This is a genomic window from Danxiaibacter flavus (genome assembly GCF_041060425.1).
Lineage (GTDB): Bacteria > Bacteroidota > Bacteroidia > Chitinophagales > Chitinophagaceae > Danxiaibacter > Danxiaibacter flavus.
The window spans coordinates 1-57,671 of record NZ_JAULBC010000008.1; the positions used below are offsets into that span (position 1 = coordinate 1).

A 57,671-nucleotide genomic window follows, 5' to 3' on the forward strand; every position below is an offset into this window, starting at 1 on the left:
CGCTAATAGCAAGTTAAACATAATGGTAAAGACTGAGGCCGCATCGTCACCTTCAATGATAGGAGAGGTCTCCCGAACAGGATGTTGTTAAATTTTGTACTGAATTATAAAACTCAGGTTTGTTTAATGTTGGGAGAAGTCTCCTATCGTCGACATGAAGATAAGTGCTCATCAGCAAAAGAAATTTGAAGCAGCACTAGTTGTAAGCAATATATATAGATAGACACTGCATCCGAATCGTCACCTCGACGATAGGAGAGGTCTCCCGAACAGGATGTTGTTAAATTTTGTAATGAATTATAAAACTCAGGCTTGTTTAATGTTGGGAGGTGTCTCCTATCGTCGACATGACGATGACTGTGCATCAGCAAAACAAAACTGCAAGGGTAAAAAACTCAAATAAAAAACCCGGAAGAAAATCCTCCGGGCTGTTTAAAATCATTTGATCTTTTTATCCCGCACCTTCCATCTCTTTCGCAATCTCCATCTTCGTCTTTGTCCTGTCAATATCTGCCTGGTAGTCTTTAACCTTGTCGTTGTTCATGCAGAATAAAATTGCCTGCTGGTAATTTTTTATAGCAGCCGCGTAATTGCCTTTTATTTCATTCATCAAACCAAAACGGTAATGTACCCAGCTTTTTTCGATCGTTATTACATTAAGACATTTATCCAGGTGCCTTTGCAACTCATCAAAACGCTCCAGGTCTACATAAATGCTTGCCATGTGAAAATAAGGGTGTGGGTAAAGCGGGTTCGCCCTCATGGCGGCCTTAAAATGCATTTCAGCCTTTTCATAATTATCAAACTGCGTTTTATAAATCCAGCCTATGGAATTATGTGCGGGCGCAAAATCAGGCTCATCATACAAAATCGATTCATACTTCTGAAATGCCTCGTGATAGTTATTGTTACGAATATCTGCCTCTGCCTCCAGGTACAATTGTTCAAAGCTTGTTGTCATAGATTTCGTTTTAGTGTTAGGATTATTGTTTCTCTGCGGTCTCTAATATAGCCTATTCAACAACAACGAAGGTAAGTTTTGCTTTGTTAATATGTAGCTATCAGCTGTCAGCAATCGCCTTTCAGCTTCTATTGCCTGGTTCGCAGGTCTTTTTTTGCAGTCTCAATGGTAAAAATAATGAGGCAGTTTTTGTTAAATGCTTAAATAGCTATTAGCTGTCAGCAATCAGCTTTCAGCTTCTATTGCTTAGTTTGTAAGTCTTTTTTTGCGGTCTCAATGGTAAAAATAATGAAGCACTTTTCGTTAAAATGCTTCACTAGCTGGGCTGTCAGCAATCAGCTTTCAGCTTGATTAACCGGTCTGTTAAATGAATCACTGATGAACATTTCACTATTCATCATTGACTATTCACCCAAAATCACCTATAGCAGAAAGCCCTGCTCCGTTATGGAACAAGGCTTTTTGTAGCTATAAGCTGTCAGCAATCAGCTTTCAGCTTGATTGACCGGTCTATTTAATGAATCACTGATGAACAATTTCACTATTCATCATTGACTATTCACCCAAAATCACCTACAGCAGAAAGCCCTGCTCCCTTATGGAACAAGGCCTTCTGATTGCTATGAGCTGTCAGCAATCAGCCTTCAGCTCTTATTATTTGATCTTACTAACTTTTCATTAACCTTTTGGAGTGACAGAGACGAAACGAAGCTCGCATCAACGTACTTCGTACTTCATACCTCGTACTTGTCACTACCATCCCAGGATATACGCAAATATCAACGGAGCTACTATTGTAGCATCGCTTTCAACGATAAACTTAGGTGTATGAATGTCCAGTTTACCCCAGGTGATCTTTTCGTTAGGAACTGCACCTGAATAAGAGCCGTAAGAAGTTGTTGAATCGGAGATCTGGCAGAAATAGCTCCAGAATGGAACATCATGCCATTCAAGATCCTGGTACATCATCGGCACAACACAGATTGGGAAGTCGCCGGCAATACCGCCACCGATCTGGAAGAAACCAATGCCTTTACCACCGCTGTTGGCACGGTACCAATCGCTCAATGTAACCATGTACTCAATACCGCTCTTCATGGTAGAAGCTTTCAGCTCACCTTTAATTACATAAGAAGCGAAGATGTTGCCCATAGTACTGTCTTCCCAACCAGGAACAACGATTGGAATATTCTTTTCAGCTGCAGCAAGCATCCAGCTATTTTTTGGATCAATCTCGTAGTATTGTTCCAAAACGCCGCTCAACAGCATTTTGTACATAAACTCGTGTGGAAAATAACGTTCGCCTTTTTCATCAGCATCTTTCCAGATCCTATGAATATGCTGTTGCAATCTTCTGAATGCTTCTTCTTCAGGAATACAGGTGTCTGTTACACGGTTATAGTGATTTTCCAACAGATCCCATTCTTCCTGCGGACTAAGATCGCGGTAGTTAGGGATGCGTTTGTAATGTGAATGCGCAACAAGATTCATGATATCTTCTTCAAGGTTGGCACCGGTGCAGCTAATAATATCCACTTTGCCCTGGCGTATCATTTCAGCGAAAGAAACACCCAGCTCGGCAGTACTCATCGCGCCAGCCAGTGTAACCATCATTTTACCACCTTCCAGCATATGCTGTTCATAACCTTTTGCAGCATCAACCAAAGCGGCAGCATTAAAATGCCTGTAATGATGCGTAATAAACTGTGAAATAGGACCTTTACTCATTACTTGAAATTTGAGGCACAAAAGTAGTGATTTTGAGAAAGCCCGACATTTCATTGTGAAACCAGCATTAAAAGACTGCATTTTTAACTGGATGCCCATGATAACAAGGCCAAAGCGGAAGGTTAAGGTGCTTGCTTTTTCTTACCTTCAATTTAAATAAGATATATGAGACGATTTATTTTAATGCTGGTGATACTCAGCCCCTTACTTTCCATGTGTCAGCAAAACATGGATGGAAATTGGCTGGGGAGCCTGGAAGTGGGTATAAAATTGAGAGTGGTTTTTCATATTAAGAAAGATAACAATAAATTCATTACTACATTGGATAGCCCGGATCAGGGCGCGGAGAGTATCCCGTGTGGTGAAACATTTGTATCATCCGATTCATTGACAATTGATATCCCGGTTATTAAAGGGAAATACTCCGGACGCATTATCAGTGATTCGGTGGTTGTGGGTTCTTTTTTTCAAAACGGACAAACACTTCCGCTTAAACTCATTAAAACAAACAAGGTAATATCCTCGTTAAAGCCGCAAACGCCGGTGCCACCCTTCAGCTATAAAAGTAACAGTGTGGAATATTCAAATGAAACAAAGTCTGTAAAATTCGGGGGAACTTTTACTTATCCCTCTGCAGGTGGTCCGTTTACAACAGTATTATTAATCACAGGAAGCGGACAACAGGACAGGGATGAAACGGTTTTTAATCACAAACCCTTTGCTGTTATAGCAGATTATCTTACTAAAAAAGGATACGCTGTTTTAAGAGTTGATGATAGAGGTGTCGGGCAAACCATTGGCGATTTAAAATATGCAACCACCGCAAGTTTCGCGCAGGATGTACAGGCAGGAATAGCGTATTTAAAAACAAGAAAGGATGTCAACCCTGCGAAGATTGGCTTGATCGGCCACAGCGAAGGCGGACTGATTGCAGATATGGTGGCGGCAGACAACAAAGACATTGCGTTTATTGTTACACTGGCGGGACCCGGTATTAAAGGGAGTGAGATATTGATTGAGCAAATTCAGGCAGGCCTGGAAAAAGATAGCGTAAGTGCGAAAGCGATTAATGCGCAGTCAGAAGTTTATCGAATGTTGTTTAGCACCATGGCAGTAGAAAAAGACACTTCCAAAATATTCTATGAAGTATGGCGGAATTTTCAGACATGGAAAAGCAAGCAGGATGCGGCGACTTTAAAGGAATTGAACATTACTTCAGACAACGATTCACAGGGTAATCTTCGCGCAATGATCAGGGACTTTTCCAATCCATGGATCCGCTATTTTATTAAAACCGATCCTGTTTCTTATATTGAGAAGTTAACTTGCAAGGTGTTAGCCTTAAATGGTGAGAAGGACATACAGGTGCTGGCAAAATCCAATCTTCCAGCCATAAAAGCGGCCCTTGCCAAAAGCCAATCACCTTCTTACGAAGTAAAGGAACTGCCGGGCCTGAATCACTTATTTCAGCATTGCAGCAAATGCGATATAGCTGAATATGTTGATCTTGATGAAACGTTTTCGCCAGAGGCATTGGATATAATCGGAAAATGGATGGACGGATTGTAAAGCTTAAAGCTTAAAGTCCAAAGCCTAAAACCTGTGATCGGTTGCTATCCAAGCCCGTTGACTCTAAGTAAAGAATAGTGAAATTATGCTCTAATCTAAAGCTTTAAGCTTTAGGCTTTGAGCTTTAAGCTTTTCAAATTGCTGACTCATGAATTACCTAGCGCATGCATATCTTTCATTCGATAGTCCCACTGTATTGGTGGGAAATATGATCAGCGATTTTGTGAAAGGCAAAAAGAAGTATGAATTTGACGAGGCCATTCAGAACGGGATCATGTTGCACCGCTCAATCGATGATTTCACAGATAACCACGAAACAACGAAGGAAGCCAAGCAGGTTTTTAAATCGACGGTGGGCTTGTATGCCGGGGCTTTTACAGATGTAGCATATGATCATTTTCTCGCCAACGATCCAAATGAATTTACAGAAGCCAGCCTAAAGACTTTTGCGCAACGGACTTATGCTACCTTATCCAACTACAGGCACGTTTTTCCACCACGTTTTGCCGGAATGTTTCCCTATATGCAGCAGCACGACTGGCTGTACAATTACAGAACGAATTGGGGAATTGAAAGGAGTTTTGAGGGACTGGTAAGAAGAGCCACCTATTTGCACGATTCGCCGGGTGCATTTGATGCTTTCACCGCAAATTATAGTACTTTAAGAGACTGTTATGAGCAATTTTTTCCTGCGCTGAAGAAATTCGTGGAGGGTATCTTTGCGACTTTCAAATTATAATTTCATTCGTTAATAACTAAAGCTTTTGAGTGATGAAAATTGTGAGTCTTTGTTTTGCCTTTGCCTGTTTATGTAGCGCTGTTATGGCGCAAAGAAATATTGAGCTGGATAAATCACCGTTAGACATGGTGTATTACCCGGTTAACTACCCCGTGCAGAAAATGAACGGAAAGGAAAAACATCCACCGGAAGCAAGGGTTATTTATAGCAGGCCGCAAAAGAATGGCCGCACAATATTTGATGGCATTGTTAAGTATAACCAGGTATGGCGACTCGGTGCAAACGAAGCAACGGAAATTGAGTTTTTTACGGATGCAAAAATTTCAGGAAAATCTATCCCGAAAGGCCGGTATACCATGTATGCTATCTGTAACCAGGATAAGTGGACGATGATATTTAACACTGACAATTACGTTTGGGGGTTGGCCTACAATCAAAAGAAAGATGCATTAAGAGTGGATGCTCCTGCACAAAAGAATGATGAGGATGTTGAAAATTTCACCATGTACTTTGATGGAACAACACAAAAAGCAGCTACATTAAACATTATGTGGGAAAAGACTAAGGTTGTAATCCCTATAACATTTTAATTGAAAATTGACAGTTGACAATTGATAATGGGAAGTCACGCATCTGTACGTTTTCAATTATCAACTTTCCGCTGTCAATTAAGAAAATGGCGATTTTGACTAAGATAACCAACATTTCGCAGTTAACCAGGTTACATACATTGATACCTGCCCGGATACAAAAGCCGGCAGCAGTTTCGTGCGGAAGATGTAATTATGTTAATGAAGTGAACAATGTTTTTTGCACGAATTGCGGATATCCGATAAAGCATACGCCTGAAGTTCTTTCCCTGTATCATATTCGCGATAAGAGTCGTCATACCCTGCTTACCCAATGCAATAGTGTTATAGTTGTAGCCAGATGGGTTTTATATGTTCTTGCTGCCCTGTGCCTTACGGGGACAGGCTTTATGTTCGGTTCACGGGAGGACAAGCTTACACTTTTCATTATTACATTTATTATGGCGGTTATGTTTGGAGTGCTCGGATATTGGAGCCGTTACAAACCGTTCACGGCCTTGCTGGTTAGTTTTGTTGTTGTAATAACGTTCTCAACTATATCAGTATTCGGTAGTGTTATCCACGCATTCACTACAACAAACGGCTTATATACCATTTTATTCAGCATGGTAATTATCTATTTCTTACTCAGAGGTATTCAGGCTGCTTACAGAGCGGATCTGGTTAATGAAGAACTTGAAATTGTTTAATGTGGAAGAACCGTTACACGAGATATATCACTGCGATGAATGCAAGGCTAATGTGAAAGGATATCAGCGTTTTTGCCATAATTGCGGTGCATATCTTGGAAATAATGCAGAAGAAGTAAGCATATTTAACAACAAAAATCTGCGTTTCGCTTTCTTGTTTTATTTAATCAATCTCTGTGTTTGCATTTTTGCGAAATCATCCGGATGGTTTTTCTCTTATGACCATTTGTTTTGGCTGGAGATTGTTTTGGCAATCATTGCCATTTTATTTGCGAGGCTGAACAGGAAAACAGTCCTTCCCGCTTTGCGATTCAATAATTTTAATTTTTTTGTCCTTCTCGCCGTTATTGCGTCTGCTGCATTATTTGCCTTTGTGGTGAATATTTGTGTGCACCAATTAAATATTTCATTGTTCAGGAATGATGTTAGCTATTACAGCGCATATAGAGCATACAATTATCCTGTTTTGCTAATGATTTATTCAATTGCTTTAATGCCCGCATTGTTTGAGGAGCTTGCATTCCGTGGTGTGCTGTACGGATATCTTGGTGTTTTTTTGGATGACAGGCTTGTAGTTATTTTAACAGGTTTCGCATTTGCGACCATTCACCTGAATTTTATTTCGTTGGTGTGGTTAATTCCCTTTGGGGTTGTGTTAGGAGCATTGCGCAGAAGATATGATACGATCTGGTATGGCGTTATCTTTCATTTCATCTTTAACCTTACGGCATGCTTAATGGATTTATATAAACATGGTGTGATATAGCAAAGTATTTCTTCCTAAAAACAAATACGAAGCAGGGGTCTGCCTCGTACTTGTTCTTCATTCTAAATGTATATCGGGTGCTTAGGAGTAGTATAAATCATTTCCGGTGTTGCTTCTATTCGCTCTTTTTATACTTGTCCTGCAAGGTAAGATCGCCATCAACTGATGAGTTAACTATATACCAGTATTTGGTGTCTTTTAAAGTTACCTGGTAAATAACCTGGTCTGCATTTGTGAATTCAGTTGCGCCATATATTTCCTTGCCATCATATTTATTCTTCAATGCCATCATTATTTTTAGTGGCAGATCTTTTTCATGATAGTATCTCAATGAGCTAACAAAATTTCCCTGTTTGTCATAGTTAACTTTTGTAAGAGTACCAGCCTGGGAAAAAGATACCAGGTAGCCAGCATCGCTCTCGTTCCATTTTACGCTTACTGCGTTTGGAAATGTTTTATTGAATGATTGTTTGATCTTGTCATTAGGGTCAGCCTTTGCAATTGTCATAATGAGTAAGCTGCTAACAGCCATTAAAAATATCTTTTTCATAATCTTCGGTTTTGTGTGTGTTTGTTTGATGATGTAAAAGTATAGCGCCTGATAAGCGGTGTCAATGTTTTATACACCATCGGTAAGTGTGATTAATAGCTTGCGGGAGCGTGAAACCAGACACATTACCGAAGCGGGATTTTTTTATTATAAAGCGCCAAAAACGCGTGTTGAGTGGTCTTTGCATTGTTACACAACCCCGGTTAATCTTTTGTTAACCTACAAGAATCAAGGGATGAAAGGTAAAAAGCTGTGAGCTATCAGCTGTCAGCTATGAGCTTTCCTGTCTTTCTCGTTAGTACTATCTCTATATAGATGAATTGAGGCACCTAAAGTTTAATCGAATGGGTGTCAGGTTTCAGGTATCAGGTATCAGCAGGCTGCCTTACCTGTTTATGTATGCCTATATAGATGAAACGACTCACTTTTAGTTTAATTGATTCCCCGCGTCGCTGCTTCGTTGCGCCCGCCGCGTGAAACTAGCTGTGAGCTATTAGCTATTAGCTGTCAGCTTTGCTGTCTTACTTGTTTAATTTGATTCCATATAGATCGGCTGATGCACCTAAGGTTTAATCGGGTATGTATTGGGTGTCAGGCATCTGCACTGTTGTAGTTGATTCGTCTTTAGTTTCAATGATCCGCCGCGCCGCTGCTTACCAGCTGTGAGCTATTAGCTATTAGCTGTCAGATTTGCTGTCTTACTTGTTTAATGTGATTCCATATAGATCGGCTGATGCACCTAAGGTTTAATCGGGTATGTATTGGGTGTCAGGCATCTGCACTGTTGTAGTTGATTCGTCTTTAGTTTCAATGATCCGCCCCGCCGCTGCTTCTTTGCGTCCGCCGCGTGAAAAAACCAGGGCCTTTGCACCTTTGCTTCTTTGCGCCTTTGCGTGAAACCAGCTATCAGCTGCCAGCTTTTACTGTCTTAATAATTGTATGTAGAGTTTCGTTGAAAGTATTCGCCGCGCCGCCGCTTCGTTGCGCCGGCCGTGTGAAACAACCAGGACCTTTGCACCTTTGCTTCTTTGCGCCTTTGCGTGAAACCAGCTGTGAGCTGTCAGCTTTTGCTGTCTTAATAATTGTATGTAAAGTTTCGTTGAACGTATTCGTTGCGCCGCTGCTTCGTTGGGCTCGCCGCGTGAAACTAGCTGTGAGCTATTAGCTATTAGCTGTCAGCTTTGCTGTCTTACTTGTTTAATGTGATTCCATATAGATCGGCTGATGCACCTAAGGTTTAATCGGGTATGTATTGGGTGTCAGGCATCTGCACTGTTGTAGTTGATTCGTCTTTAGTTTCAATGATCCGCCGCGCCGCTGCTTCTTTGCGCCCGCCGCGTGAAACAACTAAGGGCCTTTGCACCTTTGCTTCTTTGCGTCTTTGCGTGAAATGCCTCTTTGTGTGAAACAGAGGTTCGCTGCACATTTTTCCCCATCTTTGTCAAAATTGAAATACATGAAAGCTGGTACCAAGTGTATACATGCCGGTGTGGAACCGGATCCGTCTACAGGCGCCATCATGACGCCCATTTATCAAACATCCACCTATGTGCAGGAAGCGCCCGGTAAGCACAAAGGCTATGAATATGCACGTAGTCAGAACCCCACCCGTTTTGCATTGGAAAGAGCTGTTGCAGAACTGGAGAACGGCAAATTTGGTCTTGCATTTAGTAGTGGTGTAGCCGCTACCGATGCCGTTATTAAATTACTACAGCCCGGCGATGAAGTAATTGCTGCAAATGATATGTATGGTGGCACATATCGCCTGTTTACCAAAGTGTTTGAGAAGTTTGGTATTAAGTTTCATTATGTAAACATGCAGGATGCAGCCAATATAAAACCGCTGATCAACAGCAATACCAAACTTATCTGGACAGAAACACCCACCAACCCGTTGATGAACATAACGGACATAGAGGCGCTTTCCGATATCGCAAAAGAGCACAAACTGTTATTATGCGTTGATAACACTTTCGCTTCTCCATATTTACAGAACCCGTTGGATCTCGGTGCAGATATCGTTATGCATTCTGCAACCAAATATCTTGGTGGACACAGTGACGTTATACAGGGCTGCCTGGTGATGAATGATGAAATCTTGAGGGATCAGCTATATTTCATTCAGAAAAGTTGTGGTGCTGTTCCTGGTCCGCAGGACTGCTTCCTGGTACTTCGCGGAATAAAAACATTACATATCCGCATGCAGCGCCATTGTGAGAATGGAGAGAAGATTGCCCATTTCCTCCGCAATCATCCTAAGGTAGGTAAAGTGTTTTGGTGCGGTTTTGAAGATCATCCCGGTTATGCTGTGGCAAAAAAACAGATGAAGGGTTTTGGCGGTATGATGAGCTTTGAATTAAAGGACGATAATGTTGAAGCCGCCACAAAAGTATTGTCTTCTACAAAAGTATTTGCACTTGCTGAGAGCCTTGGTGGCGTGGAATCTTTAATCAACCATCCGGCTTCCATGACCCACGCATCAATTCCAAGAGAAGAAAGGATCAAAAATGGTCTTTCTGATTCTTTGATAAGACTAAGTGTTGGTATTGAAGATATTGAAGATTTGATCGAAGATTTGAACCAGGCGATTGGATGATTATAGTGAATGGTCAATGGTGAATAGTGAAAGATGCAGGCTTGTTGGGTTTTATTCGACAAGTGATTAATTAATCAATCTATTTATAGCAAGATTGTTTCTTTCCTCTATTCAAATTGAGCTTTGTAATGATCTTGCAAAGTGAAACTGCTAAGCCTTTCACTATTGACCATTCGCTATTCACTCTTTTACAACTTCTCCATTCATTATCGAACTGGTAACGTGTATGCTAATATGAGATTGTTCAACTTTTCACTATTGACCATTCACTATTCACGTTCTTCATAACGCGCTTTCCCGTATGAAAAAAATATAGTCCGTCACCGGTAATTTTTGAACTCCGTCAAATTTTAATAGCTGCCCTATTTGTGCACGATGATGGGTGCCATGATTGGTAACCTGGGTTAGTATATCAACCAGTCTGTTACTAAAGGATTCTCCTCTTGAATTTTTGTAGTCAATCATTTTTTCAAAATCGCCCGGCTGTGATGACTCAATGAATGTTTTCCATTGAACAAAATTTTCTTCAATTGCAAGTGCTATTTGTTCGGCTTCCCATTCCGGCCAAATAACTCCTCCCGTCTCTCTTTTGCAACGGTGTAGCCAAACCTGCTGGGCGCCGAGCAAATGAGCCATAAGTGAAAGAACCTTTTTGTTATTGTCTGAGTTTAGAATCGTGTGAAGTATCTGCAAGTTGCTATTGTAATCATATTGAAACATCCTTAGAAAGTATTCTTTCATATCTGTTCATTTTATTTTGAATAATGACATAGGTCCGTTAAAATTCTTAAAGTTAAAGCATATGTAATTCATTTGAAAGTCACTTGAATACATTGTTTCACCGCTTGCTTTATCCCATTACAATTTCGTCACCATTCCTTAATATTTAGCTAATCTCACAAAAGTAAGTTTGGCAAAAAATGGATATCCTGCAAAGCCTCGAAAACATTGATAAATATGTCTTCCATCTTATCAATGACGAATGGACCTTTTCATGGCTCAACGGCTTAATGCTTTTGCTGCGTGAGCCGGCAACATGGGTTCCTCTTTATATTGGAGTTTTGTTTTTTATTTATAAAAAAGATAAACAGCTGGCCATTCCATTTTTGCTCTGTAGCATTGTTACTTTCGCCATTACTGATGTAACCAGTGCAAGCATATTAAAACCAATGTTGGCAAGGCTAAGGCCATGCCAGGAGGCTGGCCCGGATTTTTCTGTAAATGCCTTGGTGGGTTGCGGTGGATTGTTCGGTATGCCATCATCCCATGCATCCAACCATTTCGGGCTGGCAACCTTCTGGTTTATTGCAGCCTCATGTTATTTAAAACAAAAATGGTATTGGGTATGGCTTTGGGCCGTTGCAGTATGCTATGCGCAAGTGTACGTTGGTAAACATTATCCGGGAGATATTATCGCTGGTGCTATTTTGGGTATTATAGGCGGTAATATTACCATGCAATTATTGTATTATTGGATGCAGTTGCAAAACAAGCGGAAAAATACCAGGGCTTATGGCTAATCAATCTGGCAATGATCTTCTAACTAAAGAAATCAGTCTTCCTCGAATACTTTTTTATGTTCTGTTGGCGGTTGCAATTGTTGTAAATGCATCAGGTCTTTTTATCGATATACTTGAACCTGATTCAGCTTTATACGCATCTATTGCAAAAAGAATTGCATTAACAAATGACTGGGTGAACCTTTACGGCGATGGTCATGATTGGCTGGATAAGCCGCACTTTCCATTTTGGGTGGCTGCAATAAGCTTTAAAGTGTTTGGCATAAATGCATTTGGTTACAAGTTGCCTTCGTTTATTTTCTGGTTGATTGGAATAAGGTACACTTATTTACTGACTAAGAACATCTATAACGATTCTGTCGCCAGACTCGCTGTCATCATCTACATAACAGCTTTACATGGTGTGTTGGAAAACTTCGATGTTCGCGCAGAGGGTTATTTGACGGCGCTTATCATTGCTGCTATTTATTATATTCTCAGAGCCGGGGAAAAAGGAAGGTTGTTGTATTATTTGCTGGCTGCTTTTTGTTCCGCATGTGCAATAATGACCAAAGGTATTTTTGTACTGTTTACTATTTGGGGAGGTTTTGCATTGTATTGGTTGGTAACATATCAATGGAAACAATTCGTTGATTACAGGATCTGGCTTACAGTATTGCTCACTCTTGTATTTACTTTTCCCGAATTATGCAGTTTGTATGTTCAGTTTGACATGCATCCTGAAAAAATAGACTTTGGTCAGACTCATGTCTCGGGCATCCGGTTCTTTTTCTGGGACAGCCAGTTTGGCCGTTTCTTTAATACAGGACCCATTAGAGGAGAGGGCGATCCGTTCTTCTTTTTACATACTTTGTTGTGGGCATTTTTGCCCTGGCCAGTGATATTGTATACTGCGGTTATCAGGCTTTTCGCCCGGAAAGGAAATGGTGATCCTTCAAATCGCATTTTTATTGTTTATGGAAGTGCGGCGATTACGTTTGTCTTATTTTCTTTATCAAAATTTCAGTTGCCACATTACATCATTATCATTTTTCCACAACTTGCTATCATAACGGCCCAGGGATTAATGTCGTTTTTCAGTTCGAAAAAACTTGCAAAAGGCGTTTCGATCACACAAAGTATTTTGTTAATTATAACAGTAGTGGCCAGCATCGCTTTAATGTTTATTACCGGATTTAATGGATTTTATTCCGTAGTTATTTTCGCATCGGTTATAGGTTGCTTTATTTTTTATAAATACAGAAAGACAACCTTGCGTGATATTGTTTTGAAAGGGTTTGCCTCATTTGCTATGCTTCACCTTTTTTTAAATGTGGTTTTTTATCCGCAGTTGTTGCAATTCCAGTCTGGTATGCTGGCAGGAAAATGGCTAACAGAGCACGGTTATAATAAGAAGCTTGCGATGTACAAATCAAATTCCTACTCACTCGAGTTTTATGCTCCCGTAAATGTAGATAGGTTACCAACCGGTCAATCTTTAGACAGTTGCATTGCAAAAGGAAATATTATACTTTACACAACAAAAGAAAACGCAGCAGAACTTACTGGCAGCGGATATAATGTACAACTATTGAAGGAATATGCTTTTTATCCTGTTAGCCGGTTAACTTTGCCGTTTTTAAATTACAAAACCAGGAGCAGGGAACTACAGCAAATAGTTCTGGCCAATGTTTCAAAAAAGTAAAGCCGGCATGGATCCTAAAGCAACGTCATTTATTCTAAAGTTTTTGAAGTTTGGGATTACTGGTTTCATTGGAATGATTGTGGACTTCGGAGTTACCTGGTTGCTGAAGGAAAAAGCGAAATGGAATAAATACCTGGCCAATACAACAGGCTTTACTTTGGCTGTTATCAACAACTACATCCTTAACCGCATTTGGACATTTAAAAGCACAAATCCCCAATGGCTTGCCGAATTTGAAAAATTCCTGTTTCTAAGTATTGTCGGCTTGTGCCTGAATAATCTGATTATTTACCTTCTTACCGAAAAAAGAAAGACCAATTTTTACGTAGCCAAAGCAATCGCAGTCGTTATCGTTGTTTTGTGGAACTTCTTTTCGAACTACTTTTTTACGTTTAGACTGAATTAGCTGTCAGCAGTCAGCTTGAAGTACGAGGTATCAGGTGTCAGGTTTCAGGTATAAGCAATAGAGTGCTGTGCCTAAAATTCAGACATCCTTAAATCAGAGATGATCAAATCAGACATCTGACATTTGCATCGTCTCTCCATCTAAAATCGTACATCGTACACCTTACATAAGTTAGTTTTCGTAACCTTGCACCGGCTTAGGCCTTATTGATCAATTTAAATGCATGCTATGAAATATTTATTATTAGCAGGACTACTTTGTAGCGGTACAGTTATGGCACAACAGCATCTTACCCCCGAATTAATGTGGAAGCTTGGAAGAGTTTCCGGAACAGGAATCAGTACTGATAAACAGTTTGTTATCTACAGCGTAAACACGCCCGACATTGCTGAAAATAAAAGCAATAGTAAAAATTATAAGATCCCTGTAGCAGGAGGAAGTGCGGAAGAAATTGCGAAAACGGATGACATATTGCACAATGACAGAATTTCTCCAGATGGAAAATTTATCATTAGCAGCAAGCCTGTAAAAGTGAAAAAAGTATACGGAAGTGATTTTTACCCGGATCTCACAAAGTCAAATGTGCAGATCTACGAAACCTTAAACTACCGGCACTGGGATACATGGGAAGATGGAAATTTTGATCATGTGTTTGTTGCTCCGCTGGTAGATGGTAAGCCGGGAGAGGAAAAAGACATCATGGCCGGAGAAGCTTACGATTGTCCTCAAAAGCCTTTCGGCGGCAATGAGGATTTTATCTGGAGCCCTGATAGCAAGAAGATCATCTACGTAACAAAGAAAAAATACGGTACTGAATATGCCGTTAGCACAAATACGGATTTGTATGAATATGATCTGGCTTCAGGGTCTACCAAAAATCTGACTGAAGAAAATAAGGGCTATGATGTAGCGCCCGCATTCAACAACAAGGGCGAGTTAGCATGGATGAGCATGAAACGTGATGGCTATGAAAGCGATAAACAGGATATTGTTGTTTGGAATGGAGCCACCAAAATGAACCTGACTCAGCAGCGTGATGATATTCACGTTGAAAGCTTTAAATGGAGCGATGACGGCAAAACGATCTTCTTTATCGCGCCGATAGACGGAACACTTCAATTGTTTTCAGTTAATTATCCTGGTAAAACAAGGATGGCCGTTGTGATCAGACAAATTACAAAAGGCGATTTTGATGTAAGCGGGATAGTAGGTCAGGCAGGGAGTTCACTTATTGTTTCAAGAACAGATATTAATCATGCGGCGGAGTTGTTTACCGTAGATCTTTCCGGCGGCACTTTGGCGCAGCTTACCCATGTTAACGATGATGCCTTTGCGCAGTTGGGTGTGTGCAAAACCGAGCGCAGGTTTATTACCACTACCGACAATAAAAAAATGCTTGCATGGGTGATCTATCCGCCTGATTTTGATGCAAGCAAAAAGTATCCGACGTTATTGTATTGCCAGGGTGGTCCACAATCTGCGTTAACGCAGTTTTACTCCTTCCGTTGGAATTTTCAGTTGATGGCATCACAGGGATATATTGTTGTAGCGCCCAACAGAAGAGGTATGCCGGGTCACGGTACACAGTGGAACGAGCAAGTGAGTAAAGACTGGGGCGGACAAGTATTGCAGGATTACCTGAGCGCGATTGATGCACTGAGTAAAGAGCCTTTTGTCGATAAAAGCAGGTTGGGTTGCGTAGGTGCAAGTTTTGGCGGTTTTTCTGCTTTTGCGCTGGCGGGGATGCACAACAACCGCTTTAAAACTTTTATAGCGCACGACGGTATTTTTGATTTTAGAAGCATGTACGGAACGACGGACGAAATGTGGTTTGAAAACTGGGAGAAGGGTGGCCCTTATTGGGAGAAGAACAATAAAGTAGCTCAACGATCTTTCAGCCAAAGCCCGAGTAACTTTGTTGACAAATGGAATACGCCTATCATGATCATTCAGGGTGGTATTGATTTCCGTGTGCCGATTGAACAGGGACAGCAGGCGTTTCAAGCTGCGCAGCTAAGAGGAATAAAGAGCAGGTTCCTGTATTTCCCGGACGAAAATCACTGGGTATTAAAAGCGCAGAATGCACTGGTTTGGCAACATGAATTCTTCAAATGGCTTGATGAAACGCTTAAATAATTTCATGTAGAAATATTTTAATACGCACTCCAACTGCCTCAATTTCATTGGGGCAGTTGTTTTTTAAGCAGCCTGTTCACCAAAAAGAACAGAAAAGTTTTCGGTCTGCCTGATTTTTCTCTTAACCTTGCACAACATTTTTGAACGCGTAAACCGGCTAAGCTTCATGCAGTACAGTTTTTCTTACAACAAAAAACAGGTAATACAAGGCCTGCGGTATCATTTCATTTCCAGAACTGAAGTACGCTTCCTTGTTATTGTAGTAAATGTATTCGCTATTATAGCAGCCGTTTTATACTTCATGAAGAAAATTCGCCCCGAACCTTTTTTGCTTGGTTCCTTTTTGTGGGTGATGATCATGTTAACCTTTTGGCAAATACTGCCATTGCTCATCTACAGGCGGGAAGCTACATTTAAAGAAAGCTTTACCATCTATTTTGCCGAACATGATGTGAGACTGGAAAGTAGCCGTGGATACGTTGACTGGAACTATAGTCAATTCAGCAGCTTTTTTGAAAGTCCTAATTTCTTTCACCTTTATTTTAACCCAAGGTCATTTTTCCTTATACCCAAAGAAGGCATGACTGAAGAATTTAAGCACGATTTGAGAGGAGTGCTTAACAGAAAGATTGGGAAGAAGTAAAAATTCTTACAATTTCCCGTTCATTCTTTCCAGATACTTAATAACAGCCAATCTTATATCGCTTTGAGGATTTAGTGGCGAAGTCTGCTTGTTGTACAATCTGTATACTTCGTAATTTTTTTCATTCAGAAAGCCGAGATTCTGTTCCTGTCCTTCAATCAGAAAATCATTCAGCGCTATTTTATATGCTTGTTTTTCGTCTATTGGTTTACCGTGAATCAGCCATTTGCCGTTACTGGAAGTTATAGTGGAAGAATACTGTAAAAAGCCGCCGGTCGCGCTGTTTTTTTTGCCGGCTTCCAATACCTGGATCAATAGTTTTCCGGTAATGTCAGCCTGCCTTATAGTGCCTCCGTAAGGCATCGCGCGCATAATGGTGTATTGTGTTATTGGAGGCGCCAACATTTCATCAACCCGGATGGAGCCTGCGTTGAATAATGTGGCGTCCGTATCCGGACATGCATCGGCCATCGCCGCGCAGATCAGTTTAGTAAAATTAGATTGAGTAGTGCTTACAACACTGTCTCTCGCATCAAACGGAGCTCCTTCTTTCAGCAACACTTCCCTGTAATTAAAGCCAAGTGCTCCGTAAGCTGTATCAACAACAGACCACCATTTATTGACTACATTGTTTGTGGCATCGTCAAAAGCAATTTTGTTGTCCAGTTCTTTTAATTCAGGTTTGGGTGTTGTAGCAGTTCTTGCTCTTGTATCAATTTGCAGCCTTACCACATAAGCATTCACTGCATTTGAGTGAGCTTTGGTTATATATACATTGCCTACTTTTTCAAAACGCATATCATGTTCGTGGCCTCCAATAATGGCCGCCAATTTTGGAAGTTGTTTGGCCAGTTGTATGTCCTGATCGAGGTCCTGATGCGTAATAGCTACAACGGCATCGCACGAATCCTTTATCTTCTCATAAATGATTGTCGCTGCACTTAGCGGGTTTTGATAGGCAACATATTTCTTTTTTGTTTTAGGAATGTTAATACCGATAAATCCAATTCGCGCCGTTGTTCCATCTGCATCTTTAATTGACCGGATTACATAAGTTGGTATAGGCGTTGCAGACGATCCTGAGATCTTTTGAAAAGGCTGTTCTTTCCCGTTTTTTACCTGGAAGCTGTTGGATGAAACCCATTGGAAATTGGATTCATTAATACGTTCCTGCAAATCAGCTTCGTCAAGATCAAATTCATGATTTCCAAATCCAACAAGGTCAAAGCCCGCAGTATTCATGGCCTCAACCATTTGTTTGCCTATCACTGCTCTGCCTTGCAATTTCATTCTGTTATAGATAGATGGACTTAAAAAGTCTCCTGCCATTAGCAACAGTGTATTTGGATTGGCTTGCAGGTACTGCTTTTTTAAAGTAGCCACACGGGCTAAACCGCCTGCTTCTCCGTTCCTGATAGCTGATATCTCGTACACATCGTTTACCTGCACCAGTACAACTTCAATCTTGCCGTCGTTTCTGTGACTGCCCGTCTTTATGCTTGAACAAGCCGCAAATAGGAGCGTTACGCAAATTGCGCCGATAGTTTTTAACGGATTCATGCCTGCCTGAATTAGCTGGTTAAGGTAAGCAACAATTTCTTAAAGGTGTAGTTATATTGCATTAATTCATGTTTTGTTTTTATTTTCAATTTTCAAAATCAGCCTGAGGATACGCGCTGGCTGTAATTGCGGGTGCATGTATAGCATGACCCGGTTAAGAAAAAATATGTGAATGAAAAAAGTTCTTTTCGTAGCGTCTATGCTAGTCTGCACCATGGTGCATGCGCAACATGCCGTTACATCGTACTCGGTTGGAAAAACTACAGGTGATCTGCCTTACATGGAATATGGGCTAGGTGATGACAGGCTGGGCGGAGCAAAAATGACCTATCTCGATACAAATGTTTTGGTCCGGGTGGTGGATAGTGTAAAGGATGACTATGAAGTGCAGTTATCCCGCAGCCGTTTTGCTTATTTGCCTAAGTCATCGGTGGTATTTGATTCGGTACGGCACATTAAGCCTTATTACCTTACGGGTAGTTGTAAAGTGTACGGCGACAGCCTGTACGATTATGTAAATGTTTTGCTGGATGAGAAACTGCCATATACCAGCATACAACAGATCAATCCCTCGCGTATTGTCGTAGACATATTTGGCGCTACAAGCAATACCAACTGGATAACGCAATTATCTACAGCAAAAGAAATCAAGAATACCTGGTATGAACAAGTAGACAATGACGTGTTCCGCCTGATCATTGAATTAAAACATCCGCAGCATTGGGGCCATACCATCTATTATGACAGGAATAAACTTGTAATACGTGTTAAACAACAGCCGGCTAACGAGCGCTGGGGGAAATTGAAGATCGCGATAGATGCAGGCCACGGAGGGGCGAACAGAGGCGCAGAAGGCGTTACGAGCAAAATACTGGAAAAAGATTATACGTTGCTGTTTGCGCAACAATTGGAGCAGGTGCTGAAAAAGAAAGGCTTTGATGTGTTTATGACACGCAACAATGATACTACACTGGACATGATAGAGCGGGTTTATATGCTTAGAGAATATCAGCCTGATGTGCTGTTAAGCCTTCACCTCAATTCCGCAGGTAACGATACGGTAAAAGGAACAAGTACGTATTACCGGTATATTGGTTTCAGGCCGCTAACCCAGTCTGTAATGAAACGCATGTTGCAAACAGGCCTGAGTGAATTTGGCAATGTGGGTAATTTCAATTTTGCTTTAAGTGGCCCGACAGATTATCCCAACTGCCTTACAGAAATTGCTTTTCTAAGTAATGTAGATGATGAAAAAAAAGTGCTTGACGCAGGTTTCAGAAAAAAAGTGGCAAATCAGATCTATTTGGGACTGAATGACTGGCTGGCCACAAATGGCATCATCGTTCCAAAACCATCTCCTCAAAAAGCAAAAAAAACAAAAAATAAAACAAGCTAACATGAAAAACTTATTTGTTCATCACGTGTATTTCTGGCTAAAAAATCCAGGTTCGCAGGAAGATCTGGCACAACTGCTCGATGGTTTGAATAAACTGGCAAAGGTTGAAACCATTCAAAAACATCATATCGGCGTTCCTGCAGCAACAAACAGGGACGTAATTGAGCGCACTTATGCGGCTTCATGGTTGGCTTTGTTTGATAATGCCGCAGATCAGGATAGCTATCAGGTAGATCCCATCCACCTGAAATTTGTTGAGGAATGTTCACATTTGTGGAGCAAGGTGGTGGTGTTTGATAGTGTTGATGCATCATAGTCAATAGCGGCAAGTCAACAGTGAATAGTCAATGGTCAAAGGCACAGGCTGCTTCACTTTTTTGTGGCCTCTCGTTAAGGTAGTCAATAGTAAATAGTCAAAAACTGTGACTTTCTAATTTTTTTCAATCATCTGAAATTGAAGGGATCGCAAAATCTAAAGATGCTGCACATTTCACTATTGACCATTCACTATTCACTAAGTCAATAGTGAATGGTCAATAGCCAAAGATGCAGTTTTCGCGAGGCTTTTGCGTGCATTCATTGAGGTCTTAATGAATTGCCAAATGTTCGGCGTGAGCTTTTCACCTCAAAGATTAAAAGGCCTATCCAACCGGAATCTGCCACACCTTTCACTATTGACCATTCACTATTCACTAAGTCAATAGTGAATGGTCAATAGCCAAAGATGCAGTTTTCGCGAGGCTTTTGCAGGCAGTCACTAAGGTCAATAGCGAATAATCAATAGTCAAAGATGCCGTTTTCGTGTGCTTTTTGTAGACTTCAGTTAGGGTAGTCATTGCCGTGTAAAAGTTTAGGGCTTTTTACATTATGAATTAAAAGGCTTAGCTGGCCGGAAACTGTTGCACCTTTCACTATTGACCATTCACTAATGACTGAATTCACTATTCACCATTGACTATTAATTTTTACATTTGTTTCATGAGTGAATTAAACATATTACTCGCCATAGTAGGTACTTTGATCTTTATCGGCTTTTTTGCCGGTATTGAAATTGCTTTCATCAGTGCCAACAGGCTAAGCATAGAGCTTAAGAAAAAGCAGGGAAAGAAAAGTGCAGTCATTCTTTCCGGCTTTATGGACTCACCTGCAAAATTCCTCGGCACCTGCCTGGTGGGGATCAACGTGTTTATGGTGGTGTACGGCCTTCTTTTCAGCCAGTTAAACAAAAGTTCGTTGTGGGCCTTTCTGCACGTTGAAAATGCCTACGTGCAACTGATTGGTGATACCATCATCTCCGCGTTTATTGTACTGGTTTTCGGTGAGTTTATGCCCAAAGCAATTTTCAGGGCTAAAAATGATGTGTTGCTGAATTTCTTTGCGCCGATGATCAATTTATTTCACAGCCTTTTTTATCCGTTCGCTTCGATTTTTGTGAAGATCTCTGAATGGATTTTGAAAAATCTTTTCAATGTTCGTGTAAAAGACAAGGCGGAGGCCTTTTCGCGCATTGACATCGAAAACTTTTTTCAGCAGGTTAAAGACCAGGACGAGAATACGGATGAATTAAACGCAGAATTGTACAGAAATGCGCTTTCGTTGCCGATGGTAAAAATCAGGCAGTGTCTTGTGCCCAGAACCGAAGTTGAAGCCATTGATCTAAGTCTGTCCATCGATGAAGTAAAGACCAGGTTTATAGAAACCAAACTGAGCAGGATAATTGTTTATAAGGACAATATTGATAACATCCAGGGATATATTCATCAGCTGGATTTGTTCAAAAAGCCGCAATCTTTACAATCTATCTTACTGCCAATCCCTGCCGTTCCTGAAAGCATGAGTGCAACGGACCTGATCACCAAATTTTCAAAAGAGGGCAAAAGCATTGCCTGGGTGGTGGACGAATTTGGCGGAACAGCTGGAATAATTACCATGGAAGATGTACTGGAAGAGATTTTTGGGGAAATAAAAGATGAATACGACACTGAAGAATTTGTAGAAAAACAGATTTCCGAGAATGAATTCATTTTTTCCGGCAGACTGGAGCTGGATTATTTGAAAGAAAAATATGATATAGAATTTCCTGAAAATGAGGCGGAAACATTATCAGGATACATTATAAGTGAACATGAGACCATACCTAAGTTAAAGGAAAGAATAATCATCAACCGGTATGAATTTGACATTTTGAACGTTAGCGACACCCGTATTGAAATGGTAAAGATGAAGGTGTTGAGGTAGTGGGGCGTGAATAGTGAATAGTCAATAGTGAAAAATACAACATTTTAACTTATTGCAGTTACTTTTCCGAATGATAAAAGCTTAGGAAGAATAAGAGAAGAATTGGATGCTGAAGAACAATTAACATGTTTAAGTAGTTTATATTTAGCGCTTTGCGATGGGTTTGGATTGTTGCCTTGCCATATTTTGAATGGAAACGCTTATTAGTTTTTAAGCAGGAATGCATCTTTCACCTTTGACCATTCACTTTTCACCCAATTTAGCCTAGTTTTATTTGCTGCCGTGCGTCTCATATACCTTAGACCTTTAACTTTGCCAACCTTATATTTTAAGTAGTAAGAATTTAATGGCAACATCATTTATCGACAGAAAAAGAACCTCCAACAGTGAAATGTCTTTTATAGACCACCTGGAAGAGTTACGCTGGCATATCATACGTTCCGTACTTGCCATTCTAATAATGGCCATTGTTATTTTCGTTAATATACAGTGGGTATATTCAAACATCATTACCGGCCCCATTAACCCGGACTTCGTGAGTTATAAAGCACTTTGCGATTTCAGTCACTGGCTGCATATTGGTAAAGCGCTTTGTATGGACCCGCTGCAGATAAAAATGCAGACAACTACCTTCGGTGGTCAGTTTTTAAGCGGTATCTCCATGGCGCTGATTGGCGGTGTGCTAGCGGCATTTCCATATGTGTTTTGGGAATTCTGGCGATTTGTAAAGCCGGCTTTAAAACCGAAGGAAGTAAGAAACACCCGCTTTATTATTTTTTGGGTGTCGCTGTTCTTTTTCACTGGGGCGGCTTTCGGTTATTTTGTTTTAGGGCCGTTTACCTTCAACTTTTTGGGCGGATTTAAACTGTCCAATACTGTTGAAACCATTCCTACCATCAGTGACTACCTGGATAATTTAACCAATATCATCCTTGGCTGTGCGCTTGCTTTTGAATTGCCGGTAGTTGCTTTTGCGCTCACCAAAATCGGACTGATCACGCCTGATTTCCTGAAAAGATCGAGGAAATTTGCAATAGTGGTTATCCTGATAGTAGCTGCGGTTATTACACCTAGCCCTGACTGGATAAGCCAATTGATTGTATTTACGCCGTTATTTATGTTGTACCAGCTGAGTATTGTAGTTTCTAAAAGAGCCTATAAGAAAATGCAGGAAGATGATGAAAATTGGGATAAAGAAGAGGAAGAAGAAGTAGAAGAGTGGAGCTAATCTTAACATCATCATTAAAATTACCGTTATGAACACCATTTTCGATACAAACAAACCCATAGCAATCGGCTGCGACCATGCGGGTTATGAATATAAGGAAGCGATCAAAACCTGGTTACAGGAAAAAGGCTTCCAGGTAAAAGATTTCGGAACCAATTCTCCGGATTCTGTTGATTATCCTGATTTTGCTCACCCTGTTGCTTCTTCTGTTGAAAATGAAGAAGCCGCCTTTGGTATCCTTTTATGTGGAAGTGCTAATGGCGTAGCCATTACAGCAAATAAGCACCAGGGAATAAGAGCCGGCCTTGTTTGGGAAAACGAGGTTGCTAAACTGGTTCGTCAGCACAACAACGCAAACGTTGTTTGCCTGCCTGCACGTTTTATCGCATTGCCTTTGGCGCTTGAAATAATCGAGACATTTGTCTCTACACCGTTTGAAGGCGGAAGACACGGAAGACGTGTAGAGAAAATGGCATGCATGTAGTGCTGGATCGTGAATAGTCAATGGTGAATAGTGAAATTGCGGCGATGCATTCTAAATTCTAACTTGCTATTTTAAGTACGAAGTACGAGTTACGAAGTACTTCGATCAAGTCAGGCTTATTGACTGAAATCCATTTAGAAAGGGAGGCAACCATTATTCGCCCAAACATTCGTATTAATAAATATCGGTTACAATTTTTTTAAGAAAGCGGCTGAGAAACGTTACGTAGATCAAGATTAAGTACTTCGTACTTCGTAACTCGTACTTAGCCGCTTTAATTATTTCCGCATAAATCGGATTATTTAACCATCATGAAAAAACTACTACTCTCTGTAGCTGTAATAGCAAGTATTGCGGCTATGGCGCAAAAAGATCCGGCAAAGAAGTTTGCCGAGACCATCACTGCCAAAGATCTGAAAACCAAACTGACCGTTATTGCAGGCCCCGGAATGGAAGGCCGCGAAACTGCTACAGAAGGTCAGCGTAAAGCAGCAACTTTTATCGAAAATCATTTCAAAAAACTGGGATTGCAGCCTGGAGCAGGAAACGGCTATCAAATGGAATACCCTGTTTACCAGGATTCACTGCAAAGCGTTTCTTTCTCTGTTAACGGTAGAGTCTTTACGTTAGATAAGGACTTTACAATAAGCGCCGGTTCTTTTGCTACATTTCAGCGCACTGCCAAAGATGTAGTGTTTGCATCCTTCGGTATTGTGGATTCAACTTCCAACGATTACGACGGATTGAATGTGAGTAAAAAATGGGTGCTGTTAATCGATGGAACCCGGGCAGATGTTGATAAAGCACCTGATGCTGAATCTCGCTCAAACCTTAGAGCATTATACATGAAAGTTGCTCTTGCAAAAAAGAATGGCGCACGCGGTGTTATTATCGTGTCCAACGATTTTCCTAAAAAAGAAGCTTTTGCACGTTTGGGAAATATGCAGTTGAAGCAAACCGCTGATTCGAGTATAGTTCCCGTTGTTTATGCTTCTAAACAGGCTGCAGCAGCAATTGTTGGTAAACAGGTGTCTGCACTCTCTGACCTTTCCAAACAGGTAAGGGGGATTTATCCTGCGACAATTGATCTGAACGTCGTACGCTTTACCAAAACATTGCACAGCACAAACGTGTTGGGTGTATTACCTGGTACCGACAAAAAAGATGAATATGTTTTTGTAACTGCACACTATGATCACCTGGGTAAAAAGGGAGATGTTATTTACTACGGTGCAGATGATGATGGTTCCGGAACGACGAGCGTGTTACAGATAGCAGAAGCTTTCGCGAAAGCCAAAGCAAAAGGCATTTCTCCAAAACGTACCATCGTGTTTATGACTGTATCTGGCGAAGAGAAAGGATTGTGGGGAAGTGAATATTACTCCGAGCATCCTGCATTTCCACTGGATAAAACTTCTGTTGATCTGAATATTGATATGGTTGGCAGAATTGATCCGGATCGTAAAGAAGGTGATTCTACAAACTATGTATACACAATTGGTGAAGATAAATTGAGCAGTGAACTATTTGGTATCAGCGACAGTATCAACAAGAAATACATGAACCTGGAGCTTGACAGAAGATTCAACGATCCTAACGATCCTAATAAGTTCTACTACCGCTCAGACCACTTCAATTTTGCTAAAAAAGGTGTGCCTGTTATTTTCTACTTCAATGGCGTTCACGCAGACTATCACCGTCCGACAGATACAGTTGACAAAATCAATTTCAATGTGATGGAAAAACGTGTGAGGCTTGTATTCTACACAGCCTGGGAAATGGCTAACAGAGAGAATATGCTGAAGAGAGATATTCCGTTGAAATAAACAAGGATCAGGTTTTAGAAAAGGTTGAGATAAAGAAAATCGCCCCGATATATATTTCGGGGCGATTTTCTTTTATTGCGGGAACGTGTATCTATACTAAAGAAAAGGATTAAATTTCTTTACGGGTTGGGGTAAGAAGTATCCTTTAATTAGACTGACATTTCTTACACAGATCTCAATGTGAAGTCGCGAGCTAAAGTTTGCATTCGCATAAATTTCGCCACCTTCCTGGAAAGGACTCCGAACCGTATCATAATCAGGTTCATTCTTGAGTACATTGGATTGATGGATATACTTAATTACAGCGCAATCTAAAGCCCGGTTAGCTCCTTTGTTTTGCGGCAGTGATTCGCCGCTTTCTTTGGTTGCTTTGTCGAGGCTGGTGTATGCTTCTTTTACGATGTTGATTGCATTAGGTTCTATAAGATTAAGGCAACGCCCTAACTCAATTATGGCTCCAATAATGAACGGCGTTCTTATTGATCCATTGATTTTTTGTTTTTGAGAGGCCGCTTCCATCGCATACTCTAATGCCCGATATGGATTCTGTTCCCAGAAATAAATGCCAGGACCCAGCCAGTCCCAGGGGTTATTACTTGGTCTAAGCTCATTTGATCCTCTTAAAAGTTGAAGGGCCAAGTCTTTATCGCAACTATGAAATCCGATGACTTGAAAGGGTTGATGATATGTCACCTTTTATTTTTTCTTCTTTTTGCTCGTGTTTTTGACATCACTGTCCTGGATAATTCCGGCATCAATCAGGAATTGTCTGGCTGTTGCCTTGCTTTTAAGGATTTCTTTAGTTGTCTGCCTGATTACTTCAATTTGTCGTTCAATATCTACTTGAGTCATGATTTTTTATTGAAATACTAAGTTACAAATGTGATTTAAAAGCTATGTATTTCATCTGCACAAAAAAATATTCGTAAAAACTACAAAAAGCGGTACGAAAAAAGCCAGGTGGTATTCCTGGCTTTGCACGAAGATAATGTCTATAAAGCTATCTCTCCACCGCAAAAGGTTTCAAGTCAATACTTGTTGCTGTTTCGTTAACCAACTCTGTAACCAGTTTCCCTGTTCCCGCACCAAGGCTTAATCCCAGCATAGAGTGACCGGTTGCGATAGTAACATTACCCCATTTACCTGTCTTGCCGATATAGGGCAATCCATCTGCAGAGCATGGCCTGTATCCATACCAGATCTTATCTGTTGATGGCATGGAAACATTAAATTCAGGATAAAAGCTTTTTACAGCATTTAATATCCCTTCAACACGGTTGTAGCGAGGTGGCGTATTAGTGGAAACTACTTCCATCGTTCCGCCGAAACGGATCTTGTTGCCATCCATTGGCGTAATAGCCACACGGCCTTCAACTAAGATTGATGGATAATTAACTTTATAACGAGAGTTTTCTAATGTTACAGAATATCCTCTTCCCGGCATCAACGGAATCCTTACATCAAGTAGCGCAGCCACTTCACGGCTCCATGATCCTGTTGCTACAACTACATGATCTGTTTCAAAACTCTGATCAGCAGTGATCACTCTCGTAACAGAGTTTCCTTTCTTTTCAAAGCGAACTGCTTCCTGGTGCGGTAATAACTTAACACCAAGTTCTTTCAGCTTCAGAATAAGTCCCTTCATTAATTTGTTTGGATAGAGATGACCATCACATTTAAAGAAAATGGCACCAAGTCCATTGATCTTTGTGTGAGGTTCAAGCGCCTGCATTTGATCATAATTCAATAGCTCAGTATCCAAGCCAAGTTTGTGTGCTTTTTCAACAGTATGTTTAGCATGCTCTGCGTTTGCTTCTGTCTGGAAAATTTCCAGCAACCCCTTGTGCTCATACGCGAAATCAAAGCCGACTTCTTTCGTCCAGATCTCATATTCCTGCTGGCTCAATAACGCTATATCACGCAAAGGGACTGCAGACCTTTCCACATGTTCTTCATTGGCATGTTTCATAAACTTAAACCCCCAGTCGAACAATGCCTTACTCAGCTTTGGCTGTACATAAAAAGGACTTTTGGAATTCAGCATCCATTTTAAACCTTGCTTAATAATGCCTGGTGTAGCCAGCGGAATAAAATGGCTCGGGCAAACGTAGCCCGCATTGCCGTAGGAACAGTTATCCAGGAAATCCTCTTTGTCAATTACCGTAACATCCCATCCCGCGCGCTGTAAGTAATACGCAGAGCTCAACCCGATAATACCGCCTCCTATAATTGTTACTTTGCTCATGTGATATATTAATAAGTGAATAGTCAATGGTGAATGGTGAAATGTGCGAGGACTTCCGGCTTTTTGGGCCGGTTGTTTTGCAAGTACGAGTTACGAAGTACGAAGTACTTAGGCTCGAACAGCTCGCTGCTTTTCATTCTGTTCATTAAAAAAAGCCTAATCAGTAGTATCCCTGATTATAAAATCCTGTTTAATAATCCAATCCAAATCCGCACTAACCAAATAATCCTGTTCATCCTAAAATCCCATAAATCCCGGTCCAGACAAAATCTCGGTCCAGGCAAAAGATCCGGTTTACCGGATAATCCTAACTCCAAATACTCTCCCAGCCGTCTTACCATAATTAGACTCAATCCTAATCGTGATCGAGGTTTTATTCCCAATCAGCTCTTTCGGAATTTCGTATGTTTTGTCGTAGAACTTGCCGGTTTTTCCGGCCGTTAATTCTTCAGTTGCGATCTTTTGTCCTTCTACTAAGACATCAAACTTACGGTCTTTATCATCGCCGATATAAGTCAGCAGAAGATTGTTGGCAGTTGCAGGATCAGCTTTCATGGTGAATGCAAAATATCCGCCGGCACGTACTTCGCGGCCATTTACGCCAATCGCATCACTCACATAGCTCTTTTCGCTGGCTGTAAGATTGTGGTCTCTTTCAGGCTGCATTTCGCCAATACGGAACACATCTATTGTACGGTCTGCAATATCCTTTTGTCTTTTCTTTTCTGCTTCATATTCCTCCTGCCGCGCATTCCAATCAGCATTTGTAAAGTAATCCCAATAAACACTATAATATTCATTGTACATTTTGTAGAAGGGGATCAGCTCAACATCTTTAGGCTTGCCAACATTCTCCATTACAAAGCTTAAGCTTGCATTTGATACAGGTTTGATCCATTCATTCACATTCTTGTTGTCAGTCAAAAGAACCGGTGTTCCAAAAACAGGGTCAGGCATGTTTTCTCCAAGTCTGCCGGCAAGCACTAACGGACCATACATTACTGCAATGCGGTTTTGGTTGTCAGGCATGCTTTCTGTGTGCAGGGATTTGGATAAAACAAGCGTGACCTTATCATTGTTTTTCCATGTGCGATTAATTGCTATAAAACCATCCGCACCAGTTTCAGGATTCACCGGCTTACCATTTACAAGAACTGTCGTGCTGCTTGCCCAATAAGGTTTACGCAGACGTAAAGCAAACGCTGTAGGTTTTTTGGTCTGAATAGTCAGGTTGCTGCTATCGCCTTCAGGAAATGAAGTTTGCTGTGTGATAACAATACCTTTTTCTTTCCAGTTAAGCTGAGATGCAATAAACAGGTTTACATATAAGCTTCCATCTTTTCCTTCATAGTAAATGCCTTCCGCATATTTGCTATGGTTCTCCATACCACTTCCAACGCAGCAGGTGAAGGTATTAAAACGGTCGCTGAATTGCTTCCTGGTGCCCATGCGCAACGGAACAAAATAGCACATCATGCCATCATCCGGATTTTGTGATGCCAGGATGTGATTGTAAAGCGCTCTTTCATAATAATCGCCAAAAGCAGAAGAAGGTTGCCAGCTAAACAAATATCTTGTCAGCTTAAGCATGTTATAAGTATTGCATGTTTCGCAGGTGTTATCGCTTAGCCTGTCGCTCAGCTTGTCTTCTTCTCCGCAATATTCATAGTTACTGTTGCCGCCGATTACATATGAGTGATGATGCGTCATTGTTTCCCAAAAGAAAGAAGCAATGGTCTTGTCGCTTTCTTTTGCTGTCAAACTATATTGGCGTGCACTTCCAATTGCTTTAGGAACGTTGGTATTGGAGTGTTTGCCCGGCATTGGATCAATTCTTTTTGACAAGGGCTCCATCACGAAGTTGTCGTAGAATTTGTAAGAAAGATCCAGGTATTTCTTGTTGCCGGTGATAGCATAAATATTTGCCAGCACATCATTCATGCCGCCATATTCACAACGCAACATTTTTTGCAATTGCTCTTCGCTCAGGTTTCTCAGAACATTGCCGGTCCAGTCGGCCATTCCGGTTACAACGGTCACCGCCTTTTTGTTGCCGCAATAGAGATAAGCATCCACAAGTCCGGCCATCACTTTATGAACAGTGTACCATGGCGACCAACCTCCATTCAAATCAAAACCACCGGTTTTTATCTGGCCTATAGATACTTTATAGAAGATGCTGTCTTCATTTGGAATAGCGCCAACATATCCGGTTTTTCTTGCCTGTTGGCAACGCGCCAGCTCATCGACGATATAATCCGCCCTCTTTTTAAACTCTACATTACCTGTTGAAGCGTACATCATGCTGATGGCAGAAAGATAATGCCCCAATGTATGACCCGATAAACCATCGCTTTCCCATCCGCCATATACTTCACCTTTTGTAGGCAGACCTGCATTTTTGTAAAATCTGTGCAAGAGTCTGTCGGGCTCTATACTGATGAGGTATGCAGAGTCTTTTTCCATTGCATTTACAAACGGGCTTCCCGCAAGTAGTTTCACATCCTGTAATGGAAAACCATAAGCTTTTGTATCTACCGCGGGATGCACTTTAAAGCGTGTGTCATTTTTTTGCGGCAGGTAAGATTGTGCAAACGCTGTGCTTCCTAATAAAGCCAGTGTTGATATTCCCAGAATAATTTTTTTCATCAGTTGGTTTTTTCTCTGATCGGTTAATAGACTAGCCTGATAAAATCAGTATATATCAGCAGGGTTAATGAAGCCAGAAGCCAATCAACTAACTGCTTATTTTTTCTTCTACAATGTTTTGCGCAATTGCTGTCGTTTTCTTTTGTTTTCCCGTGGCTATATAATACAACGGAACACCCAATAGTACGATGCCTAAACCCGGCCAGGTGTACGTAGGTTTATATACAAAGAGAGCGATGCATATTGTTGATGCAAACAATACATATAAAGCCGGAAGCACCGGATAGCCGAATGCTTTATAGGGCCTTGGAATATGTGGCTGTTTTTTTCTTAGACGGAAAATGCCGATGATGGTTAAGATGTAAAAGATCAGTACTACAAAGATTACATAATCCAACAGGTCACCATAACGGCCACTCAGGCAGAGCGCTGAAGCCCAGATGCACTGGATCCAAAGTGCAGTGGCTGGAACAGCATTTTTATTCAAAATGCCCACCTGTCGAAAGAACAATTTGTCTTTTGCCATTGTATAGTAAACTCTGGCGCCGGCAAGAATGAGTCCGTTATCACAACCAAACGTGGAGATCATGATCATGATCGCAATGATATAGGTGCCGCTTGTTCCGAAAATATTATGGCTCGCAACAACAGCAACGCGATCATTTTCCGCAAATGCAATCTCATTAAGCGGTAGTACAGCCAGGTAAACAAGATTTACAATAACATAGATGGAAGTAACGATCAATGTTCCAAGTAACAGGCTTAAGCCGATGTTTCTTTCCGGTCTTTTTATTTCGCCTGCTATAAAGGTTACATTGTTCCAGGAATCACTGCTGAACAGGCTTCCCACCATGCTTGCAGCGATGGCGCCCATAACAGCAAAGCCAGCATAGTTGGCAACTCCGGTAGTTGACAGTTTGTTGAGCGCAAAGCCTGTGCTCCAGTTCGCGTTCCAGATATTTTTATCAGCGCCGAATATCAGCCCGAAAACAACGAGACCGACAAGCGCCGCAATTTTTGTAATAGTAAAAGTTGTTTGAATGATCTTTCCTTGTTTTACGCCTAATGTATTGATGTAGGTAAGCAGGCAGATCATTAAAATCGAGACGACCTGGGCGGCAGAAATCTTAATAAAGCCGAGGTCCGCCAGAATATTTTGTTCACTAAGGGAAGGAAAGATGTATGCGGCAAACTTAGAGAAAGCTACACCTACAGCTGCAATTGAACCGGTTTGGATAACGGCGAAAAAACTCCAGCCATATAAAAAGCCCACCAAAGGGTTATAAGCTTCGCGAAGGTAAACGTACTGTCCGCCGGCTTTTGGATACATGCCGCTTAATTCACCATAGCTTAAAGCGGCAGTAAGTGTAATGATACCCGTAAGGATCCAGATAAGAAGCAGCCATCCCGCGGAGCCCACATTACGTGTGATATCCGCACTTACGATAAAGATTCCCGATCCAATCATGGCACCGGCAACCAGCATGGTGCCGTCCAATAAACCCAGCGATTGTTTGAATTTTTCCGTGGCCATCGATCGTTGGTTGTTTTAGGTTATAAGCAGTGTTTTGTATAGAGCCGGAATAAGTTGTATGTTCTATTTCGGCCATCGAAAAATTTTAGCAGCGGAGTGCGGTTTGATAAGTATTTGTCCTACACTTATAAAGTGTAGGACAAATACTTATCAATGTAATTTTCAATCTCCGCATTTCAATCTCTTCAATCAGTAAAGTTCTTTTAACCCTGATCCAGAATTTTATATGTCCTACACTTTCAAAGTGTAGGACAACTACTTGCCAAATCTGACAATCTTCAAAATCCTATAAATCCTGGTCTGTTTTAACTTGTCCTACACTGTTAAGTGTAGGACAACGTTCCATAAAATTCTATCCTGTTAATCCATTAATCCCTCCAATCCCGGTCTAGACAAAAAATCCCAATCAGAGTACCTGAAATCCATATGCATACGGATCATCTTCCGGGTCAATCGTAATCGTATTGTAACCATACACCCTCGCCCAGCCTTCGATGCTTGGCCTTATCGCCGGTTTCCCGGCAACTGTTGTTTCTTCTTCTATTCTTCCTGTAAACTTGGAACCAATAATGCTTTCATGTACAAATTCATCACCCTTCTTCAACCTGCCTTTGGCATACCATTGCGCCATGCGCGCTGAAGTGCCTGTTCCGCAAGGAGACCTGTCGATGGCCTTATCTCCGTAAAACACAGCATTGCGCGCAGTAGATGTAGGATCTAAAACAGCGCCGGTCCACAACACATGAGAGCAGCCATTGATCGTTGGATTATCCGGATGAACAAACTCGTATTTTTCATTGATGCGTTTGCGGATTTCCCTTGCCCACGCAATCAGCTTGTCTGCAGGATAATGTTCAAGACCTTTAAAGTTTTCCTGTACATCCACTATTGCATAAAAGTTGCCGCCGTAAGAAACATCAAACGTAAGTTCTCCCAGTTCAGGACAGTCAATTGTTAGATTTTCTGCCGCCAGGTAAGCCGGTACGTTCGTGAGTTTTACTGAAGTAACTTTTTTGCCTTCCTGTTTGTATTCAATCAGCACCAGGCCCGCAGGTGCTTCCATGCGGACAATGCCGGGTGTTTTGGGAACAATCAGTCCTTCTTCAATGGCAATGGTAATAGTACCGATGGTGCCATGGCCGCACATGGGTAAACATCCGCTGGTTTCAATAAAAAGGACGGCGACATCATTTGCCTTGTTATGTGGGGGATATAAAATGCTTCCGCTCATCATATCATGACCACGGGGCTCAAACATAAGGCCCTTCCTGATCCAATCATATTCCCGTAAAAAGTGTTGACGCTTTTCGCTCATGTCTGCACCCTCCAGTACAGGGCCGCCGCCTGCGACAAGCCTTACAGGATTACCGCAGGTGTGAGCATCAACACAGAAGAAAGTTTTTTTCATCCGGTAGTTTTATGAAGTCAAAATTCAAAAGTCAAAATTCAAAAATTAGCCCGCACTGAATTAACGATTGCGTTCAAGTTCGTGTTCTACGAGCTAACAGAAAACGTAAGAAGCTAGTGAAAGCAACAGCTTTTTTACTTTTTACTTTTGAATTTTGCCTTTTTTACTTTTTACTTATTTTTTCTCTTGTCCATTCATTGTTTACTATACGCAGTATATTCAGCGGATTGTCATTCTTCAAAGCTTCGGGCAACATGCTGTCAGGAAAATTCTGAAAACATAATGGTCTGACCCATCTTTTGATAGAAGAGGTACCTACTGAAGTAAAGCGTGCATCAGTTGTTGCGGGGAAAGGTCCACCATGAACCATTGCTGCACATACTTCCACACCGGTTGGTACGTTGTTCAGAATAATTCTGCCTGCAAGCGTTTGCTGCAGTTCAAAAATATCCTGGTGCTGCGTCAAGTCTTCCTCCGTTGCCATCATCGTTGTTGTTAACTGGCCTTTTAGAGAACTCAAAACAGCTTTCAGTTCTTTCGCGTCTTCACAAACGATAGCCAGCGAGAACGGACCAAACACTTCTTCTTTAAAATGCGGATTTGCAAGGAAAGTCTGACCGCTTACTTTGGCAACAGTAGGTTGCGCTTCTATATCCTGCACCTCTTTTTCAACACGTGCAACTACCTGAATACCTTTCTGCAACAACATTTCATCAAGACCGGAATTGTAAGAGTGATAAATTCCGCTATGTAACATTTTCTGTGGAGCAACTTTTGTAATTTCTTCTCCCAGAATTTGAAGGAAATTATCCAGTGCCTCACTCTTTACTGCAAGCAATAAACCGGGATTGGTACAGAACTGTCCCATTCCAACTGTGATAGAACCTGCATATGTTTGCGCCAATGCGGCAGCATTCTTTTGCAAAGTATCCGGGAAGAATACAACCGGGTTAATGCTGCTCATTTCCGCAAAAACGGGAATCGGGGCTTGTCTTTCATTTGAGTAATCACACAGAGCGCGACCACCGCTGAAAGAACCGGTAAAACTAACTGCAGTTGTGTTAGGATGTTGAACCAAAGCTTTTCCTACAACGTTGCCCTTGCCTGTTGCATGCTGAATAAGGTGCTGAGGCATTTTACAAGCCTCTATAGCTATTTGCATAGCCTCAAATACAAGTTCAGATGTTTTTACGTGAGCGTTGTGTGCTTTTATGACCACGCTACATCCTGCTGCCAGTGCGCTCGCTGTGTCGCCACCTGCGGTAGAGAACGCGAAAGGAAAGTTACTTGCGCCAAAAACCACAACTGGTCCCAGTGGTACAAAAACCTTACGTATATCAGGTCTTGCAGGAGTTCTTGTAGCATCCGCTGTATCGATCGCTGCTTCCACCCAACTGCCTTCTTTGATTAAAGAAGCGAATAATTTCAGTTGATTGGTTGTACGGGATATTTCTCCGTTAAGTCTTGCTTCGGGAAGATTTGTTTCTGCATTGGCGGTAGAAACAAGAACAGCTCTTTTTGCTTCTATTTCCTCTGCAATCTTCTCAAGGAACGCCGCGCGGTCGGCCGCGGATATTTTTTTATAACTATCAAACGCATGTTGCGATTGTTGCATTACAACGTTAACGTCAATAGCTGTTTCCTGGATCAATGTGTTTGTCATATATATAGATTAAAGAATAGCGTCTTTCACTTCTGCATGATTCAATTGTATTGATTTGTAATCTGGCAATACGGGTCTGTTAGCCAGCGCAGTGTTTACAATATTCAGTATTCTTTCTCTTTCTTCACCAACCAATGTTAAACGCGGAGCTCTTACGTGTTCAGTACCTACGCCTGCACAAGCTTCGGTTAGTTTAATGTATTGTACGAGCTTGGGGTGGATGTCCAGCTCAAGTAATGGCATAAACCAGCGGTAGATGGCAGTTGCTTCTGCAATTCTGCCTGCTTTAACCAGTTTGTAGATGGCAACTGTTTCGTGAGGGAAGGCGCAAACCAAACCGGCAACCCATCCGTTGGCTCCAAGTAGCATTTCTTCCATGGCAATAGTATCAACGCCGCAAAGGATGGAATAACGGTCGCCGAATTTGTTGATCATCCTGGTAACGTTGGTTACATCTCTGGTTGATTCTTTCACCGCCTGAATAGTTGGGCATTCAGCCAGTTCTTCAAACATTTGTAAAGTGATCTCAGTTTTATAATCAACGGGATTGTTGTAAACCATCAGAGGAAGATCTGTTGCGCTGGAAACTGCCTTGTAATATTCAACAGTTTCACGATGGTCAGTTTTATAACGCATAGGAGGCAACAACATTAAGCCCTGTGCGCCCCACTCTGCAGCAAGTGTAGCCTGTTTTACGGCTTCACGGGTGGAACCTTCTGCGATATTAATTAATACGGGTACTTTACCATTTAAAGAAGATACAGTGGTTTTAACCAATGCCTCTCTTTCGGATTCAGTTAGTACACTGGCTTCTCCCAATGTGCCTCCAAGAACAATACCATTTACACCTGCTTCTACCTGTAAAGCAATGTTCTTCTGGCTGGCATCCATATCAAGGTCGCCCTGTGCTGTAAATTTGGTTGTAACTGCAGGAAAAACTCCTTTCCATTGTATTTTCATGAGACTCTTATTTTATCCAAAGATATTTTTGTGCGTAAAAAAAGCCATTACGTGAGTTAATGAATAATTTACCAATATTAGCTAGAATATTTTATAATTTTAGTTCTATCTTGCAATTTCAGTTAAAAAATAGCCTGTGATCTGTTGATTTAAAGGTGCATAGCACAAGCGGTTGATGAACATTTTGTAATGTATGATCGGCCATTGTTATGTAAGGGTTTCCCAATGAGAAAATATAACCGATGAAAGTTCTACAGTTTACCATACCTGTTGCAAAAGAAAACTCTATAGTAGTGCAGGAAGACATTCTGCCTCACTTTTACGATCACCTCCACCGGCATTATGAAACCCAGGTAACCTGGGTGCTGAAAGGCGAAGGGACGCTGATTGCGGGTAACTACATGAAGCAGTTTAAGAGCGGTGACATATATATACTTGGCGCTAACCAACCGCATATATTTAAAAGCGATCCTGCTTATTTCGATAAGAGACGAAAAAAGGAAATTCACAACATCACCATCTTTTTCAACCCCGACGGGCTATTAATGCAATTGCTGGACCTGCCGGAGATGAAGAATATCCGCAAGTTTGTTTCCTCAACCGCATCGGGTTTTAAAATACCTGCTGTTGATTGCGGCTTAATAAGTGATCATATCACAAAAGTCAAGAACAATAAAGGCGCCTTACGGGTAGCCGCTTTTATTGAGATGTTGCAGGAATTGTCCGGCGTTAAGAACCTGGCACCCCTGGCGAACGCTTCAAGCGAAAATCTGATCACTGATACAGAGGGATTGCGCATGAACGATATCTACCAATACACGATGGATAACTACACTGATAATATTTCATTGAAAAAGATAGCTTCCATCGCGCATCTTACACCTCATGCATTTTGCCGCTATTTTAAAAAGCACACGCGCAAAACCTATGTTACCTTTTTGAATGAAATAAGAATAAATGAAGCCTGTAAAATAATGCTTGGCGGTAATTTCGAAAACATTGCCTCAGTGGCTTATGATACAGGCTTCAGCAATGCTGTAACTTTTAACCGTGTGTTTAAAAAAGTAGTGGGCAAATCTCCAAGAGAATACATCCGTGAATACATTCAACGCGTGGATTAATTGATAGTTGAAAGTTGATAGTTGAAAATGCGTTTAATCTTTGTGGAGCCCTAATTGTCGGCTACTTTTTCTCAGTGGAGTAATAAAATACAGTTACACAGAGAACACCGAGAAGACATAGTTGCACAGAGAGCTGTTAACTATTATTGTCCGTATTCTTTTTATCATTGCTATATATCATCACATACTCTGTTGTTCCACAATTTGCACATTCGCACATTTCCTCATTTGCTAATTCATTATCAATTGTCAATTAAAATTAGTCATTAATTGCTCTGCGATATTTATTGCATGCAGTTTGTATGTTAATATTGGTAAATTATATGGTAACACGGATTAAATTTATTTTAATTTTTACTTCTAAGTTTGATTTATAAAATTAAACGTCAGCGTAACAATTGGCGTTTAGTGTAATTATTAAACGAATTGCCAAATCTTCATTGCTATCATCTTTAATCTTGTATAGTCACAGCTTTACAGTTTGAATTTGCGTGCCATAACTGACTAGTCGCCTATTTATCAAACATAAAAGAGAAATTCCGCTTATGAGAAAAATGACCTCCGTGCCTTTACTTATATTCTTATGCTTATGCATGAGCGTATATGTACAAGCGCAAACACTCAATGTGAAGGGTAAGATTGTTGACAACAATGGAACACCCGTGGGCAATGCCGGTATCCAGGTAAAGAATAAAACTGCCGGCACTGTGTCAAAAGAAGATGGCACATTCACAATTCACGTGGCATCAAATGGTACATTAATTGTTTCTGCACTTGGCTTTGCTGAACAGCAGGTTGAAGTTGGCGGAAAAGAGACAGTTGATATTGTTTTAACCAAAGCCACCAAAGTACTGGATGAGGTTGTTGTTACAGCCCTGGGTATCAGCAGACAAAAGAAATCGCTGGGTTATGCCATTCAGGAAGTAAAAGGCGAACAGCTTACGCAAAGCAACGAGCAAAACGTACTGAATTCACTATCAGGTAAAGTGGCTGGTGTGCAGATCACAGGCGCCAGTGGTGCTGTCGGTTCAAGCTCCAGGATCGTATTACGTGGTAATAGTTCATTGGGTGGAAACAACCAACCATTGTTTGTTATTGATGGTGTGCCGGTGAGCAACTTCGCCACTAACCTTGGTTCAGGTGGTGCTGTGGATTATGGCAACGCTATCGCTGAAGTTGATCCTAACAACATTGCTTCGATCTCCGTGCTGAAAGGTGCGAATGCTGCAGCGTTGTACGGACAACAAGCCGGTAACGGTGTGGTATTGATCACAACAAAAGATGGCAAAGGTGCAGGTAAGAAGATGTCGCTGAGTTATTCCGGTGGGTTCTCAATTGAGAATCCTTATATCTTACCAAAATTCCAGAACCAGTATGGTCAGGGAACTTACGGTGAAGAATATATGTGGAAACAATACCAGGCAGGGGAATTAAGCCTTTCTGATATTGGTGCCAATACCAGCCTCGATCCAAAAAGTTATCAGGACTGGGCACAGGGTGTTGGCTTTTCTTATTTGGATGGTTTAGGAAATGGAACTAACGATGGTGTTGACGAAAGCTGGGGACCAAGACTGGATGCGGGTTTGCTTATTCCGCAATACAACAGTCCGTTGGATGCAAATGGAAACAGGATCGCTACTCCGTGGGTCTCTCATCCAAACAACATCCGCGATTTCTTTACAACAGGTTTTACAATGGATAACTCAGTTGCATTGTCAACCAGTTCTGATAAGGGCAATACGCGTCTTGCGTTGAGCAACCAGAGACAACAAGGTGCCATTCCTAATACAGATCAGAACAGGTACACCATTCAGCTGAATACTACACAGAACTTCACCAATAGGTTTAAAATAAACACAAACGTGAACTATGTTAGAACCGAGAACAACAACCTTGTTGGTCAGGGTTATAACGGTAACAACCCCATGCAGTCAATCATGGGCTGGTTTGGTCGCCAGGTTGATATGAAAGACCTGAAAGCCAACTGGCAGAAAGAGTTTAACGGAGGTTTCCCATACAACTGGAACAGCAACTTCCACGATAATCCTTTCTTTAACGTATACAACAATACACATTCACGTTACAAAGACAGGATGTACGGTAACGTAAATCTTACTTACCAGTTTAGCAAATGGTTTAATACAATGGTTCGTGTGGGTGATGACTGGTCAACTGAGGTTCGTAAGGAGATCAGTGTAAATAAAACCAATTCTACTTCTATCAGTAAATCTGAAAGAACATGGGGCGGTGGTAGCTTCAGACAAAATCAGTATAACCTGAACACATTAAACGCCGACCTTATTTTCTCTGGTAGTGGTAACATCACAAAAGACATCTCTCTTAACTATACTGCCGGTGCAAACTATCAAAGCTATAAGCAAGTATATAGCCAGCTGGGTGCTGATCAGTTAACTGTACCAAACGTATTTACGATCAGCAATGCAAAAGGTTCGCCTGTTACCGGTATGGCAACAAGCCGCTGGCGCTCTAACAGTGTGTTCGGACAAGCATCGTTGGGTTATAAATCATGGTTATACCTTGATCTTACAGCGAGAAATGACTGGAGTTCTACATTGCCTGAAGGTAACTGGTCTTACTTCTATCCTTCTGCAAGTTTAAGCTGGGTATTCACGAATGTGTTAAATATAAACCCGTCAATATTAAGCTATGGTAAATTAAGAACCAGTGTTGCGGGTGTGGGTAAGGGTGGCCCCAATCCTTACTCTACTTATGGTACGTACGGCGCTAATGCTTCTGGTTACAATGGTGTTACGCTGTATAGTATCTCAAGTACTTTGCCTCCACTGAACCTGATGCCTGAAAAAGCAACAAGTAGCGAAGTTGGTTTGGAGTTACAGTTCCTGAATGGCAGATTAGGATTGGATGCGACTTATTACGAGAAAGTAACAAAGAACCAGATCATGACTGTTGATGTATCAGGTGCATCTGGCTTCGTAAAATCACAGATCAATGCCGGTGAAATTCAAAATAAAGGTGTTGAGTTACAGTTGAATCTTGGTTTGTTGCGTTCTGCAAAGGGGCTTAACTGGGATATGAACATCAACTGGGCTAAGAACTCCAACAAGGTTACCAAATTGTATGAAGATCCCGTTACAGGACAAAAAATTGCGTCTTACGCAATTACTTCTATCTGGAGCAGAACAATCGATGCCATCCCTGGTCAGGCTTATGGTGTGATAAGAGGCGGAACTTTCGTGCGTGATGCGAATGGCGCCATCGTGGTGAACGATAACGGTATGCCTAAATATGATGCTACACCAAAACCTGTTGGAAACATTACACCGGATTGGATTGGCGGTGTTAGCAATACATTTACTTATAAGAATTTCCGCTTCAGCTTTTTAGTGGATGCACGCATGGGTGGTGACATCTTCAGCGTTACGCAATGGTTCGGTCTGCAGTCTGGTGTATTGCAACCAACTGTTGATGGTGGTATACGTGAGAATGGTGTTGTTGCTGGTCAGAACGTGTTTACAGATGAGAAATTTGTAACTGCTGACGGTAAAACAAATACTGCCCGTGTTAATGCAAGAGATTTCTTCCAGAGCTTATGGGATGGTAGCGAAAAAGCAATTATTGACGCTAGTTATATTAAGCTTAGACAAATTGAATTTGGTTACACACTTCCTGCAAAAGTTACCAGCAAATTGGGTTGGTTAAAAGGTGCAGGCATTTCATTGTTCGCTCACAACGTTGCGTTGTTGTATACCTCAAAAAGCAATCTGGCGCACATTGATCCTGAGACCGGATTTGGTGTAGGTAATGATGGTCTTGGTGCTGAGCAATACCAGATTCCTTCCAACAGAAGTATCGGTGTTAAACTGAATATCAATCTGTAATTAGTAAATGAGTTAATTAAACAGAGAAACAATGAAACAAAAATCATCTTATATAATAGCGGCATGTATTGCCGCAGCGGTGGGGCAGGGTTGTACAAAAGATTTTACACAGATCAACACAAACCCCGATAAGCCTGTAGTGGCGCCAACTACAAACGTGTTTGCTTATGTAGTGGAGGATTTTGCTGCTACGTATTTTGATGCCTGGGGTGACATGAACGAGCCTGAAACTTATGGTGGTCACCTTGGTAAGATCCAGTATGTGGATGAGGCAAGATATAAATTCAGAACCGGTACAGTAACCAGCTTATGGAACGCCATCTACCGCGACATGAAGAATGCGCAATTAGTAATTGGCCAGGCAGAGAAAGATAAGGCTGTTAATATGCAGGCCGCAGCATTAACCATCCAGGCGTACATGATGCAGATAGGAACTGACCGCTGGAGAGACATGCCGTTTAGCGATGCGATTAAAGGAGATTCCGGTTATATCACACCAAAATATGATACACAAGAAACTATATATCCAGCAATAGTAAATCAACTGAAAAAAGCTGCAGATCTTTTTGCGCAGGCTTCTGATGATAAACTGGGTGAGGGTGACTTGTTGTTTGCAGGTGATGTAACCAAATGGAGAAAATTCTGTAACTCACTTCGCCTTCGCGTGGCAATCAGACTTTCAGGCGTTAATTCAGATCTTTCCAAATCAATCATTGAAGAAGTTACGGGCGATGCAGCTAAATACCCTGTGTTTGAAAGCAACGACGATAATGCATTTTTGATTTGGCCCGGTTCAAAACCTTATATCGAGCCATGGAACAGCGATTCACAAGGAAGAGACGATCACGGTCCGAGCGCACCTTTTATCGATACACTTAAAAAATATGCCGATCCTCGTTTAAGCTCATTTGCACATCCTGCTCCGGCAGATGGCGAATACAGAGGCGTTGAAATTGGACCGGTTAGCTCTCCTACAATTTCATTGTATTCAAGAATAGGTACGATCTATCGCGATGTGGCTGCAGGTTTTTCGCCTTTCATGCGTTATTCAGAAGTACAGTTTATCCTGGCTGAAGCAGCTACAAGGGGATGGAACACACATGGTTTGACCGCTGAACAGGCATACACTAACGGTGTGATGGCTTCAATGGCAGAAAATGGTGTTACGGATGCGAATGAAATAAGCGCTTACATGAATGCTACAGGTGTTAAATGGACTGGCAGTGTGAAACAGATTTACATGCAGAAATGGATTGCTTTATTTAAAGACGGACATGAAGCATGGGCTGAAGAAAGAAGAACGGATTATCCGTTGTTGCCAGCAGCTAAAGGTTCATCTTATCCTGGTCACACACGTCCTCCTTTCCGCTATCCTTACCCGGTAGAAGAATCTACCTTGAATGGCGGAAACAACGCAACTTTTGGTGCGGATGTGAAAGACAATTTCTGGGGCAAACAAATGTGGTGGGATACACGTAAAGGTGTTCAATAAGTCTCATGTGTTTGTATATAGATTAAAAGCGCAGGCCTCCTTTTCAGGAGGCTTTTTTATTGGTGGAGGGGATTAACCACAGATGGCCACAGAGTTTTTTTCACGGAGTAACACGGGGTTGCCACAGAGGCTCAGAAGCACAGAAGAAATCCAGAGGAACAGCGGAGGTTTTAACCATAGATGGCCGCGGAGTTTTTTTTCACGAGTAACACGGGTAGGCACAGAGGCACAGAAGCACAGAAGAAATCCAGAGGAACAGCGGAGGTTTTAACCACAGATGGGCACGGAGTTTTTTTTCACGGAGTAACACGGGTAGCCACAGAGGCACAGAAGCACAGAAGAAATCCGGAAGAACAGCGGAGGTTTTAACCACAGATGGGCACGGAGCTTTTTTCACGGAGTAACACGGGTGGCCACAGAGGCACAGAAGTACAGAGAAAAATTTTGACAGTGCTTTTTTTATATAATGAGATATAATCCTTTCTTGCTAATAGTGAAGTCAATAATAACAACAATAATGACTTCATCGATGTTTCGATTCCCTAACCAGCATAAAATCAGTCGATCAAATCTTTGTAAAAAACTCTGTGCTTTTCTGTGAAAAAAACTCCGTGCCCATCTGTGGTTAAATTCAGTGTTTCAGTGCTTCTGTGGCTAACCTTTCCACAACTCATAAATAAATGTATTTTATACAATTAATATTAAAAACAGTTTAAAAAACAATTTGATGAGCGGTTTTTTAATGTTTTTTTCATTTATTAACTTGCCGGCCTTTGTTTCACCGACACATGGGTTAATATATGTAAAGTAGAGGATAAAAGGGATAAAGGCTATTCTTTGAACAAGGGATAAGTTTGGCATACAAAATTAACTGGCCTTCATCGCGCCTATGGGGATACGGACGTATAGTCTGGCAAATACCATGTAACCTTTTATTGCACTTTTTTGAAGAATCAAATTTATTTATTGAAATCTAAAAACCAGGGAGAAGATCTGCTTATGAAACCGCGCACACTAAACATGTTGCAGGTTCTTAAACTAAAAATTGAAAGGTTGTTGTTATGGAACAACGGCAACCGGTATGTGTTTAAACCTGCCTCACGCAAAATGTCATTCCTCTGTTTACTGAGTTTTTTATTTGTAATGGCCAAAGCCCAAACAAGCAGTTTGCATGGCCGTGTCACAGAGGAGAATGGAACGCCCGTGGCAAATGCCACAGTGAAATTTAAAAATAAGTCCACTGGCGTTATTACAAAAGACGATGGAACTTTTTCTATTCAGTCAACCGGAAAAGGAACGCTGGTTGTTTCCGCGCTTGGTTATGCTGATAAAGAAGTAGATATAACGGGCCAGCAAAATCTGGAGATCGTGTTGCCCAAAACTTCAAAGCAACTGGAAGAAGTTGTGGTTACTGCATTGGGTGTAAAAAGAGAGAAACGGAATCTTACATATAGCACACAGGAAGTCAAAAGTGATGATATCATTAAGGCCAAAGAGCCGAATCTTGTTAATGCACTTGCCGGTAAGGTTGCAGGCGTGCAGGTGACAAGCTCTTCCGGAACTCCGGGAAGCTCTGCAAGGATAGTGATCCGTGGTACTACTTCTATCTTTGGGGATAACCAGGCGTTGATCATTGTTGATGGCATTCCGATCAATAATGATGAGACGGGAAACCTCAATTCTGGTCCGGGGTCTAACAGGCTTAATGATATTGATCCTTCCATCATCGAAAGTGTGAATGTGCTGAAGGGCGCTGCAGCGACAGCTTTGTATGGTTCTGCCGGTGCCCGTGGTGTGTTGATGATTACAACAAAAGGTGGCGCGCAGGATAAGAAGCCTACCTTCTCTCTTAGCTCAGACCTTTCTTTTGAAAAGCCGCTTGTGCCTGAGGTTCAAAGCAAGTATTCACAAGGTGAGAATGGCGTTTATTACAATGGCGAAGATCGGAAAACAAGTAGCTCCTGGGGAGCGCTGATGGATACTTTGAGAGTAAATGGCGCTCCGGTGAAGAAATATAATCAGATGGACATGTTCTTTAGAACTGGTCTTACCAGCAATACAACTTTCAGCGTGAATGGCGGTGGTGCAAACTCAAGCTATTTTCTTTCATATGCTTACCTCAATCAAAAAGGTACAGTACCCAATACAGATCTTATCCGCAATTCAGCTTTTGCTAAGTACACAACAAAAATATACAAGAACCTTACAGCAACTTTCCAGTTAAACTATTCTAATACGAATAATAACAGGATGCCTGAGGGGTATATACTGGAAGCTCCCGTCTGGACGATCTATACTGCCCCGGTAAGCTGGAATCCCCTTCCATATTTAAATCCGGATGGAACACAAAGGGTATACCGTTATTCAAGAAACAACCCTTACTGGACGCTGGATAATATTTATAACAAATCTCTTGTTAACCGCTTTATTCCTGTGTTTACTGTTAACTATACGCCACTCAAATGGCTCACTATTACAGAGCGTTTGGGAACAGATATGTATACCGAACAGGACAAGTATAAAGAAGCCGTTGGTTCTGCTGCGAATCCGGCTGGAAGAATTATTGAACAGAACCTTAATTTCCGCCAGTTCAACCATGACCTGATCATTAATGCCAACAAGACGTTCGGGCGGTTTAACGTGAACTTGTTAGCAGGTAATAACATATACTCTAACTACCTGCAAAAAATGTATGCGCAAGGTTTGGGCTTGAGTATTGATGGTTTTGATAACATCAGCAACGCCGCAAGCATCAGTTATACAGAGAATCACTACTTAACACGTAAAGTAGGCTTTTATGCTCAGGCAAATATTGATTACAATAATCTGCTTGCTTTGTCATTGACCGGTCGTTATGACGGTAGTTCGGTTTTAGCCAGGAATAATGCATTCTATCCATATGGATCTGCGGCCGGTAGCTTTATATTTTCTGAATTATTTTCGGGTGGATTGAGAAAAGTTGTTAACCTGGCCAAGTTGCGTGTTTCTTACGCAACAGTTGGTAACGATGGTGTAGGTGCATATTCGCTCTCAACTCCTTTCATGGTAAACAATTTCGGCAATATTACTTTTCCGTACCAGGGCAATTCAGGCTTTTTGCTGAGTGCCACTCTTGGCAATCCACAGTTGAAAAACGAACGATTGAATGAAGCTGAGATAGGTCTTGAGGCTAAGTTGCTGCAAAACAGGTTAGGCTTTGAGTTGTCTTATTTCTCCAAGAAAACAGTTGATGGAATTATTCCTGGTGTAGCCATTGCACCTTCAACCGGGTATAATGGAACAACGGTTAATACTGCCAGCATTGAAAATAAAGGTATTGAGCTGATATTAAATGCAACACCTGTTAGAAGCAAGAATTTCAGCTGGGATCTTATGTTCAACTTTACCAAGATCAACAACAAAGTACTTGCGATCTATGGAGATACAAAACAACTGGGCAACGGCTTTACGCAAGTGATAGTTGGTCAGCCTTACGGTGTAAAGTACGGCGGACGTTATGCGCGCACTGCTGACGGAAAATTATTGATCGATGACGGCGGCCTTCCTTTCAGAGCTGATACAGATAGCATTATAGGCAACATTACGCCCGACTGGCTTGCAGGCTTAAATAATACGTTCCGTTATGGTCCTTTTGCTTTAAGCGTATTTATGGATATGAAGCAGGGTGGGGATATTGAAAATAATGTGGATGGCTACGGTTATTTCTATGGAACACCAAAAGTTACTGAAGACCGTGGCATGCGTGTAGTTCAGGGAGTTAAGACTTCAGACGGCAAACCCAATGACATTGCAGTTTCCGGCCAGGATTATTACAGAAGGATCAATGGTATAACTGAAGCGGTAATACAGAATGGTACTTATATAAAATTGAGAAGTGTAAGTTTTTCATATGATCTGCCACAGAACCTGTTGCGTAAAACGCCTTTGAAGACAGCGGCGATTGTAGTATCCGGAAGAAACTTATGGATCTACAGTCCGCATTTTACCGGTGCAGATCCTGAAGTAAGTTCATTTGGTTCATCCAATGGATCACAAGGACTGTATTCATTCTCTACACCAACATCACGTTCTGTAAACTTTACATTGAGAGTGAGCTTTTAAATGATTCTAAACTTACAAAGTGAAAAAAATGAAAGCATTAAAAATATATCTGCCGATTCTTCTGTTGGCAATAACCGGGTGCAAAAAATATATCGATGTTAATACTGATCCTAATAATCCAACCAAGGTGCAGGAATCGCTATTGCTTGCCCCGCTTGAAATGGCGATCTCACATGCAATTGATGCCGGTAGCAGTGTTAGCAGCCAGAGCGCTACTAATTACGGATTTGCCCCAATTCTTATGCAGCATTACACACAGGTGGTTTGCCTTAACCAGCCCGTTCCTAACGAAGGGACTTATCTCCTGGTGAATTCACAGGTAGATGGGGACTGGAGCAATGTGTATGTAACCTGTCTGAATAATCTTGCCATATTAAATACCAAGGCTGAAGCAGATAGCAATTATAACTATTCGGGCATCTCAAAAATTCTTACCGCTTTTTGCCTGGGTGTAGCAACAGATTGGTGGGGTGATGTACCCTATTCAGAAGCGCTTAAGGGCAGCACTAATTTTACTCCGAAATATGATTCGCAGGAAGAGATCTATAAGAACATTCAATCCTTTCTGGATAATGGTATAAGTGATATTGCAAAGAACAAAGGCAAAATACCGGGTTCCGATGATTTCTTTTATGGCGGTGATATGGAAAAATGGACCAGGCTCGCGTACACATTAAAGGCTCGCTTTTATATGCACCTTACAAAAGCGCCCGGCTACACTGCCACGCAACAGGCAACATTGGCGCTGGCCGCGTTGGACAAAGCTTTGCAATCCAACGACGACAACCTAAAGTTTGTTTACACAGGAAGTGCCGGACAGGAAAATCAATGGTACTGGAACTTTAGTTCTACTTCTACACTGGTATTATCTTCCGCATTTGTAGACACACTCAAGGCACGTACGGATCCAAGACTGACAATTCTGGTAGCGCCAGCCGCGGCTACGGGCAAGTATAACGGACGCGCGATTGGTACACAGGGTGTTGGATCTTTGGAAGATTATTCAATTCCTGGAAATTTATACGCAGCGCCAGCAGCCAATAACTATATTATCAATTACTCTGAAGCTTTGTTTTTAAAAGCCGAAGCTACGTTGATCAGCTCAGGTGCAGCTGCAGCAGCTCCAATTTATAGACAGGCTATTGAAGCTGATATGGTTAAATCCGGGTTAGATATTACCAGCGGATCTGTAACCAGCTATATCAATAGCAGAACAAATATTACGGCTCAAAATGCACTGAGACATATCATAGAAGATAAAGTAATTGCCAATTTTTTGTCGCTGGAAAACTTCAACGACTGGAGAAGAACAGGCTTCCCTGTGTTACAAAAAGTTCCAAATGCATTGTCCGACATACCGCGCAGGATCATCTATCCTCAACTGGAAAAAACATCTAACCCTCAGCCGCAGCAAACTGCTAAGCTAACAGACAGGGTTTGGTGGGACGCTCAATAATTGACCGACAAAAACGGTCATTCTACACAACACGGTTAATCCATGTAAAGAAATGGGTTATCCGTGTTGTTTTTTTATAAAACCGTATCCTGAACTTTAGCGGGATTTTCCTTTCGTACCGGCATTCGGTGCGATATTTTAAAACACCAACCGGTCATGAGAAAAATTATCTTTTCGCTTTTTGCTACCTGTATGCTGCTGAATGCAAGCGCTCAAAAGTGGCGCGATTTTACAAAAGCAGATACCCTGCGTGGCACGTTAACACCAGAGCGTACCTGGTGGAACGTTCTTCACTACGACATTACAGTTAAGCCAGATTATACTGAAAAAACGACCGTAGGGAATAACATCATTACCTACCGCGTGACGGCGGACAATTCATCCAAAGCAATGCAGATAGATCTTCAGCCACCGTTGACTATCGATAGTGTTATTCTTGATAATAAAACCAGGCTGGAGGCCAGTCATGATGGAAGCAATGTCTGGCTGATCAAAACGCCAACACAAAAGAAATCATCCACACATACGCTCCAGGTATATTTTAGTGGCAAGCCGCATGAGGCGATCCGCGCGCCCTGGGATGGCGGCTGGACCTTCACAAAAGATACACTTGGCCGTCCGTGGATGACTGTAACCTGCCAGGCAAAAGGCGCTTCAATCTGGTATCCATGCAAGGATCATCAGAGTGACGAACCGGATAACGGTGCTTCCTTGACGATGATTGTGCCTGACACGCTTGTTGCAGTTGCTAACGGTCGTCTTCAATCCAAAAAAGCAAATAATGATGGTACTACTGCTTACAAATGGGCCGTTGTTAACCCCATCAATAATTACGACATCATTCCCTACATCGGCAAATATGTAAACTTCAGCGAAGTATATAAAGGCCTGAAGGGTAATCTTGATGTGAATTATTGGGTGTTGGACTACAATCTTGATAAAGCGAAAGCTTATATGCCTAAAGAAGTGCACAATATGCTGAATGCATTTGAATATTGGTTTGGTCCGTATCCTTTCTATGAAGATGGTTACAAGTTGATTGATGCATCACACACGGGCATGGAACACCAGAGTGCAGTTGCTTACGGAAACTGGTACAAACCCGGTTACCGCGGTCGGGATGGCTCGGGAACCGGCATTGGCATGAAGTGGGATTTCATCATTATTCACGAAAGCGGTCACGAATGGTTTGGCAACAATATCACAAGTAACGATCTGGCTGATATGTGGATCCACGAAAGCTTCACTAACTATAGCGAGACATTGTTCGTAGACTATATCTACGGAAATGATGATGCGAACGGTTACAATGCAGGAACAAGAAAAGGTATCAGAAATGATCGCCCGGTTATCCCGCAATACAATGTAAATGCAGAGGGAAGTGGGGATATGTACCCTAAAGGCGGCAATATGTTACATGCCATTCGTCACAGCATCGATAACGATTCATTGTTCCGCAACATTTTACGTGGCCTGAATAAAACCTTCTACCACAAAACAGTAGATGCAAAGGATGTTATCGGCTACATGTCTAAGCAAGCTGGTTTCGACTACAGTCCTGTGTTTAAACAATACCTCACTACAACGCAAATACCTGTTTTGGAATGGTATTTTAGTGAAGACAAATCGAAAGTATTCTATCGCTATACGAACTGCATTAAAGCATTCAACCTGCCATTGGCTTTAAGAAATACTGAAACTTCTGTCAAAATATATCCTTCAGAGGAATGGAAGAGCAGCGCCGTAAATGCAAAACAACAGGCACTGTTTGATAATGATGGAATTAAGAAAATGTATTATTTGGAAGTTGTGAAAACGAAGTGAGGAGGAAGGTTTGAGGGATAAGGTTTGAGGTGTCAGGTATCAGGTTTCAGGTATCAGGTATCAGTATAAGTACCAGGGATAAAGATTTTAGGTGTACTTTTTATGTGTGTCAGCAACTGCAATTCTGTCGAAATTACGAGACGGGGTTGCAGTTCTTTTGAAGACCGTAAGACATGTAAGATCGTAAGACCGTAAGAGGAATGTTGCGGTTGCTACAGTCTCATGAATTGCGATTTCTTACATGTCTTACTATCTTACATGTCTTACTATCTTACTGTCTTACTATCTTACTGTCTTACGGTCTTACGATCTTACGCGTCTTCAATATTGTCCCGTGCTCAGCATCACCAGCGTGCACGCTTCCATTGTTTTAATGCCATTCTTTTCGGCCATTTCAACAAGTTCATCGTTTTCCGTTCCGGGATTGAATATGATGCGTTTGGGATGCAGCTGCATGATATAATCATAATATTGCTCCTGGTTATGCTTGTTAAGATAAAGCGTAACTGTATCAACGTCATCCATTTCCGGATGTTCTGTAATAATAGGAACATCACTCGCTACGCCCTGCTTTTTACCAATGGCTATAATTGGATGTCCGTGAGCTTTCAGGCGGTTAACTGCCAGGTAACTGTACCTCGACGGATTGGCCGAAGCTCCCAATACAACTGTTTTTTTCTGTGTGCTCATAACTTAAATATACACAAAAATGTGCCAGCCTTTTTGGGAAGCCTAAGTGCCTTACACCTCGCAGGTGTAGGACACTTAGGCTTCTCTGTGAGTACTATCACTTTTCGTGTAAACTTGTCCTACACTTTCAAAGTGTAGGACAAGTTTACACGAAGGTGATCATCAATCTCAAAACAGATGATAAGCTTTTCGGGGCAGATGGCTAACAATATCGTTAAACGCTGCATCCACAGTGGCAAAGGAAAAAGTAAATCCTTCTTCCAGAAGTCTTGTAGGTAGCACCCAACGGCTTTTCAACAACAACTCTGTTTCCGTACCAATAATAGCGGCCCCCAATTTTAGTTGCCATTTCATTGCTGGTAAACCGATCCGGTTGCCAGTTGTCTTTCTCAGCTTTTCCATAAAAACTGCATTAGAAACAGGATTAGGAGCGCTGAGGTTAAATACCCCCGTTAAGGTGTTATGGTGCCACAAAAATTCAATTGCGCGACAAACATCATCAATATGCACCCAGCTAAACATTTGTCTTCCGCTGCCCTGTTTTCCGCCAAGTCCCCATTTACACAGGTTCAAATAAGGAGTCATAACGCCACCGCAACCCAGGGTAATGGCTGTACGCAAGGCCACTTTGCGCGTACAGGATGTTTCTTCCTCAAAAAAAGTTTTCTCCCAGCGCTGACACACTTGCACACTAAAATCATTGTGAAATTCTCCGGTGTATTCATCCTGCGGCCTGTCTTCGGCATGCCTGTAAATAGTGGCAGAAGCTGCATTGATCCATAAGGCTGGTGGATCTGCAGCCCGGCGGATCGCTTCGCCCAGCGCCTTTGTACTATCCGTGCGACTGTCGAAGATCTCCTTCTTATTTCTTTCGTTATAACGACAATTCACCGATTTTCCGGAAAGGTTAATGACCAGATCACATCCATCAATCTCGCTGCTCCATTTGCCTTGCGTTTTTCCATCCCATTGTACATAGCGGGTATTGCTGTTTGCTATATTTTCTTTTGAATATTTATTGTTTGCAGATCCGGTGATGTTGCGGGTGAGAATAACTATTTGATTGTTGGCTGCAAACCATTTGGCCAGATTTTGGCCCATAAACACGGAGCCGCCTGCGATGATGATTTTCTTGTTGGTTAACGTGTGCGGGTGCATAGTGTGGTATTTATTTCAGGTATGATAAAGGGCGTTTTAACAACAGGTGCATTTCGGAAATGCAGATAAATAAGTAACCGCACGCAGCTAGTGTGAGGGCGATAAAAAGAATAACCAGGGACGTAGTTTGTGCTATGAAACCTGAAAGTGTTGCCAGGACGAGTAGCAGAATAATGTTAGCAAACTTTGTCCTGTACAGATGCTTCCTGGTAAACCAATGGCGAACATGGTGTACAAACAGACTGACCAGTAGCCAGCCAATACAAGCAAATGCAGCAACAATCCGGATCAGCCAATCGTCAACAAACAGCGCAATTGCATAAAGTATTAAAAACAGCGTCTGCAACGCAATGTCCCATTCTTTAAACCGCTTCATAATTCATATCTTTTAATATTTTCAATAAAATTTGAAATATTATGTTTAAATAAAACCGGAATTAACCGGTTGAGAAAGCTTTGTTATCATCTATTCATCATTTTCACTCTATTATCGTGTTAAAGAAAATGAGCAAGTTCAACATTGAGTACTTCGTACTTCGTAAATCGTACTTGGAATGTCTTATTTCAGCAGTTTCATAAAACTATTCAAAAACCAGTTTTCCTCAGCCTTAATCATCATTTCCATCGCTTTGTCAGCGTGGCCTGCCAGGCGTTTGATCGAATCTACTGTTTCAGTGAAAGCCTTAATGTCAGCATTGCGTTTATCCCCTTCAACATCACTTATCTGGTTCAGCACTTTCAGCATGGGATCGAGTTCTTTCTTTTTTCGTTGATACATGATACGCGTAGCCACCCGCCAGATGTCTTTATCAGCCGAAAAATATTCCTTCCTGTCGCCCGGAATAATCACTTTTTCCACGATGCCCCAGTCAATCAGGTCCCGGATATTCATATTTGCATTTCCCCTGCTAATGTTCAGTTGCTCCATAATATCGTCTGTACTCAATGGCTTGCTCGCTACAAGCAATATTGCATGCACCTGCGCCATAGATCTGTTAATGCCCCATTGGCTTCCCAGCACGCCCCAGCTCTGGATAAACTGTTGTTTTGCTTCACTCAACTTCATGCAACAAAGCTAGAGTGAGTTTCTGAATTTTCAAAATATATTGAAAGATTTGTTAACTGGAAGCTATCACAGGTGGTGTACATAGTCGAAAATGAGACGACAGGTGCAATTTGCAAACTCTCTGTGCAACTCCGAGTCTACTTCTGCCTTTCCTGTGAAATAAAAAATACAGTTACACAGAGGAGCACTGAGCAGACACAGAGGTTCACAGAGCATATGCCATGCAAATCAGCCATCGGCATGAAATAGGAACAATTCTGCTTTTTAGGAGGTGGCTCTCAGTTTGCTTACTACAAATGCACTTCTGAGCTTTTGTGGCACGGTGTTAGCCTGTTATTATGCTTGTTGAACAAACGTAATCTACAACGTGTTGAAGAATCATTAGGCGGGTGCTTTAAAGGGTGTTGGTTGTTCAGTTGATGCATGATATTATTGAAACCGCATGCTTACTTACAAGTCTCATTGAAATATTGCAAAGAATGGAAGTGATGGTTGTCTCTTTACAAAAGAAGGATATGATAGCCCTGAAAGCTGCGTTAGTACTGGGTTTGCTTGCTTAAGATAAATTACCACATGTGCGTACTGATGTGGAAAAATATTGACGATGTAAATTTTTTTTCGCTTTATTTGTTCGTTATATGCAAATCTGTATTTACCTTAACTAATTGAATTAATAAATAACTCATCCCATGGCAAAAGCAAATAAAAAAGTACAAGCAAAAAAAGCAGCTCCTAAGAAAGCTGCTGCCAAAAAAGCTGCTCCTGCAAAGAAGGCTGCTGCTAAAAAAGTAGCTAAGAAAGCTGCTCCAAAAAAAGTAGCTAAAAAGGCTGCTCCTAAAAAAGCGGTTAAGAAAGCTGCTCCTAAAAAAGCTGCTCCGGCTGCAAAAAAAGCAATAAAGAAAGCTGCTGCTAAAAAAGCTGCTCCCGCTAAAAAGGCTGCTGCTAAGAAAGCTGCTCCTGTTAAAAAGGCTGCGGTTAAGAAAGCTGCCCCTGCTAAAAAAGCTGCTGCTCCTGCAAAAAAGGCTGCTCCTAAAAAAGCAGCTCCAGCTAAAAAAGCTGCTGCTCCTAAGAAAGCTGCTCCGGTTAAAAAGGCTGCGGTTAAAAAATCAGCTCCTAAAAAAGCTGCTAAGAAAGCCAGCAAACCACAGGAACCACAGGAACCTACATTGTTTCCGGCAACTCCGATTGAAAACGATGTACCGGATACTGATATGCCAATGTCAGAACCAGGCATGGGTTCGGATACAGACACCAACGAAGAAAACGGCGCTTAATCAGCTTCTTGCCGCTCCACCATATTTCAAAGCTGTTGATGTTCTCAACAGCTTTTTTTATGCAGGTCATCATCTCCCTATTTTGATGTGATGATCAATTATGTCATCTTTGGTATTTAATGAACACTTATGTCCACACTTACTTTTTCCCTCGTGCAAACCAATCTCCATTGGGAAAACAAAGCGGCCAATCTTTCAATGCTTCAGCAAAAGATCTTTTCTATTAAGGAAAGATCAGAAATAGTTGTGCTGCCGGAAATGTTTTCAACAGGGTTCAGCATGAAACCTGAGGTATTTGCTGAAGAAATGGGCGGTCCAACAACTGAATGGATGGCAGAGACAGCAAAACAAAAAAGGGTTGTTCTTGCGGGCAGCATCATGGCAAAAGACGGCGATGATTTTTATAACCGCCTGGTGTGGATGTTACCCAATGGCCAATATGGCTACTATGATAAACGCCATCGTTTTGCTTATGCGGGCGAGGATGAACATTACACCTCCGGCAATAAAAGGCTGATATCATCTGTAAAAGGCTGGCGAATTCACCTCCAGGTTTGTTATGATCTGCGGTTTCCTGTTTGGGCAAGGCAGCAAAGTAACGATGAACAGCCTGAATATGATGTGTTGCTTTATGTGGCCAATTGGCCGGAAAGGCGCAATCATGCCTGGAAAACATTGCTGCAGGCAAGGGCCATCGAGAACCAATGTTATGTAGTAGCCGTTAACAGGGTGGGTAACGACGGTAATGATATTTACCACAGTGGCGATAGCATGGTCGTGGATCCGCTTGGCAACATTCTGTCCACAAAGGCACATGATGAAGATATTCTTACCGTAACACTGGAAAAAGAAAAACTGGATGAAATAAGGCGTAAATTTCCTTTTTGGAAAGATGCCGATTCTTTTAAAATAACTTATGAGTAGAAAAGCTTACACTGCCGAACACATATTTAATGGAATAGATCTGCTGCAACATCATGCGGTAATTGTTGAAGATGGAATTATCGAAGCCCTGCTTCCGCTGGTATCTCTTGGTTCTGATGTTGAAGTGATTGATTTTGGGAATGTATATATAACACCGGCTTTTATAGATCTGCAATTGTATGGCGCAAACGGGCGACTGCTCTCCGTTTATCCGGATGCACAAACCGTTCAGGACATTGCCACATATTGCCTGAATGGCGGAACGCATTACTGCATGCCCACCGTTGCAACCAATACTTACGATGTTATTTTTAAATGTGTTGATGCCGTCCGGGATTATTGGAACGCAGGAGGAAAAGGTGTTTTAGGCCTGCATGTGGAAGGACCCTGGATAAGCAAAGCCAAACGGGGGGCACACAGGGAAGAATGGATTTTCTCCCCAACAGTAGATCAGGTTAAGGAATTGCTTGATTATGGAAAGGATGTAATAAAGCTAATCACGCTTGCACCCGAAGAATGTTCAGATGAAATTATTAAGCTCATCAGAGAACGGAACATCTTCGTTTCGGGGGGGCACAGCAATGCCGATTACGCAACCGCGCACCGTTCATTTGATAATGGAGTGGATCTGGCGACGCATCTGTTCAATGCAATGAGCCCGCTACAGCATCGCGAACCGGGTTTTGTGGGTGCGATTTTTAACCACCCGACCGTAAAAGCCAGTATTGTGGCCGATGGTCACCATGTTGATTTTGTGGCGCTCAAAATAGCAAAGCAGTTAATGGGTGAAAGGCTTTTTGTTATTACCGATGCAGTTACAGAAACAACGGAAGGCTATTACAAACACAGGTTTGAAGGTGATAAATATACATCCAACGGCATTTTAAGCGGTTCATCCCTAACTATGAATAAGGCGGTTTACAACCTGGTAAATCATGCAGGCATTTCTGTAGAAGAAGCGCTAAGAATGTGTAGCCTTTACCCGGCCAGAGCAGTAAAATTGAGTGATGAAATCGGGATGATCAGAAGGGAATACCGCGCTGACCTGATTGTTTTGGACAAAAATTTTGAGGTGCTTAGAACGGCCTTGTAATAGCATTTTTGAACCGAATATGAATATTCTGTATTGACAGGCTTACATGTGAAAAATAACGCTGTTGCAAAAGTGTAAAATGATCGCAAACGCAAAGCCTCTGTGGACCTCGTGTGTCCTCCTGCCTCTGTGTAACAAAAAAATTACTCAGAGAAGCTTGTAGTCTGATTTAGAACTGACCTTCCTGCAATACCAATCATATTTAAATATTATCATATGGAAAGGAAAGCTCAAACAAAAATATCCGAAATATTTCAGGCCTTTTCAACAAAAATGACGCGCCTTACAGGAAGTTCCACAGCATTTACAATGGCTTTTCTCGTAATTATTCTATGGGGTGCTACGGGGCCTCTCTTTCATTTTTCAGATACATGGCAACTTGCCATCAATACAGGAACAACTATAATTACTTTTTTGATGGTGTTTATTATTCAGCAGTCGCAAAACAAAGACACCATCGCCATACATATTAAACTCAATGAACTGATCGCCTGCACACGTAACGCCAGTAACAGGCTGATCGATGTTGAGGATTTAAGCGAGGAAGAATTGCGTGTGCTGGAAGAATTTTATATCAGGCTAGCTTCACTTGCCAAGAAGGAAAGAGGATTGCACAAATCTCATTCAATTGACGAGGCGGACGAAAATACTGTCAGAAAAAGACAACTACACAAGAATAGTGATGATTTGACTGCAGGAGAATCTGCCAATTAATCTGGCAAACAACGATATGTTCAGTTATAAAAAAGTGTGGGACATTGTTTCCCACACCTTAAAACATTATTACCTAATGTAAATACACACATTCGCACATTTGCATATTCGCACATTTGCACATTCGCACATTCGCACATTTTCATTAATAAAGGTACGACCGCCCGAATACTGGCTTGCGTGTTTGCCACTTGCCTTTTGTGAAATCGGGTATTTGTTGAAGCTGCCCGCCTTCGCTGATCGATTTTTCGCTTAACGGCGTTATCGCATACCAGGTTGCGAGGTCATACACGTCCAGCGGAAATTCCGTTTTATTCTTGATGGATTCAATAAACGCATTGTCAACAAAGAAATCCATACCACCATGTCCTGCACCTTCCGCTTCTTTTGAATAGCGCTTCCACAGCGGGTGATCATATTCTTCCATGTAAGCCTTTGTTTGCTCCCACACGTGTTTCTTCGGACTCTTGTCTTCAAAATAAATGAAGCCATCATTTGGCCCGCCGGAGGAGAAGTCCTGCCACAGGCCATTGGTTCCCTGCACTCTGAACCCAAGGTTATAAGGTCTTGGTGAAGATGTATCGTGTGTCAATATGATGGTTTCACCATTCGCTGTTTGTATTTGTGTTGTTACAATGTCGCCTTGTTTGAATTTTACTTTGGCATTGGGGTGATTGGGGCCTCCCTTGGGATGATTAACAATATAGCGGTGTAATCCCAATGACTTGGTTGATACAGACGACAGCGCCGTTAAGCGGTTGCCACGGTTAAGATCGATCATGGTTCCCACAGGTCCAAGTCCGTGCGTAGGATACAGTTCTGCATTTCTTTTCAGATAGTGGTTGGTTCTCCATTTGGCTTCACTGAAACCCTTATCACCAAATTCAACACCACTGTCATAAGGTGTAACGCCATCATTAAACAGTACACCCCGCAGGTCATGTTCATATCCGCCCTGTAAATGCAAAATCTCACCAAACATACCTTTCTGCACCATATTTAAAACGGCCATCACATCGCGCCTGTAGCAGACGTTCTCCATGATCATGATGGGCGTTTTTGTTTTTTCGTAGGTATTTACATAATCCCAGCAATCCTGCAGTTTTATTGCGCCGCATACTTCCAGGCCG

45 protein-coding genes (1 of these 45 running past the window's edge) are annotated in these 57,671 nt (G+C 41.6%); 27 read left to right on the plus strand and 18 right to left on the minus strand.

Going from position 1 to position 57,671, the window contains the following annotated elements; genetic code table 11:
* Nucleotides 1-451: 451 nt before the first annotated feature.
* Both QTN47_RS21665 and QTN47_RS21670 read right to left on the minus strand, forming a co-directional pair.
* Nucleotides 452-961, minus strand: coding sequence for a tetratricopeptide repeat protein (locus QTN47_RS21665; RefSeq protein ID WP_369331523.1), 510 nt, complete (start codon nucleotides 959-961; stop codon nucleotides 452-454).
* Between the two features lie 753 nt (nucleotides 962-1,714).
* Entirely contained in the window at nucleotides 1,715-2,689 is a 975-nt protein-coding gene (locus QTN47_RS21670) for a deoxyhypusine synthase family protein (protein ID WP_369331524.1), read from the minus strand.
* A gap of 165 nt (nucleotides 2,690-2,854) precedes the next feature.
* On the opposite strand from QTN47_RS21670, the gene QTN47_RS21675 reads away from it, so the two are divergent.
* The 5 genes from QTN47_RS21675 (at nucleotide 2,855) to QTN47_RS21695 (ending at nucleotide 7,042) form a co-directional block, all read left to right on the plus strand.
* The gene (locus QTN47_RS21675; protein ID WP_369331525.1) at nucleotides 2,855-4,258 is read left to right on the plus strand and encodes an alpha/beta hydrolase family protein; all 1,404 of its coding nucleotides are present in this window, start codon (nucleotides 2,855-2,857) and stop codon (nucleotides 4,256-4,258) included.
* A gap of 148 nt (nucleotides 4,259-4,406) precedes the next feature.
* Nucleotides 4,407-4,997: an acyl carrier protein phosphodiesterase gene (locus QTN47_RS21680; RefSeq protein ID WP_369331526.1), complete on the plus strand. Its 591-nt coding sequence runs from the start codon at nucleotides 4,407-4,409 to the stop codon at nucleotides 4,995-4,997.
* An 83-nt stretch (nucleotides 4,998-5,080) separates the two neighbouring features.
* Entirely contained in the window at nucleotides 5,081-5,587 is a 507-nt protein-coding gene (locus tag QTN47_RS21685) for a DUF2911 domain-containing protein (RefSeq protein ID WP_369331527.1), read from the plus strand.
* Nucleotides 5,588-5,682: 95 nt separating this feature from the next.
* A complete protein-coding gene (locus tag QTN47_RS21690; RefSeq protein WP_369331528.1) occupies nucleotides 5,683-6,276 on the plus strand; it encodes a hypothetical protein in 594 nt (197 codons plus the stop codon).
* Complete coding sequence (locus QTN47_RS21695) at nucleotides 6,254-7,042, plus strand: CPBP family intramembrane glutamic endopeptidase (protein ID WP_369331529.1); 789 nt, start codon at nucleotides 6,254-6,256, stop codon at nucleotides 7,040-7,042. Before QTN47_RS21690 ends, QTN47_RS21695 begins: the two co-directional genes overlap by 23 nt.
* A gap of 115 nt (nucleotides 7,043-7,157) precedes the next feature.
* Here the strand turns inward: QTN47_RS21695 and QTN47_RS21700 are convergent, their stop codons facing one another.
* Complete coding sequence (locus tag QTN47_RS21700) at nucleotides 7,158-7,592, minus strand: hypothetical protein (protein ID WP_369331530.1); 435 nt, start codon at nucleotides 7,590-7,592, stop codon at nucleotides 7,158-7,160.
* Between the two features lie 1,456 nt (nucleotides 7,593-9,048).
* Between QTN47_RS21700 and QTN47_RS21705 the strand changes: the two genes are divergently transcribed.
* Nucleotides 9,049-10,188: a cystathionine gamma-synthase gene (locus QTN47_RS21705; RefSeq protein ID WP_369331531.1), complete on the plus strand. Its 1,140-nt coding sequence runs from the start codon at nucleotides 9,049-9,051 to the stop codon at nucleotides 10,186-10,188.
* 282 nt (nucleotides 10,189-10,470) lie between these two features.
* On the opposite strand, the gene QTN47_RS21710 is transcribed toward QTN47_RS21705, so the two are convergent.
* Nucleotides 10,471-10,929, minus strand: a complete 459-nt coding sequence (locus QTN47_RS21710) for a DinB family protein (RefSeq protein WP_369331532.1) — start codon at nucleotides 10,927-10,929, stop codon at nucleotides 10,471-10,473.
* Between the two features lie 179 nt (nucleotides 10,930-11,108).
* Here QTN47_RS21710 and QTN47_RS21715 point away from each other — a divergent pair, with 179 nt between their 5' ends.
* The 5 genes from QTN47_RS21715 to QTN47_RS21735 all read left to right on the plus strand — a co-directional run bounded on the left by QTN47_RS21715 (nucleotide 11,109) and on the right by QTN47_RS21735 (nucleotide 16,577).
* Complete coding sequence (locus tag QTN47_RS21715) at nucleotides 11,109-11,708, plus strand: phosphatase PAP2 family protein (protein WP_369331533.1); 600 nt, start codon at nucleotides 11,109-11,111, stop codon at nucleotides 11,706-11,708.
* Nucleotides 11,701-13,392 (plus strand): ArnT family glycosyltransferase, encoded by a 1,692-nt coding sequence (locus QTN47_RS21720; RefSeq protein ID WP_369331534.1) that lies wholly within the window; start codon nucleotides 11,701-11,703, stop codon nucleotides 13,390-13,392. The genes QTN47_RS21715 and QTN47_RS21720 overlap by 8 nt, the downstream gene beginning before the upstream one ends.
* The gene (locus tag QTN47_RS21725; RefSeq protein ID WP_369331535.1) at nucleotides 13,376-13,798 is read left to right on the plus strand and encodes a GtrA family protein; all 423 of its coding nucleotides are present in this window, start codon (nucleotides 13,376-13,378) and stop codon (nucleotides 13,796-13,798) included. The genes QTN47_RS21720 and QTN47_RS21725 overlap by 17 nt, the downstream gene beginning before the upstream one ends.
* 228 nt (nucleotides 13,799-14,026) lie before the next feature.
* Nucleotides 14,027-15,934: a S9 family peptidase gene (locus tag QTN47_RS21730; RefSeq protein WP_369331536.1), complete on the plus strand. Its 1,908-nt coding sequence runs from the start codon at nucleotides 14,027-14,029 to the stop codon at nucleotides 15,932-15,934.
* A 166-nt stretch (nucleotides 15,935-16,100) separates the two neighbouring features.
* The gene (locus QTN47_RS21735; protein ID WP_369331537.1) at nucleotides 16,101-16,577 is read left to right on the plus strand and encodes a YcxB family protein; all 477 of its coding nucleotides are present in this window, start codon (nucleotides 16,101-16,103) and stop codon (nucleotides 16,575-16,577) included.
* A gap of 6 nt (nucleotides 16,578-16,583) precedes the next feature.
* Here QTN47_RS21735 and QTN47_RS21740 read toward each other — a convergent pair whose 3' ends face one another.
* Complete coding sequence (locus QTN47_RS21740) at nucleotides 16,584-18,137, minus strand: bifunctional metallophosphatase/5'-nucleotidase (RefSeq protein ID WP_369331538.1); 1,554 nt, start codon at nucleotides 18,135-18,137, stop codon at nucleotides 16,584-16,586.
* Between the two features lie 172 nt (nucleotides 18,138-18,309).
* On the opposite strand from QTN47_RS21740, the gene QTN47_RS21745 reads away from it, so the two are divergent.
* From QTN47_RS21745 to QTN47_RS21770, 6 genes are all read left to right on the plus strand, one after another.
* The gene (locus QTN47_RS21745; RefSeq protein WP_369331539.1) at nucleotides 18,310-19,533 is read left to right on the plus strand and encodes an N-acetylmuramoyl-L-alanine amidase; all 1,224 of its coding nucleotides are present in this window, start codon (nucleotides 18,310-18,312) and stop codon (nucleotides 19,531-19,533) included.
* A gap of 1 nt (nucleotide 19,534) precedes the next feature.
* On the plus strand, nucleotides 19,535-19,849 hold the full coding sequence (locus QTN47_RS21750) for a Dabb family protein (protein ID WP_369331540.1): 315 nt from the start codon (nucleotides 19,535-19,537) through the stop codon (nucleotides 19,847-19,849).
* A gap of 662 nt (nucleotides 19,850-20,511) precedes the next feature.
* Nucleotides 20,512-21,771, plus strand: coding sequence for a hemolysin family protein (locus tag QTN47_RS21755; RefSeq protein ID WP_369331541.1), 1,260 nt, complete (start codon nucleotides 20,512-20,514; stop codon nucleotides 21,769-21,771).
* 346 nt (nucleotides 21,772-22,117) lie between these two features.
* The gene (gene tatC / locus QTN47_RS21760; RefSeq protein ID WP_369331542.1) at nucleotides 22,118-22,999 is read left to right on the plus strand and encodes a twin-arginine translocase subunit TatC; all 882 of its coding nucleotides are present in this window, start codon (nucleotides 22,118-22,120) and stop codon (nucleotides 22,997-22,999) included.
* 28 nt (nucleotides 23,000-23,027) lie between these two features.
* Entirely contained in the window at nucleotides 23,028-23,483 is a 456-nt protein-coding gene (gene rpiB, locus QTN47_RS21765) for a ribose 5-phosphate isomerase B (protein ID WP_369331543.1), read from the plus strand.
* Nucleotides 23,484-23,794: 311 nt separating this feature from the next.
* Nucleotides 23,795-25,309 carry a M28 family peptidase gene (locus QTN47_RS21770; protein WP_369331544.1) on the plus strand — a complete coding sequence of 505 codons (1,515 nt, stop codon included), beginning with the start codon at nucleotides 23,795-23,797 and terminating at the stop codon, nucleotides 25,307-25,309.
* A gap of 96 nt (nucleotides 25,310-25,405) precedes the next feature.
* Here QTN47_RS21770 and QTN47_RS21775 read toward each other — a convergent pair whose 3' ends face one another.
* From QTN47_RS21775 to QTN47_RS21810, 8 genes are all read right to left on the minus strand, one after another.
* Nucleotides 25,406-26,002: a hypothetical protein gene (locus tag QTN47_RS21775; RefSeq protein WP_369331545.1), complete on the minus strand. Its 597-nt coding sequence runs from the start codon at nucleotides 26,000-26,002 to the stop codon at nucleotides 25,406-25,408.
* A 3-nt stretch (nucleotides 26,003-26,005) separates the two neighbouring features.
* Nucleotides 26,006-26,161 carry a hypothetical protein gene (locus QTN47_RS21780; protein ID WP_369331546.1) on the minus strand — a complete coding sequence of 52 codons (156 nt, stop codon included), beginning with the start codon at nucleotides 26,159-26,161 and terminating at the stop codon, nucleotides 26,006-26,008.
* Nucleotides 26,162-26,309: 148 nt separating this feature from the next.
* Nucleotides 26,310-27,554 carry an NAD(P)/FAD-dependent oxidoreductase gene (locus QTN47_RS21785; RefSeq protein WP_369331547.1) on the minus strand — a complete coding sequence of 415 codons (1,245 nt, stop codon included), beginning with the start codon at nucleotides 27,552-27,554 and terminating at the stop codon, nucleotides 26,310-26,312.
* Between the two features lie 294 nt (nucleotides 27,555-27,848).
* Nucleotides 27,849-30,203 carry a glycoside hydrolase family 127 protein gene (locus QTN47_RS21790; RefSeq protein WP_369331548.1) on the minus strand — a complete coding sequence of 785 codons (2,355 nt, stop codon included), beginning with the start codon at nucleotides 30,201-30,203 and terminating at the stop codon, nucleotides 27,849-27,851.
* A gap of 88 nt (nucleotides 30,204-30,291) precedes the next feature.
* Nucleotides 30,292-31,737, minus strand: a complete 1,446-nt coding sequence (locus QTN47_RS21795; protein ID WP_369331549.1) for an APC family permease — start codon at nucleotides 31,735-31,737, stop codon at nucleotides 30,292-30,294.
* A 406-nt stretch (nucleotides 31,738-32,143) separates the two neighbouring features.
* Entirely contained in the window at nucleotides 32,144-33,145 is a 1,002-nt protein-coding gene (locus QTN47_RS21800; protein ID WP_369331550.1) for a 4-hydroxyproline epimerase, read from the minus strand.
* 163 nt (nucleotides 33,146-33,308) lie between these two features.
* Nucleotides 33,309-34,808 (minus strand): aldehyde dehydrogenase (NADP(+)), encoded by a 1,500-nt coding sequence (locus QTN47_RS21805; RefSeq protein ID WP_369331551.1) that lies wholly within the window; start codon nucleotides 34,806-34,808, stop codon nucleotides 33,309-33,311.
* A gap of 9 nt (nucleotides 34,809-34,817) precedes the next feature.
* A complete protein-coding gene (locus QTN47_RS21810; protein WP_369331552.1) occupies nucleotides 34,818-35,768 on the minus strand; it encodes a dihydrodipicolinate synthase family protein in 951 nt (316 codons plus the stop codon).
* A 242-nt stretch (nucleotides 35,769-36,010) separates the two neighbouring features.
* On the opposite strand from QTN47_RS21810, the gene QTN47_RS21815 reads away from it, so the two are divergent.
* The 6 genes from QTN47_RS21815 (at nucleotide 36,011) to QTN47_RS21840 (ending at nucleotide 49,622) form a co-directional block, all read left to right on the plus strand.
* Entirely contained in the window at nucleotides 36,011-36,889 is an 879-nt protein-coding gene (locus QTN47_RS21815; protein ID WP_369331553.1) for an AraC family transcriptional regulator, read from the plus strand.
* 593 nt (nucleotides 36,890-37,482) lie between these two features.
* Complete coding sequence (locus QTN47_RS21820) at nucleotides 37,483-40,749, plus strand: SusC/RagA family TonB-linked outer membrane protein (RefSeq protein WP_369331554.1); 3,267 nt, start codon at nucleotides 37,483-37,485, stop codon at nucleotides 40,747-40,749.
* Between the two features lie 31 nt (nucleotides 40,750-40,780).
* Nucleotides 40,781-42,241, plus strand: a complete 1,461-nt coding sequence (locus tag QTN47_RS21825; protein WP_369331555.1) for a SusD/RagB family nutrient-binding outer membrane lipoprotein — start codon at nucleotides 40,781-40,783, stop codon at nucleotides 42,239-42,241.
* A 966-nt stretch (nucleotides 42,242-43,207) separates the two neighbouring features.
* Nucleotides 43,208-46,342 (plus strand): SusC/RagA family TonB-linked outer membrane protein, encoded by a 3,135-nt coding sequence (locus QTN47_RS21830; RefSeq protein WP_369331556.1) that lies wholly within the window; start codon nucleotides 43,208-43,210, stop codon nucleotides 46,340-46,342.
* Between the two features lie 28 nt (nucleotides 46,343-46,370).
* Nucleotides 46,371-47,798, plus strand: a complete 1,428-nt coding sequence (locus QTN47_RS21835; protein ID WP_369331557.1) for a SusD/RagB family nutrient-binding outer membrane lipoprotein — start codon at nucleotides 46,371-46,373, stop codon at nucleotides 47,796-47,798.
* 156 nt (nucleotides 47,799-47,954) lie between these two features.
* Nucleotides 47,955-49,622, plus strand: a complete 1,668-nt coding sequence (locus QTN47_RS21840) for a M1 family metallopeptidase (RefSeq protein WP_369331558.1) — start codon at nucleotides 47,955-47,957, stop codon at nucleotides 49,620-49,622.
* Between the two features lie 321 nt (nucleotides 49,623-49,943).
* Here the strand turns inward: QTN47_RS21840 and QTN47_RS21845 are convergent, their stop codons facing one another.
* The 4 genes from QTN47_RS21845 to QTN47_RS21860 form a co-directional block, all read right to left on the minus strand.
* Complete coding sequence (locus QTN47_RS21845) at nucleotides 49,944-50,312, minus strand: CoA-binding protein (protein ID WP_369331559.1); 369 nt, start codon at nucleotides 50,310-50,312, stop codon at nucleotides 49,944-49,946.
* 168 nt (nucleotides 50,313-50,480) lie between these two features.
* On the minus strand, nucleotides 50,481-51,470 hold the full coding sequence (locus QTN47_RS21850; protein ID WP_369331560.1) for a TIGR01777 family oxidoreductase: 990 nt from the start codon (nucleotides 51,468-51,470) through the stop codon (nucleotides 50,481-50,483).
* 10 nt (nucleotides 51,471-51,480) lie between these two features.
* Nucleotides 51,481-51,846 (minus strand): hypothetical protein, encoded by a 366-nt coding sequence (locus tag QTN47_RS21855; protein ID WP_369331561.1) that lies wholly within the window; start codon nucleotides 51,844-51,846, stop codon nucleotides 51,481-51,483.
* A 183-nt stretch (nucleotides 51,847-52,029) separates the two neighbouring features.
* Nucleotides 52,030-52,536: a GbsR/MarR family transcriptional regulator gene (locus QTN47_RS21860; protein ID WP_369331562.1), complete on the minus strand. Its 507-nt coding sequence runs from the start codon at nucleotides 52,534-52,536 to the stop codon at nucleotides 52,030-52,032.
* A gap of 689 nt (nucleotides 52,537-53,225) precedes the next feature.
* On the opposite strand from QTN47_RS21860, the gene QTN47_RS21865 reads away from it, so the two are divergent.
* The 4 genes from QTN47_RS21865 (at nucleotide 53,226) to QTN47_RS21880 (ending at nucleotide 56,541) form a co-directional block, all read left to right on the plus strand.
* Nucleotides 53,226-53,810, plus strand: a complete 585-nt coding sequence (locus QTN47_RS21865) for a hypothetical protein (protein WP_369331563.1) — start codon at nucleotides 53,226-53,228, stop codon at nucleotides 53,808-53,810.
* 129 nt (nucleotides 53,811-53,939) lie between these two features.
* The gene (locus QTN47_RS21870) at nucleotides 53,940-54,734 is read left to right on the plus strand and encodes an amidohydrolase (RefSeq protein WP_369331564.1); all 795 of its coding nucleotides are present in this window, start codon (nucleotides 53,940-53,942) and stop codon (nucleotides 54,732-54,734) included.
* On the plus strand, nucleotides 54,727-55,827 hold the full coding sequence (gene nagA / locus QTN47_RS21875; protein ID WP_369331565.1) for an N-acetylglucosamine-6-phosphate deacetylase: 1,101 nt from the start codon (nucleotides 54,727-54,729) through the stop codon (nucleotides 55,825-55,827). The genes QTN47_RS21870 and nagA overlap by 8 nt, the downstream gene beginning before the upstream one ends.
* 216 nt (nucleotides 55,828-56,043) lie before the next feature.
* The gene (locus tag QTN47_RS21880; RefSeq protein WP_369331566.1) at nucleotides 56,044-56,541 is read left to right on the plus strand and encodes a low affinity iron permease family protein; all 498 of its coding nucleotides are present in this window, start codon (nucleotides 56,044-56,046) and stop codon (nucleotides 56,539-56,541) included.
* Between the two features lie 145 nt (nucleotides 56,542-56,686).
* On the opposite strand, the gene QTN47_RS21885 is transcribed toward QTN47_RS21880, so the two are convergent.
* On the minus strand, nucleotides 56,687-57,671 hold the 3' portion of the coding sequence (locus QTN47_RS21885) for a Gfo/Idh/MocA family protein (protein ID WP_369331567.1). It continues 407 nt past the right edge of the window; 985 of the gene's 1,392 nt are visible here — the last part of the coding sequence; its start codon lies off the right edge, out of view; its stop codon occupies nucleotides 56,687-56,689.

Coding starts and splice junctions, on each gene's coding strand:
- QTN47_RS21665 (WP_369331523.1), bottom strand. CDS start 961: ATGACAACAAGCTTTGAACAATTGTACCTGGAGGCAGAGGCAGATATT.
- QTN47_RS21670 (WP_369331524.1), bottom strand. CDS start 2,689: ATGAGTAAAGGTCCTATTTCACAGTTTATTACGCATCATTACAGGCAT.
- QTN47_RS21675 (WP_369331525.1), top strand. CDS start 2,855: ATGAGACGATTTATTTTAATGCTGGTGATACTCAGCCCCTTACTTTCC.
- QTN47_RS21680 (WP_369331526.1), top strand. CDS start 4,407: ATGAATTACCTAGCGCATGCATATCTTTCATTCGATAGTCCCACTGTA.
- QTN47_RS21685 (WP_369331527.1), top strand. CDS start 5,081: ATGGCGCAAAGAAATATTGAGCTGGATAAATCACCGTTAGACATGGTG.
- QTN47_RS21695 (WP_369331529.1), top strand. CDS start 6,254: ATGAAGAACTTGAAATTGTTTAATGTGGAAGAACCGTTACACGAGATA.
- QTN47_RS21700 (WP_369331530.1), bottom strand. CDS start 7,592: ATGAAAAAGATATTTTTAATGGCTGTTAGCAGCTTACTCATTATGACA.
- QTN47_RS21705 (WP_369331531.1), top strand. CDS start 9,049: ATGAAAGCTGGTACCAAGTGTATACATGCCGGTGTGGAACCGGATCCG.
- QTN47_RS21710 (WP_369331532.1), bottom strand. CDS start 10,929: ATGAAAGAATACTTTCTAAGGATGTTTCAATATGATTACAATAGCAAC.
- QTN47_RS21715 (WP_369331533.1), top strand. CDS start 11,109: ATGGATATCCTGCAAAGCCTCGAAAACATTGATAAATATGTCTTCCAT.
- QTN47_RS21720 (WP_369331534.1), top strand. CDS start 11,701: ATGGCTAATCAATCTGGCAATGATCTTCTAACTAAAGAAATCAGTCTT.
- QTN47_RS21725 (WP_369331535.1), top strand. CDS start 13,376: ATGTTTCAAAAAAGTAAAGCCGGCATGGATCCTAAAGCAACGTCATTT.
- QTN47_RS21730 (WP_369331536.1), top strand. CDS start 14,027: ATGAAATATTTATTATTAGCAGGACTACTTTGTAGCGGTACAGTTATG.
- QTN47_RS21735 (WP_369331537.1), top strand. CDS start 16,101: ATGCAGTACAGTTTTTCTTACAACAAAAAACAGGTAATACAAGGCCTG.
- QTN47_RS21740 (WP_369331538.1), bottom strand. CDS start 18,137: ATGAATCCGTTAAAAACTATCGGCGCAATTTGCGTAACGCTCCTATTT.
- QTN47_RS21745 (WP_369331539.1), top strand. CDS start 18,310: ATGAAAAAAGTTCTTTTCGTAGCGTCTATGCTAGTCTGCACCATGGTG.
- QTN47_RS21750 (WP_369331540.1), top strand. CDS start 19,535: ATGAAAAACTTATTTGTTCATCACGTGTATTTCTGGCTAAAAAATCCA.
- QTN47_RS21755 (WP_369331541.1), top strand. CDS start 20,512: ATGAGTGAATTAAACATATTACTCGCCATAGTAGGTACTTTGATCTTT.
- tatC (WP_369331542.1), top strand. CDS start 22,118: ATGGCAACATCATTTATCGACAGAAAAAGAACCTCCAACAGTGAAATG.
- rpiB (WP_369331543.1), top strand. CDS start 23,028: ATGAACACCATTTTCGATACAAACAAACCCATAGCAATCGGCTGCGAC.
- QTN47_RS21770 (WP_369331544.1), top strand. CDS start 23,795: ATGAAAAAACTACTACTCTCTGTAGCTGTAATAGCAAGTATTGCGGCT.
- QTN47_RS21780 (WP_369331546.1), bottom strand. CDS start 26,161: ATGACTCAAGTAGATATTGAACGACAAATTGAAGTAATCAGGCAGACA.
- QTN47_RS21785 (WP_369331547.1), bottom strand. CDS start 27,554: ATGAGCAAAGTAACAATTATAGGAGGCGGTATTATCGGGTTGAGCTCT.
- QTN47_RS21790 (WP_369331548.1), bottom strand. CDS start 30,203: ATGAAAAAAATTATTCTGGGAATATCAACACTGGCTTTATTAGGAAGC.
- QTN47_RS21795 (WP_369331549.1), bottom strand. CDS start 31,737: ATGGCCACGGAAAAATTCAAACAATCGCTGGGTTTATTGGACGGCACC.
- QTN47_RS21800 (WP_369331550.1), bottom strand. CDS start 33,145: ATGAAAAAAACTTTCTTCTGTGTTGATGCTCACACCTGCGGTAATCCT.
- QTN47_RS21805 (WP_369331551.1), bottom strand. CDS start 34,808: ATGACAAACACATTGATCCAGGAAACAGCTATTGACGTTAACGTTGTA.
- QTN47_RS21810 (WP_369331552.1), bottom strand. CDS start 35,768: ATGAAAATACAATGGAAAGGAGTTTTTCCTGCAGTTACAACCAAATTT.
- QTN47_RS21815 (WP_369331553.1), top strand. CDS start 36,011: ATGAAAGTTCTACAGTTTACCATACCTGTTGCAAAAGAAAACTCTATA.
- QTN47_RS21820 (WP_369331554.1), top strand. CDS start 37,483: ATGAGCGTATATGTACAAGCGCAAACACTCAATGTGAAGGGTAAGATT.
- QTN47_RS21825 (WP_369331555.1), top strand. CDS start 40,781: ATGAAACAAAAATCATCTTATATAATAGCGGCATGTATTGCCGCAGCG.
- QTN47_RS21835 (WP_369331557.1), top strand. CDS start 46,371: ATGAAAGCATTAAAAATATATCTGCCGATTCTTCTGTTGGCAATAACC.
- QTN47_RS21840 (WP_369331558.1), top strand. CDS start 47,955: ATGAGAAAAATTATCTTTTCGCTTTTTGCTACCTGTATGCTGCTGAAT.
- QTN47_RS21845 (WP_369331559.1), bottom strand. CDS start 50,312: ATGAGCACACAGAAAAAAACAGTTGTATTGGGAGCTTCGGCCAATCCG.
- QTN47_RS21850 (WP_369331560.1), bottom strand. CDS start 51,470: ATGCACCCGCACACGTTAACCAACAAGAAAATCATCATCGCAGGCGGC.
- QTN47_RS21855 (WP_369331561.1), bottom strand. CDS start 51,846: ATGAAGCGGTTTAAAGAATGGGACATTGCGTTGCAGACGCTGTTTTTA.
- QTN47_RS21860 (WP_369331562.1), bottom strand. CDS start 52,536: ATGAAGTTGAGTGAAGCAAAACAACAGTTTATCCAGAGCTGGGGCGTG.
- QTN47_RS21865 (WP_369331563.1), top strand. CDS start 53,226: ATGGCAAAAGCAAATAAAAAAGTACAAGCAAAAAAAGCAGCTCCTAAG.
- QTN47_RS21870 (WP_369331564.1), top strand. CDS start 53,940: ATGTCCACACTTACTTTTTCCCTCGTGCAAACCAATCTCCATTGGGAA.
- nagA (WP_369331565.1), top strand. CDS start 54,727: ATGAGTAGAAAAGCTTACACTGCCGAACACATATTTAATGGAATAGAT.
- QTN47_RS21880 (WP_369331566.1), top strand. CDS start 56,044: ATGGAAAGGAAAGCTCAAACAAAAATATCCGAAATATTTCAGGCCTTT.